At 41.9% G+C, this 57,671-nt stretch carries 41 protein-coding genes and 1 pseudogene; 14 read left to right on the forward strand and 28 right to left on the reverse strand.

Annotated features, from left to right (window positions below; all coding sequences use genetic code 11):
• Positions 1-241: pseudogene (locus F458_RS19615) on the forward strand (IS110 family transposase); the annotation flags it as partial.
• Positions 242-378: 137 nt separating this feature from the next.
• On the opposite strand, the gene F458_RS0113625 reads toward F458_RS19615, so the two are convergent.
• Positions 379-1,239, reverse strand: a complete 861-nt coding sequence (locus F458_RS0113625) for an LPO_1073/Vpar_1526 family protein (protein WP_018983978.1) — start codon at positions 1,237-1,239, stop codon at positions 379-381.
• On the reverse strand, positions 1,239-1,487 hold the full coding sequence (locus F458_RS20720; RefSeq protein ID WP_156824252.1) for a hypothetical protein: 249 nt from the start codon (positions 1,485-1,487) through the stop codon (positions 1,239-1,241). The genes F458_RS0113625 and F458_RS20720 overlap by 1 nt, the downstream gene beginning before the upstream one ends.
• 877 nt (positions 1,488-2,364) lie before the next feature.
• Between F458_RS20720 and F458_RS19620 the strand changes: the two genes are divergently transcribed.
• Positions 2,365-2,964: an outer membrane beta-barrel protein gene (locus F458_RS19620; protein ID WP_018983980.1), complete on the forward strand. Its 600-nt coding sequence runs from the start codon at positions 2,365-2,367 to the stop codon at positions 2,962-2,964.
• A gap of 206 nt (positions 2,965-3,170) precedes the next feature.
• Positions 3,171-3,566, forward strand: a complete 396-nt coding sequence (locus F458_RS0113640; RefSeq protein WP_018983981.1) for an H-NS histone family protein — start codon at positions 3,171-3,173, stop codon at positions 3,564-3,566.
• A gap of 38 nt (positions 3,567-3,604) precedes the next feature.
• On the opposite strand, the gene F458_RS0113645 is transcribed toward F458_RS0113640, so the two are convergent.
• The 12 genes from F458_RS0113645 to F458_RS0113700 form a co-directional block, all read right to left on the reverse strand.
• Positions 3,605-6,670, reverse strand: a complete 3,066-nt coding sequence (locus tag F458_RS0113645) for a hypothetical protein (RefSeq protein ID WP_018983982.1) — start codon at positions 6,668-6,670, stop codon at positions 3,605-3,607.
• 21 nt (positions 6,671-6,691) lie between these two features.
• Positions 6,692-7,288, reverse strand: a complete 597-nt coding sequence (locus tag F458_RS0113650; protein WP_232362671.1) for a hypothetical protein — start codon at positions 7,286-7,288, stop codon at positions 6,692-6,694.
• A 9-nt stretch (positions 7,289-7,297) separates the two neighbouring features.
• Positions 7,298-7,672 (reverse strand): hypothetical protein, encoded by a 375-nt coding sequence (locus tag F458_RS0113655; protein WP_018983984.1) that lies wholly within the window; start codon positions 7,670-7,672, stop codon positions 7,298-7,300.
• A gap of 51 nt (positions 7,673-7,723) precedes the next feature.
• Positions 7,724-8,068 (reverse strand): hypothetical protein, encoded by a 345-nt coding sequence (locus tag F458_RS21080; RefSeq protein WP_232362672.1) that lies wholly within the window; start codon positions 8,066-8,068, stop codon positions 7,724-7,726.
• Between the two features lie 201 nt (positions 8,069-8,269).
• Positions 8,270-9,214: a hypothetical protein gene (locus F458_RS0113665; RefSeq protein WP_018983986.1), complete on the reverse strand. Its 945-nt coding sequence runs from the start codon at positions 9,212-9,214 to the stop codon at positions 8,270-8,272.
• Positions 9,215-9,455: 241 nt separating this feature from the next.
• Positions 9,456-9,851 (reverse strand): S8 family serine peptidase, encoded by a 396-nt coding sequence (locus F458_RS0113670; protein ID WP_018983987.1) that lies wholly within the window; start codon positions 9,849-9,851, stop codon positions 9,456-9,458.
• A 20-nt stretch (positions 9,852-9,871) separates the two neighbouring features.
• Complete coding sequence (locus F458_RS0113675) at positions 9,872-10,216, reverse strand: hypothetical protein (RefSeq protein WP_018983988.1); 345 nt, start codon at positions 10,214-10,216, stop codon at positions 9,872-9,874.
• Between the two features lie 310 nt (positions 10,217-10,526).
• Positions 10,527-14,702, reverse strand: a complete 4,176-nt coding sequence (locus F458_RS0113680; protein WP_018983989.1) for a hypothetical protein — start codon at positions 14,700-14,702, stop codon at positions 10,527-10,529.
• On the reverse strand, positions 14,692-15,630 hold the full coding sequence (locus tag F458_RS0113685; RefSeq protein WP_018983990.1) for a DotH/IcmK family type IV secretion protein: 939 nt from the start codon (positions 15,628-15,630) through the stop codon (positions 14,692-14,694). Before F458_RS0113685 ends, F458_RS0113680 begins: the two co-directional genes overlap by 11 nt.
• A 6-nt stretch (positions 15,631-15,636) precedes the next feature.
• Positions 15,637-16,356: a DotI/IcmL family type IV secretion protein gene (locus F458_RS0113690; RefSeq protein ID WP_018983991.1), complete on the reverse strand. Its 720-nt coding sequence runs from the start codon at positions 16,354-16,356 to the stop codon at positions 15,637-15,639.
• Entirely contained in the window at positions 16,353-17,018 is a 666-nt protein-coding gene (locus F458_RS0113695) for a DotI/IcmL/TraM family protein (protein ID WP_018983992.1), read from the reverse strand. The genes F458_RS0113690 and F458_RS0113695 overlap by 4 nt, the downstream gene beginning before the upstream one ends.
• A complete protein-coding gene (locus tag F458_RS0113700; RefSeq protein ID WP_018983993.1) occupies positions 17,015-17,404 on the reverse strand; it encodes a hypothetical protein in 390 nt (129 codons plus the stop codon). The genes F458_RS0113695 and F458_RS0113700 overlap by 4 nt, the downstream gene beginning before the upstream one ends.
• 146 nt (positions 17,405-17,550) lie before the next feature.
• On the opposite strand from F458_RS0113700, the gene F458_RS0113705 reads away from it, so the two are divergent.
• The 8 genes from F458_RS0113705 to F458_RS0113740 all read left to right on the forward strand — a co-directional run bounded on the left by F458_RS0113705 (position 17,551) and on the right by F458_RS0113740 (position 39,897).
• Positions 17,551-18,585, forward strand: coding sequence for a thioredoxin domain-containing protein (locus F458_RS0113705; RefSeq protein WP_018983994.1), 1,035 nt, complete (start codon positions 17,551-17,553; stop codon positions 18,583-18,585).
• Between the two features lie 33 nt (positions 18,586-18,618).
• Positions 18,619-20,121 (forward strand): hypothetical protein, encoded by a 1,503-nt coding sequence (locus F458_RS0113710; protein ID WP_018983995.1) that lies wholly within the window; start codon positions 18,619-18,621, stop codon positions 20,119-20,121.
• A gap of 3 nt (positions 20,122-20,124) precedes the next feature.
• Entirely contained in the window at positions 20,125-33,873 is a 13,749-nt protein-coding gene (locus F458_RS0113715; protein WP_018983996.1) for a hypothetical protein, read from the forward strand.
• Between the two features lie 124 nt (positions 33,874-33,997).
• The gene (locus F458_RS0113720) at positions 33,998-34,648 is read left to right on the forward strand and encodes a hypothetical protein (protein WP_018983997.1); all 651 of its coding nucleotides are present in this window, start codon (positions 33,998-34,000) and stop codon (positions 34,646-34,648) included.
• Positions 34,648-35,496 (forward strand): hypothetical protein, encoded by an 849-nt coding sequence (locus tag F458_RS0113725; protein ID WP_018983998.1) that lies wholly within the window; start codon positions 34,648-34,650, stop codon positions 35,494-35,496. The genes F458_RS0113720 and F458_RS0113725 overlap by 1 nt, the downstream gene beginning before the upstream one ends.
• Positions 35,483-36,130 carry a hypothetical protein gene (locus F458_RS0113730; RefSeq protein WP_156824255.1) on the forward strand — a complete coding sequence of 216 codons (648 nt, stop codon included), beginning with the start codon at positions 35,483-35,485 and terminating at the stop codon, positions 36,128-36,130. The genes F458_RS0113725 and F458_RS0113730 overlap by 14 nt, the downstream gene beginning before the upstream one ends.
• Positions 36,123-37,430, forward strand: a complete 1,308-nt coding sequence (locus F458_RS0113735) for a secretion/conjugation apparatus DotM-related subunit (RefSeq protein ID WP_018984000.1) — start codon at positions 36,123-36,125, stop codon at positions 37,428-37,430. Before F458_RS0113730 ends, F458_RS0113735 begins: the two co-directional genes overlap by 8 nt.
• Entirely contained in the window at positions 37,423-39,897 is a 2,475-nt protein-coding gene (locus F458_RS0113740; RefSeq protein ID WP_018984001.1) for a TraM recognition domain-containing protein, read from the forward strand. Before F458_RS0113735 ends, F458_RS0113740 begins: the two co-directional genes overlap by 8 nt.
• Positions 39,898-39,978: 81 nt before the next feature.
• Here F458_RS0113740 and F458_RS0113745 read toward each other — a convergent pair whose 3' ends face one another.
• The 6 genes from F458_RS0113745 to F458_RS0113770 form a co-directional block, all read right to left on the reverse strand.
• Entirely contained in the window at positions 39,979-41,220 is a 1,242-nt protein-coding gene (locus F458_RS0113745; RefSeq protein WP_018984002.1) for a hypothetical protein, read from the reverse strand.
• A 97-nt stretch (positions 41,221-41,317) separates the two neighbouring features.
• A complete protein-coding gene (locus F458_RS0113750) occupies positions 41,318-42,355 on the reverse strand; it encodes a hypothetical protein (protein WP_018984003.1) in 1,038 nt (345 codons plus the stop codon).
• Positions 42,342-43,361 carry a hypothetical protein gene (locus F458_RS0113755; RefSeq protein ID WP_018984004.1) on the reverse strand — a complete coding sequence of 340 codons (1,020 nt, stop codon included), beginning with the start codon at positions 43,359-43,361 and terminating at the stop codon, positions 42,342-42,344. The genes F458_RS0113750 and F458_RS0113755 overlap by 14 nt, the downstream gene beginning before the upstream one ends.
• Positions 43,358-44,413, reverse strand: coding sequence for a hypothetical protein (locus tag F458_RS0113760; protein WP_018984005.1), 1,056 nt, complete (start codon positions 44,411-44,413; stop codon positions 43,358-43,360). Before F458_RS0113760 ends, F458_RS0113755 begins: the two co-directional genes overlap by 4 nt.
• Entirely contained in the window at positions 44,406-45,113 is a 708-nt protein-coding gene (locus tag F458_RS0113765; RefSeq protein ID WP_018984006.1) for a hypothetical protein, read from the reverse strand. The genes F458_RS0113760 and F458_RS0113765 overlap by 8 nt, the downstream gene beginning before the upstream one ends.
• Positions 45,110-45,589 (reverse strand): type IVB secretion system protein IcmW, encoded by a 480-nt coding sequence (locus F458_RS0113770; RefSeq protein WP_018984007.1) that lies wholly within the window; start codon positions 45,587-45,589, stop codon positions 45,110-45,112. The genes F458_RS0113765 and F458_RS0113770 overlap by 4 nt, the downstream gene beginning before the upstream one ends.
• A gap of 142 nt (positions 45,590-45,731) precedes the next feature.
• On the opposite strand from F458_RS0113770, the gene F458_RS0113775 reads away from it, so the two are divergent.
• Complete coding sequence (locus F458_RS0113775) at positions 45,732-47,993, forward strand: DotA/TraY family protein (protein WP_018984008.1); 2,262 nt, start codon at positions 45,732-45,734, stop codon at positions 47,991-47,993.
• A gap of 47 nt (positions 47,994-48,040) precedes the next feature.
• Here the strand turns inward: F458_RS0113775 and F458_RS0113780 are convergent, their stop codons facing one another.
• The 6 genes from F458_RS0113780 to F458_RS0113805 all read right to left on the reverse strand — a co-directional run bounded on the left by F458_RS0113780 (position 48,041) and on the right by F458_RS0113805 (position 53,055).
• Positions 48,041-48,616 (reverse strand): hypothetical protein, encoded by a 576-nt coding sequence (locus F458_RS0113780; protein WP_018984009.1) that lies wholly within the window; start codon positions 48,614-48,616, stop codon positions 48,041-48,043.
• Positions 48,613-49,149 (reverse strand): hypothetical protein, encoded by a 537-nt coding sequence (locus tag F458_RS0113785; protein WP_018984010.1) that lies wholly within the window; start codon positions 49,147-49,149, stop codon positions 48,613-48,615. The genes F458_RS0113780 and F458_RS0113785 overlap by 4 nt, the downstream gene beginning before the upstream one ends.
• A 20-nt stretch (positions 49,150-49,169) precedes the next feature.
• Positions 49,170-50,219, reverse strand: a complete 1,050-nt coding sequence (gene parM, locus F458_RS0113790; protein WP_018984011.1) for a ParM/StbA family protein — start codon at positions 50,217-50,219, stop codon at positions 49,170-49,172.
• A 300-nt stretch (positions 50,220-50,519) separates the two neighbouring features.
• Positions 50,520-51,728, reverse strand: a complete 1,209-nt coding sequence (locus F458_RS0113795) for a type IV pilus twitching motility protein PilT (protein WP_018984012.1) — start codon at positions 51,726-51,728, stop codon at positions 50,520-50,522.
• Entirely contained in the window at positions 51,725-52,567 is an 843-nt protein-coding gene (locus F458_RS0113800) for a type IV secretory system conjugative DNA transfer family protein (protein WP_018984013.1), read from the reverse strand. The genes F458_RS0113795 and F458_RS0113800 overlap by 4 nt, the downstream gene beginning before the upstream one ends.
• Positions 52,567-53,055, reverse strand: coding sequence for a hypothetical protein (locus F458_RS0113805; protein WP_018984014.1), 489 nt, complete (start codon positions 53,053-53,055; stop codon positions 52,567-52,569). The genes F458_RS0113800 and F458_RS0113805 overlap by 1 nt, the downstream gene beginning before the upstream one ends.
• 333 nt (positions 53,056-53,388) lie before the next feature.
• Here F458_RS0113805 and F458_RS0113810 point away from each other — a divergent pair, with 333 nt between their 5' ends.
• Both F458_RS0113810 and F458_RS20725 read left to right on the forward strand, forming a co-directional pair.
• Entirely contained in the window at positions 53,389-54,381 is a 993-nt protein-coding gene (locus F458_RS0113810) for a site-specific integrase (RefSeq protein WP_018984015.1), read from the forward strand.
• Positions 54,382-55,078: 697 nt separating this feature from the next.
• Positions 55,079-55,234, forward strand: coding sequence for a hypothetical protein (locus tag F458_RS20725; protein ID WP_018984016.1), 156 nt, complete (start codon positions 55,079-55,081; stop codon positions 55,232-55,234).
• A gap of 199 nt (positions 55,235-55,433) precedes the next feature.
• On the opposite strand, the gene F458_RS0113820 is transcribed toward F458_RS20725, so the two are convergent.
• Positions 55,434-56,042 (reverse strand): hypothetical protein, encoded by a 609-nt coding sequence (locus tag F458_RS0113820; RefSeq protein ID WP_018984017.1) that lies wholly within the window; start codon positions 56,040-56,042, stop codon positions 55,434-55,436.
• Complete coding sequence (locus F458_RS0113825; RefSeq protein WP_018984018.1) at positions 56,039-56,248, reverse strand: hypothetical protein; 210 nt, start codon at positions 56,246-56,248, stop codon at positions 56,039-56,041. Before F458_RS0113825 ends, F458_RS0113820 begins: the two co-directional genes overlap by 4 nt.
• Positions 56,249-57,671: the final 1,423 nt, after the last annotated feature.

A 57,671-nucleotide genomic window follows, 5' to 3' on the forward strand; every position in this document is an offset into this window, starting at 1 on the left:
TTCTAAATTTATTCGTCAAACGTTTATTGAATGGTCAGCGAAAACAGTCCGCTACTCTTACTGGGCACAGCTTTACTACGAACAGCAGCGGAAGAAAGGGAACACTCATCAGCGAGCAGTGCGCTCCTTAGCCTTCAAGTGGATAAGGGTTTTGTACTGCTGTTGGAAAAGTAAAACACCATATGATGAAACGAAGTACCTCAAAGTATTAAAGGAGAGAAATTCGCCTTTACTTGGATAAAATTGGTTGACGAGTGGCTCAGGGCATTAAGCGGACGTTTAACGCCTTGCTAAGAGGCGTAAAGTGCTTGTCTAAAATTAGTGACGAAGAAACGCAAGGCAATCGTTTTAGGAGCTTTTAAGCAACTTATTGTACGTCTATTTAATCCAGATTGAGTAATCTAGACGACCTAAGCTTTTTGAAAGGTTTGCAATAGCGATGGCTTGACCGACACTTGTAAGAGTCACCTGCCCGCCTTTGCTGTCTTTATCAAACTCTTCAAGTAGCCTCTTTGTTGATGGACTGAACTGAGCAACATCAGACTTAAACTTATCTTTGTCCGTGTATCCTAGGCCTTTAAATAAGGAATTTATCCAACCATCGTAAATATCAATATGCATCATCGACATAATGGAACAAGTTCCTGCAAACTGAATATGACGTTTTTGTGAATCTGATATACCAAAGCCTGCTGAAACAGCATTCAATGCCATTAATGAAACAGGTTCTAGTTGAGATACATGTCGTAATCCATCACGACCGCAATGCGTCATAAAATGGATAAAAGATAAATATGAGATCTGCTCCTGTGTTAGCTTGGGAACCACATTAACTGCTTCAGACACTACGATGTCTTTAAAGTCCGAAGATGAAACCGAAGCTCTCTCTGAGATCAAATCGACAAGAACATTCGTATTTGCTTTTTTTCCGCGTCTTGCACTCGATTGCACCGCATCATTGATTGCTGCTTGTACGTCAGGGTCTTTAAATTTTTCCAATGTGATAAATTGGGCATTTTGAACGATTTTTAGTTCCAACTCTTGTGCAAACTCTCGAACATTATCCTCAGCTTCGCGAATAGCTTCTTCTCGTAATGCTGGAAAGTTATCTCTCAAGAACAATAAACATAGCTCTCTAACCTCAGCAACAGATAACCCATTGTTAACTGTGACGTTTCCACCTGCCTGTATAGCAGAAGAGTTTTCAGCAACTTTCTGATCTTGTTTTTTCCCCAACATTAGTCTTCCCTGATTGAATTATTTATCGTCACATTTCCGCCAGCTTGTATTCCTGATGAATTCGAAGACACTTCCTGATTTTGGCTTTCACTCTGGTCTTTATTGCTATTGCCAAACACAAATGACGAAATTAAAGCCGAAAACGAAACAACAGTCGTTAATAGAGGTTCAAAACTTGGCTCGAAATACAGCCAACATAGAGAAACCAACAAGGCAAAAACTGACAAGACTTTGATAACTAATTGCACAATACCTCCGACGTAAACAGCTTACAACTGAGACGTCATAGTAACACCCGTTTCCTCTTAAAAACTATATTCTGTGTCTTCATGGGATAGAAATTGAAATGTCCGCTTTACGAACACAGCCGCCGTTCGATTGCTAACGGGGTCAAAAATGACAGAAAGCGGATAGCAAAATACGTAAATTTTTGTGAAATATTAGTCTGGCACAGTCCGTACTATCTTTGGGTATACTTCACTACACCATCGATAGCGAGGCAGTTCTATCATACGTCCACCCCATCACATCAGCAGGCAATATTTCATATTCGAAAGCGTATTCCCTTAGCCTGAAACAGACTCCATCAAAATAGGCTTTCGCCACCAAAATCGGCTGGCCTATAGTGAGCAAAACCTGTTCGCCCGGTTCAGGCATTTTATGCATCGGTGAGTACACTTTGCTTCCCTCAAAATAAAAAATTATAAAGGAAGATATGGGCAGAGAAACTGAACAAAATAGCAGAATGAAAGAAGCTATAAGAGAAAAAACTACTGAGTCTTCTGATATATAAAATGCCTGCTCTAAGGCTATACACTAAGCTTTGACTAAAAATTATGCTGTATTTGATAAAAGCACCAATGCTCGGGGGCGTCGCTGATTCACCTATATTTACATCTGACAGATATTGAAACCATTCTTTAATCTCTGTCCAATTAGTCCGGCAGTATTCTTTTGTAGAACAAGCGATATCACAGATGCTAATACTTGTATAAATAAGAAGCGAATCCAGCTGTAAATTCATTTATCCCGATTTATTGTAGTTATTTCCTATATTTTGCTAAGGCCAAACCCTAAAGTGCCCTCGTCGCATTATGACTAGTAGTATTTATAAGGAATTATTTAATGAAACGCACTTTAGTTGCAGCTGCAATCGCCACTTTTTCAATGAACGCATTCTCTGCCCAGACTTTCTCTGACGGTCCTGCCTGGGATTTTGTTGAAGCTGGCTATCAGACCTCGGATATCGACGGTGCCGACCCATTTGAGCCAGCAGGCATCAACCTTGAAGGTTCTTTACTGGTGGGTGAAAACTTTTTCGTTAACGGTGGGTACCGCAATCTTAGCGATGAAGAGATGACTGTTGAACTTGAGCTTAGTCAGCTAAGCCTGGGTGTTGGCTATCGATATGGCATGACAAAAAGCACAGATGTATTTGCAACTGTAAGTTTTGAAAATCTGGATGCTGAAGTAAACTTTGAAGGTGAGAACTTTTTCGCTGGCGATGAAAACGGCTTTGGTGTTGCTATTGGTGTTCGCTCCATGGTTATCGACCAGCTTGAGCTGTCAGCACAGGTTAAGCAAATAGAGTTAGATGAAACATCTAACACCGGTTTTGAGGCAGGTATCAATTACTACTTCACTCCGGCACTTGCTATCGGTGCGACCTATGAAGACCGTGATGATTATTCATTTACCGGTGCGCACGTACGCTACGCATTTTAATAATTAGCGGGCTTCAGGCCCGCTTTTTTCTCTAATATTCCCTTCACCAACCACCAGCAGTTTAGCCTTTCCGGCTTTGTAGTCATTACACTTAGCGCATTTCAACTTTTGCTCATCGCTTCAAAATTAAAAAGTCTTGGATTTATCATGTATTAATGTAAGCATAGCGAAATATATATGCTTATAAGACATTTACGATAATCCTTATGACTGATTTTACCGATACGTTAACCCACCAAAGAAAGCTTCAGGCAGCAACCAACGAACTGACAGTCGAGCAGCTCGAAGACATTCGCACAAAGCTTGAAAACATCATTGAAAAGCGACGCGAGAAGGCAGCGGCACAGGAAGCTGAAAAAGCAGAGAAAAACAATAAGATTGAGAGCGTGCTGGCGCTTCTTCAAGAAGAGGGGCTCTCTCTTGATGATTTGACAGATAGCAATAAACCTTCGAAAAATACCGGCAAGAAACGTCCTATTAAGTATCGCCTGGTTGACGAACAGGGGAAGGAACATTTGTGGACAGGTATTGGTCGGATGCCAAAGGTTTACAAGCAAGCGTTAGATAACGGTAATCAGCTTGAAGAATACGAAATCAAGTAATAACGATAGATTAAAAAAGGGGCTTTCAAGCCCCTTTCTTATGCCGCGTTTGGAATGTAGTGGTGTTTGTAGTAGCGCATATTATCGGCCACTATCGCATCGAGGATCCCTGCTTTAGTAACACCTTCCTCAAAATCCTCTTCAATGCCCAAATGTTTACGCCTGGCTTCAATATCTTCCTGAAGAGAACCGCCCGGGTACCGGTGGACAAGCAGCTTCATCGCCTCACTTTCTCCGATTCTTTGCGCCAACTGTTCAACGACATAGGTGTCAGTACGCGTTGAATTCACGCGCCATAAGAATTGTGGGCCGAATGTAGACATCATAAGCTGCTCAAGCCAACCATCGTCAGTATCAAATATGCCAAGCATAGTCGCACCACGTTTTGACGGCTTTCTGAGACTGTTTTTTAAGTGATATTCCATTGTTGGACTAAGCTGAAACTCTTTAACAATAGATTTAACATTTTTCGCAGTACCTGAGCCTAAAATGATTATGCTTGATGCCAGCCTTTTTATATCAGCAGGAAATGCATCTGCTAATTGACTTGCAAGTGTGACATCAACACCCCACTTACGCCCCTCAAGTACGGCTGTAATAAGCTGCAAAATGAATTCTGGCACTTCACTACCACGATGAATCTCATCAGCACAAAAGCGTTTAACAGTTCGCTGTAAGCGCTCAACGTCCAGCTTGTGATATTTGCGATAATCAATCTTGTAAAGGCCAACTTCTGCTTCCATTTCTTTTAATGAATCTGGTCCCTTGTACATGTCAGTTGTTAATACATGATATGCCAAGGTATAAAAAAGTGTTGTGCGACGCTGTCCTTCAATTCCTCGCCCTTTAGTGACGTCATCAAGATCTAACGAAACAATCCTGGATTGGCCTATGTCAAAAAGCGTTTCACCCCCAAGAATTGGATAGGCATTAACAGCTGCACGAAGTTTTCTTGAAACGTAACTGGTTATCGGCTCTTGGCTTAACGTTTTTGCATCTACAAATTCATCAGCAATCCGCGGATCCGAACAAAGTGAATTTAGATAGGGCACTGTAGGGACTGCGTATCGTTGCGCCAACGATGCAAGACGGGGCTCATCTTGAAGATAAAGGAAGTCTACAATGTCCCACCAGATTGGACGCTTTGCTTCTGATTCAAAACTGTATTTCTCTAAAGCTTCATCTACCTCTTCACATAAGCCTGGAACGTATGTATGAGCGTGAAGGCGTTCAGACAAACGCTTGTATGCCAAGTCAATAAGGCCATTTATCACATCCAGCGTACCTTCAGGTGGCGCCGAACCATCATCTTGAGCAGTTAATGATGAGACCAAGTTTAATATTGTAGAGCGATGGCCAGAAAGTGGATAACGTAGACCAAGCTGCGTATCCATGGGATTGATGCGATTTTCTTTCGTATTTTGAAGCCGGTAATATGCAGCTAGGTGCTGTTTGCTCAATGGAAGAAGAGATTTAACAAGCTCAACAAATCCTTTGGAGCCGGGGCCAATATCTATCTGACGAATATAAGGTATTTCTTGGGCGTCAGGGTGCAATAAAAGAGAAAAATTATCACCCGCCAGCTCAACTGTTTTACCAAATCCCATTGGCCCAACGATCATTTTTGTCCAGTGAGACTGTTTGGTTGAGTAGGGCTGCACTGGCATTATTTTGCCACGTATGGAGCGCATAATACGCGAGCCTGACTCCCATACGCTTGCCGGCTGAGTAATGGGTAGCAAACTGATTGTATCGGACAAGGTATAGGGAAGCGGTTTTGCTGAGTTACCCCTGGTCAAGCCCGGAATACTTGATAGTACAGATTCAACAACATCACCTTCCGCTTGCGCGGATTCAGCATGCCCCCAAGACTGAAGGATTCGAGCTATTTGTTCACGCCGTTTTTTGGCTAGACTAACATCACCATCATACGCCCATGTGCAAATTGAAATCCTTAATTGAATAATTTCTTCACCGGCTTCACGAAGAGCACGAAGCCGTTCAGATACTTCAATAATATGTTTGTTGTCTGGCGTACCACCCAATTTGTCGGTAATTCGAAGAAACGAAGCCATCGTCTCTTGAAATACCAACAAGCTTATTCCATCAGCTGACATATCAAACGTAATCCTGCAAGGTATGTCAGCTTTTTTTAATTCCCTGTACAGTATATTAAATGGTTTAGCTTTTTGCGGGGCAAATGAAACAGATAAGGGGGCATATACAGAGTCTCCGACTGTTGCTAAAGAGCTTTCGACAATCTCCATCTCGCGAGACATTATCTGATCGGCCAGTTTTGGTACGCCAACCATAGAAAAGTCCCCTTTACGCGACTCAGGCAACTCCATACTATGGTTATCACCGGGCAATTGGACCTTATAATTAAGGTCCGTCCATGCGCTATCATAGGCGAGGCGCATATCAAAAGTGATCTCATGGGTGTCCAGTAGGCGACAAAAAATATCATTATTGCGAAACATCTCTCGCAAATTGTCGAGCAACGTAAGATGTTTGTTCGCATAATATTCAGCACCGTTCGCGATAGACTGGCACTTAGTCATGAACGGCATGCCCTCAGCCTGATTTAATTTTAGTTTTTGCAGCTCCTTACTTTCAGTTGGTGTTAGGTTGCGCACTTTCGTTTGGACAACAATATAATTGCGTTCACTGTGACAAAATGCTGCATTAGCTTGAATGTATTCATCAATAAGACTGGTATCTATTAATCCAAGATTCTTTGCTGTCTTTCTGGCATTGGCTCCGAATACTTGCTCCAACTCTTCCTCTGTTTTATCAGTATCCATCGAGAAAGAGTGCATTATGCGGTGAGTACCATTGCCCAGATAAGCTTTAAATTCAGCTTCTATCGAAAGTACCAGCTCATCCAGCTTATCAGCGCCAACGACTTGCCTGGAGCCATCAATACGTATCGCTGATATAAGTGAACCATCATCTTGTATCAAACAGTGCTTTCCAAAAACGGTATCAAGTGAGACATGGTCTTTAGGGCTTTGTTTAAGCAGTTTTGACGATACTATCTGGGCAAGTGTTTCCCACGTAGAGAGTGCGCGTTCCGCGAACGTATTAGGGTGGTTATACAACATGAAAGGTTCTCTTGAATTAGATTACACAGGCTTTGCAAAATAGTCAGGATTGGTCCGGTACCAATACTGAAAAACATGACGATAAGTGGCTCGGGAAGGAAAATAACGAAGGTGCTTAAATATTTTTGATGCTTCAGCCTCAAAATTACGGCGTACGCTTTTTAGTGCATTTACTGTCTGCTGAGTTGAGCCTTCATCCACCATAAACAGGTAGTCTTTTTTAGAGGCCTGCATTCGCTGAAATTTCGCTTGAACTGCATTAGCCCCATGCTGATAAGGAAGCTCTTCAATTATCGCGGTATTTAGAATGCGAGCGGCATTGCTTAACTGCCCCTGAGTTATGTCGGGGGCGTGTAGAATTAAACCATGATTTATTGTGCCATTTACTGTTCTGCCCAAACGTAGCGCTGAACTGCAAAGCGCACAAAATACTGTGGGCCTGTCCTTAAAAATTATCACTTCCATATAGCCACTTACGACCTCAGGTGATGATTTTGAAACAAAACCACAGCAAGCACATGTAAATTCAGATTCGTTTAGAATTTCCCATTCACGCCGGGTTACCTGATAATTCAGGTCTTCCGGCATTGTGGGACGATCTGGAAAATTTGAAATCACGGTATTGAGCTATCGTGACTGTTCAATTAACGTTTTTGTTTGCTTAACTTCTTCAGTACTACCGAAAAACTGAGAATTGATCGCAAGCATTATCCCAAAAGTGCTGGCCAACAGACCGCCCCCACCAATTTTTTTCCAATGAGTTCCACTGCTTTCCTGACCATTTCTACCTTGGATTAAACCCATTACCCCGGCAGCGATAATTAGAACACCAATGATGAGCAGTACGACTTGTATAGCACCCCATACACCCATTCCGCCCTTGCTTGCGTTTTCCCCCATACAACCAATGTCACAATCGTTGCTGGCCTGGGCAACGGTTGTAATCATCATAAGTAAAGCTGAAGATGTAACTCGTTTAATTGTTTTAGAACTTAGTCTCATTTTTACTACCTTTTATGTATTGAAATAAATAGCGAACGATTGTTTGTTATCTTAAAAAGTTAAGTATTCGGTACCGTATCGCCCCTGACCAAGAGTCATTGATAAAGCATCTACGAAATAAGGAAAGGCAACACAGCAACCAGCCAACCCCCATAGGACCAACGCCTCACTTACCCATTTTTCTCGACGATTGTGGGCACCTGTAGAACCAACATAGATAGCTTTGGCAACCAGTACCCACGCAAAAAAAGTGATATAGGTGGTGATTGCGTACAGGCCCACCCGAAAGTCATCATTGGATGCATAAGGTGAATAAGACTGAAGAATTACCGGATTGGTTGAACGCCTGAAAAGCGTATAACTGGCCACATTCAAAACCGTCCCAAGAGACAGCATCAAGGGCCCCAAAAAAATCATGAAATAGCAACTACCAGGTGCTGACTGCTGTGCCTTATTACTTTGTATTAATAGCGTTACACCTTTAGATGTAACTATAAGACCGGTAATAGCGCTAAAGACAACAACTGCGCTGTACAGGCCTGGAAGAGCCCTAGCGATAGAGTGAAGCACTTGTAAAGCGGCAGAGTAATCCATTTCTTAGCCTCGTTTGAGCAAGCAGCTACCGGCTTTGATCGAATTTGTTTGGGCGCTCATCACTGTTACCTGGCCGCAATTTGGCACATCGACACCGGGTTTAACTCTAAGCTTTTGGCCAGTTACGGTATTTACGATAAAGCCAAGTTTGGCGTTGAAGTTAACTAGCTTTATAACCCATGGGGATTTCTCAACAGCGGGCTTACCTTCACCTTTGAATCGACGTGCATGAGTCGGCTCTTTGTCTTTTGCAGTGTCAGGTTCTGAGCTTAATTTCCACTCTTCCAGGGCCTTGGTACGGTTAGCCAGCCAACCGTAATTTTTTGTATTTGTATCAACATCAGTAGCAATCTTTGATAAAGAACCTGTGACTGTAACCAGCTTTTCTTTTACATCTTCAATCCCAGCACTTGGACCGCTTGTTGCTATCATCAACACCTCTTGTTCCAATGCATCGACACGCTGAAGTAATTGGCTGAGATTTTCATTAAGGCGCTGTACTGAGGCTTTATTTAGCTCTCCTGCCTGTAATGCAGCCTCAGCTGATTGTTTGAGATCAGTTGTTTGACTTTGGTTATTAATATTGACTGTTTGCGCAAGTTCTTTTACTGAATCTGTTTGGGCTTGTAGCGAAGCAAGCTTTTGCTCAAGAAGGTTCTGGCGATTACTATTGTCTTTGAATCCCGGCAGAGACAAATTCGAGACAGCCTCATAAAATTTATCTGGCCCCATTGCCGTAACAGTTACCCCAATTCCTATTGCAACAACTGCAGAGCCAACAATGTACTTGCTTTTATACCAAGTTGACTGGCTGCGCTTAACTGGTTTGGCCCTATCAACTGTCTGTTCACGCGGTGTCTCGTTTTGCTCGTTTGGAAACGGCGTTACGGATGCAAGACCATCGTCTTCATCTGATGCAAAATCTGGATTAAATTTCTCTGCGCTCACTGCATGTGCCCCGCTGTTTAACTTATGGGGCTTAAGTTAAACACTCGAACGGGCGCTCTCAACGAAATAAGGTCAATAAATCGGGAAACTTAAAAACTACAACTTTAAGGCTTTACGTGAAGACGAAGCAGGTGGGAGCCTGGTGAGTTTAGATATCGCTATCCTTACTATTGAACGAGCCATGATATCTCAAGGTACTATTCCTTCAGAGTGAGAACTGGAGGGAAATGCTGTTTAATATTTATTTCTGTGGTAGGCGTTCGCCATCAACTTCAAAGTCTACCATGCCATACCGCACACTGGACTCTTTTTCTAAAAGGGCTATAAGTGCATCAAGATCTTCCGAGCTACTTGAATTCACTTCTATTTGCCAAATGTTAAGTTCACTAATATTGCCGATGACTTTCCCATTAACAATCTTAGCCAGACGTAGCGCCTCGTTGGCATTAAAATCAGTTTTTAATGCAACAAGTACATAACTACTAACTATTTTGTTACCGAATTCATCCTCAATAGATGAGCTCATATGGCCTGGTGACAGACCTCTTGAAAAATCATTGCTGTCACAACCCAAAACAAAAAAACAGGTACAGAAAATAATTGTACTCGGCTTTTTTAAAAAACCTCTTTTACCCATTATCAATAACCCAGTGATGCCTAATGCATAGGGTTTTGCTCTTTAATTTGCTGGCGGTCAAGATATGGCGTCTTGTCGTTTGATGGCGGCGGCGTTGGAGGAATAGGTCTATTAAGAATCCTTATTTTATCTAATATAATTCCGCTAATCACTGAACCATTAGGTCGCTTCTGTTTTTCACTCTCCAGAATTGAAGTTAAAAGCTCGCTCTTACCATCTCTTTGAATAAAAACAAAAACGTCTGAAACTTCACCTTTAAGGCTTTCATACTTTCTAATATGCTTAGAATTTTCTGTTTGCAGTCTAGCTACCGACTCCTTGTGTTCTGCAGCAACTTTCGAATCCAGCTCGGCCTCCATTTTCATTCGAGATATTTTCCTATTTAGACGATTTATATGTATAAATGAGATTATCAGTAAGAAAACAGCTAGGAAAATAATTGCTAGTAGATACATTTTGGATAATTTAGCTATGACAAGTTGTCTTCAAATTTATCATTAAGCCAATACAGTGGCTAGCAGCAACATGTCTCTTAAACATAATTCGATTATTATTGAACAGCTCTTACCAGTTATTCATTAATGCATTAGCCTGACTAAGCAGAGCTGTAAGAAATATGTTAGCTCTGCTTACAATAGCCATAATGTGATACTTATTATGGCTACAGACTCCCAATTAATGCTTAGTGGGTAAATCTTTATCTGTAATGTGAGTAAAGATTTTCATTACCATTTCTGTATTTTGAGGGATTCTCACAGTGACCGGACGATTTACGCGCTCTGCCAGTGATGGTAGCAGCGCCCGGCCAACTTCCCCAACCCCCTGTAATGCAATCTCCGCATAATTTAGACCTTCAACGATTGTCGTTGTTGAGGTGCTTCCCGGGATACTATCTGTTATTTGAGTGCGATCCTGAGAGTTAGCAACACCGTCTGCAACGCCAGTTCCAAATGACGCAAGGAATACGCCCCCAAACCGATACCAGAAGTGGTCGTCAACTTCTGCAGCCATACCTGCTGATGCTGTGGAAGGGTCTAATGCCAGCCCTTCAGTGCTGAAGCATTTTAATTCCAAAGGACAGATCTGATTAAATTTAAGAACTGCATTGTCGTAAACCAAATCCACTATTGCGTATGCTTTTGCCAAATGTAATGGATGCTCTGGAAAAGGCATATGAATCTCAACTTCGAGCCGGTCATTAAAATCGGTATTAAGCGCATGGGTTGTCGCAACAAAGAATGTTGAGCCAGTAGGTTCCACAATTTGTGACTGGGGCCGTATACTTTTAGCTCCAGTGTTGCTGTCACTGCCAACAGGACTCACCTGAGTACTTTCTTGAGAAGGCATTCCCGGGGCTTTAGCGGTAGTAACATCGGTAGGCTTGAATGTCGGTGTTATATTCTTTTCATAGCTTTTAGCTGTTTTTTCCATTGCGGCAATATAACTAGCCACCCGCTCACCAAACCGGCTTCTAGCGGCTTGGTCAACTGCACTTAATTTAATCTTCCCATCATCTGTTTGCGTCTCTTCAGCTTTTTTAGCTAAATCTTTGTTTTCCTCGGTATCTTTCGAGGATACGTTTGTAACTTCACTTTTCTCAGCTGGCTCTTCAGGTAAAGATGGGGGAGTGACATTATTCTCTGAATCCTTAGCTATGCCATCATCAGATAATAAGTCTAAGTTGCTCAACGTTACGGGCTTCTCATCGATAATTATACTATCGCCATTTGCTCCAACAACTTGTCCTCGGCCATCAAGGCGTAATCTCTGGCCTCTGTATCTAATGGGTCGCTTTAGTCTATCCACCAGCTGATTTGTCGCATCTACATAGACATGTTTACCATCGCGCAAAACTGGCTTGCCGTTTTCATCAACTACTAGCCCTTCCTCTGACTTGTAATATTCAGTACCTGGAATTTTAGTTAGCTGCTTCGAGCCGGCCAAAAGCTTTCCGTCCGCGCCCAAAGCGACGCCTTGAGCATCCACCGGTGTTATACCGCTCGCTTTTTTCCCGTCTTTGGTAATAAACTCACCAGCTTCACTTAAATACAGAGAGTTACCACGAGGGTCACGCAAAGGGTTACCGTCCTCGTCAATCAATCGACCTGTTTCAGGGTCAATCTCAATAGCTTTACCATTATATTTGAAAGGCCTTCCCTCTTTATCGAGAAGTTTTCCATCGCGTGTAATATACACGTCCGAGTCACCAATTTTCTTCATCGCAGAGGTGACCGGTTTACCATTACCAAATATCAAACGACCGTCACCATCTGCAAAGATAGCCTCTTTAACTGGCTCGCCATCCTCTGTAATGATCTCACCCTTATCATTCATAAATAAAGGGTTACCCTTTGAGTCAGTGACAATATTTCCATCTTCATCGTAAATTCGGCCGTCAGCCCCAACTCTGACGTTTTTACCCTTATAAGTGAGAGGCTTGCCATTCTTATCAAGAATGTATCCATCTTCAGTTTTGATAAAGCCGCTTTCATAGCTGCGACCTAAAGGGTTTACTGCCTCAAATCCACCATTGGCTATTGTTGAAAGTGCGCCTTCATCCCATGGCGATATCGCTTCTTTCCCTGTTTTATCTTTAAGACGCATGTTTTCATCAAGATACAGTTCACGACCATCAACCCCTTTAACTGCCTCACCATTTGCGTAAACCAAAGCGCCATCCGGGCGACGGTAAACCTGCTTTCCATTGTGGGTAAGTGGCTTTCCATTTAAAGTAACCAGTTCTTTAGGCACTGAAGCTGATTTATGATTACCCGATCCATGGGAGGGATTCGTCAACTGATCGTTTATCGCTGCATCAGGCACCCCAAACTCATTTTGTATTGTTCCGTCAGGAGCGACCGTTAGCAAAGAACCCGACTCATCTCGCAGCTGATTCCCATTTTCATCCAAAAGAATATTACCTTTGCGAAACACCGGCTTTCCATTCCGATAAACCTGTTTACCATCTGGCCCCAATAGCGGCTTGATAACATCAAACTGTTCTGTCTTAGGGTCAATTTTTCCACTTTTGGTGCTAAACCCTTTCATTCCTGATAGCTCACCATTTTCATCAACGATAAATCCTTGCTCGTTTAAGCGAAGTGGACCACCATGCTCATCAAAAATGGGATTTCCGTCTGCATCAAAGAGCTGGCCATTTACTCCCTCAAATACAGCTTTACCATTATAAAAAAGTTGCTCTCCTGATTTACTGAGGACTGGCTTGCGAGCATCTCTGTCCATCATCATTTCGCCAGTAGAAGATAAGACCACACCTTCACTGGAGGTTAGATCAACGCCAATCTGTGCCAGTTTGTTATCTTTAGTCACAAACCGGCCCAACTCATCTATATAGAGCCGATTACCCTGTTTATCTGTCACAGGCGCTAAATCGTAAGTGCGTAAACCAATGAGTTTATTTGGAAGGTAAGTATTAAAGTCGAGAAACATGTCCTTGTGTTTGAATAGCAGAGGTTTACCACCTACAGATGCTAATAATCCATCACTTGAAATGAAAACATCAGATGTGCCCTTTTGTGAAAGCTTACCAGGTCTGGAAAGCAGGTGGCCATTACGGTCATAAGCGACACCATTGCTATTTTTCAATAAACCAGACTGGACACTTCCCTTGCCGATATCCACACTTAGCCTGCCATCGTCTTCCAATAGCACAGAAGCGTTTTTATGGTTTTTCAGGTTGGTTGCGCCTGATAACAGCCTCTGGCCTATGCCCAGTTTTACAGAGGCAGAATAGTAAGTGATTGCCCCAGAGAACCTATCTTTAAGGTTTCCGTTATCATCAAGCAGAATATCAGAGTCACCCACTCGGCGAAGATTGGTCAATGGCTCAGTCAGCATTCCAAAGTTATCAATCATGATCCCGTTGAAGGAAAAAATTATCCCGGGCTTAGTGAAGGTCGTTCCGGTGTTATCCACCAAGTGACCGGCATTTGACTGAAAAACTACGTTGTTTTCCCATCTTGCGGGAACACCGCGAGAGTCGGTTATTTCTCGCTCTCGATTACGAAAAACGAAATTGCCTGAGTGTCGAATTGGTCTTGCATCTACAGTTACTAGTTGTGACTCGCTAGTTATATAGATGTCAGTTGTATCTACTTGCACCATGTTTCCGGCTCTGTAGGCGAAATGTCCATTAGCAAGCAGCACAACGCCATCATGAGTTAACAATTGTCCTCGCATTGGGATGAGATTAGTTTCTTTATCAATGATTTCACCATCTACACTTAAGAAGAGCTCACCAACACCCGCAATATCGACTGGCCGATTGTCTGACCAAACAATGCCCCCGCTATCAGACAGCTTTACGTCTTGACCATGAAGCTTTAGTTTTTGCTTATCGTCAGAAACCAGGTACCGATCTGCGGCAACATAAATATCACTATCACCAATTTGTGTTATCAGGTCGTTATCACTATCAAACTCAACGCCGGCACGCGACAAACGCGCATGAAATTCGGCATCTGACATTGTGCACCCACATGTAGAGACATCGGCATCTCCCCCGGCTATTGGCTCTGGCTTCTTTCCATCTATAACAAAAGGAATATGTACACCGTTCTGCGTCCGGATTGCTCGGTCGTAATTTTCTTTATTTTTTTGCTCAACAGCTTCCTTATAAGCATTCGACTTTTCTGCACCAACATTCACTACAGAGTTAGATGGTGTTGCCTGAAGCGGAGCTTTAGCGCCATCTTCTTCGGAGCTCGTCACAATAAAGAATATGACAAATGCTAAACTAACAGCGAAAAGAACGCCGCCGGCAACAAACAAAAAGGGGCGATTTGAAGGTGCTAGCAAAGCGCTGGTGTACTTATTGATTTTATTGCGCATAACTGCCGCGCTCCTTTTGAAAATAGACAGACACTGCATTGCCGTTGTCAGTAGTGAAAAGCAAAGATGGGAGGTAGGAAATTTCATAAGCGGTATAACCGCCTGGACCATGACGCACGCTAAGAGGATCTACCCCGTGCACATGTAAATTAGTTAAAATATAAAGTAGGTTACCGCGCTGCCAGGCGCTTACATCCTGATGGGAACTTTGTAATTTCTTAAATTCATTCGGTAAACCAACCCCTCCATGAAGTACCTTTTGCATATATGGCTCATTGGACATCATCGCGTGGTTATCATCTGATATAATATCCTTTGATGTATTGGGCCCTAGTTGGGGGATTTGTAGAGTCAAAGACGAATGATATTTCTGCTTGTCTGCCACAAGTTCAAGCGTAATCAATTCATCTATGCCTTTAAGCCCAACAGTCAGATTTGAAGACCCGACCCGAAACTTCCCATTCACACGAAGTTTATTCGAGGTTTCGCTGATAACCTGCTTTACATCAAATTCTTCTGAAGAGCCTGTTGTTTGGTACATTACCGGCCAGACGTTACCTGCTGCATCAATGAATGAAACATGGGTATCCCAACCCGGTGTGATATAAATTCGATATGGTTTAGCTGCAGGTGAGATATCAAGTGCATCGACTTTGCGTATGGAATCTGCCGGCTTTTGACGTTTCAACGCTTCGGCCTCTGAACGTTTTCTCTCAACATATTGCCTGAGCTGCTCCGGCGTCATTTTGAAATTTCTTTCTAGAAAGATTTCAAAGGCCAGATCCTTCATTTCTTCATCTGTTAAGTCAGTTGCCTGAGCTTCGTCTGTATAAGGGACGACATCAGCCGGAATAGGATCTTTATTTTGATTAGCCTGTGCACCAGTGGCCAAGACCAGAGCCAGGAAAGAGAACGCTTTAAGTTTCATATGTTCTTACTCCCCGCTAACAGACTTTATAAAGTAAGCGTCGACTGCCAGGCCTTTCTCGTTGTGCTTTCGTGAAACGCGTTTAATCAGAAAATCTACTGTGTATTCACGCCCATTCGTTTGTTGCTTACCCCCTCCCATATACCATGTGAAGTTCAACCTGACCTGCCATGTAAGCGTGTCTTCATTAAAATTGACAATTTCAGGTGCCGCGCTTGGCTCAGCCCAGCTTGAAAGGCGATCATCGCGTATTTGAGTAAGTATCAGGCTATTTAAGAGGCTTCTTTGATAGTTTTCGAAAGCAGTATGAGTCGTAAACTCTCTTTCTAATGACACTGTATGTTCGATATAGTCAGTGAAAGATAGCTTATGAAATTGCTTCACTTTCTTCACTGCAAAAATCATCACATCTTCATCAGTAACCGAAGGTATATTTGTAGGTTGAAGCTCTGTCATATTGTTTTTGCTATCAAGTAGGTAGGCGAGAGTTTGAACAGGTCGGTTTGCTGAGATATTCAGTCCAATAGCCAGAGAAACCACTACTAATCCCAGAAAAACTGCAAATCCCAGTGAGACTTTGTTTAAGCGACGCAAAAACGCATTACGGTCCAGAACAATTTGAGATGGATAAACCCCTGTGTCTTTATGCGCTACCCTCAAATTTGTTTTGGCCCCGAAAAGCAGTTCTAACTCTTCGTTATATTTGTTTTCTTTTTCTGAGCTCATCGCTTTATAGTCCCCAAATCACTGATTAACAGCCCTTCAATAGCTTTGTCACGCGACACGCGTTTAAATGTCAGTTCCAGTATTACCTTATTGCTTTCAGGCTCTCCGGAAGGCCCTACAGCGGTCTGAACCAATCGAATCTGATATTTGATAAATAGATCCCCATCGACGATAAACTCAGCCATGAGGTCTGCATTTCTAACTGTTGCAGCGGTAATGATGTAATTATTTTTTTGAATTCGTTCGAATGCACCGGCATCTTGAAGCGGTCGTCTATAAACAGCTTCATAGGTTTTATCGTCCACAAAAAGTGAGCGTCGTTCCTGCATCTGATTTTCCAGATTTAAAAAGTGGAAATTCATCAACCGCATCGCATACTTGTCGGCTAACGCGGCAGAAAATGCTAGAGAGTTTTCAAGATTGAATATGGGAGGAATGACTTTTGTGTTTCCCTCCTCATCAACCAGTACCGGTTCGCTTAAGCGTAATTCAGTTGCATCAAAGGCTAGAGTTAGTCCCAGCCCGACAATAATCGCCATCAACCCTGACGATAAAAGCATTTTGCGCTGTAGCTTTTTTTGCATTTGCCGGTTTTGCTTCAAAGCGTATTCCAGCAACTCATCGGTGATAGTCACCACCTGGGGGGCATTCAATGTCGTCATGCAGGCATTGACTCGCTGCTATTTACCCATACGACACCGAGTTTTTTTAAATATTGAACACATGCATAAATGGCGAGTGCTTTTTCACCTTCACTTGCGTTGTTAAGAAAGCCTGTAAAGAGAACCTCTGACCTGTCTGAATCATCTGACTGCCCTTCAATCGGCAAGCTTACTTCCACATTACCTGAGTTACCTGATAGCGAATCAGGGATTACATCAGCGTTTATTGAGCGAATAGTACCGGTTAAATGCGCTATAAATTGCGCCAGCATGTAGACACGATTTTGCACGGGTATTTTGAAAAATGGTTCTTCCCAGTTTGCATTAACTCTAATTCCACCACTGGAAGGCTCTGCTACCTTCATACTTAAAACTAAAGATTTCATAATTCACCCTCGCACAATTTGTGGAGCGAATATTCTTTTAACCGCCCTTTTCTCTCAACCACAAACCCGATTTATCGACTTTATTACCTGTATGCCGGCACGACTGCTCTTTAGACTGACTGTAGAAAATTTAAGAAGGGTATCGAATGAAGACTTTAGTTTTAGTGGTTTGTATATTGGTGAGTATTCCTGCTTCAGTGTTCGCTGACACCTTTTCAGACTACCTATCTACCGCAGAGCGCAGAGGCAAGGGACTCGTTACCACTTACTTTGGCGCAGGCTCTTATGTAAAAAGCTTTAAGCAGGTCCCTGGTGGAGCATTTAAATTGGATGCTGTATCTAAAGAAGGCGAGTCTCTTTCTTTATTTATGCTTGGTGATTTCGAAACACTAATTTATGGCCAGATGATCACGCCACACATAGCTGATAAAGCACAAGCTGGTGGACTACCGGTATTAGAGCAAATAGCAGAACGCAACAAAAAACGTATCAGCTTGAGGAAAAAAACAACCGAGTTCGTTGCAAAATACAGTGCCGGTACCGCGGCAGCATTGCTCAATGACGATAACTTTGAGAAAGACACTACTGAGCCACCAGCTGCACATTTAGCCACGCCCCAATCACAGAGTGAAGAGGAATCTGACAATGTAATCTTGGATAAAGTCAGGGGGTTACAACATGTACAGTTAGGCGAAGGAAACAGAGAGCTATTTTTGTTTATGGATCTTAACTGCCCCGCTTGCCAACAAGAATTACCTCACCTTATTGAGATGTCAGAATCCCGTTCAGTTAGCATCAAAGTCATACCGGTTGCGTTTGTTAAACCACAAGATTCAACTGACAAAGCTATTCATCTTCTTAGCGAAACGAATTCAAAAGCGCGAATAGATAGGCTAAAGCTCCTTGCACAACGAAAATCATTTAGTCAGTTGGTCAGTGATAACAAGTCAGTGGTGAATATCAAGGCGGCACAAAGTCTGCAGCAAAACAATAAAGTTTTTAATTCACTTCCCAATATTGCCACCCCCTATTTTGTTGCAAATACCAGCTACGGATTAATAACCCGGGCTTTGGTTTCTGAAGCTAAAGTCGAGCAGTTAATTGATGCAATAACGCCGATTGCAGCACAGACAATGCAAAGTGACGGTCCGGCTGTATCCACTAACGCAGATGACATTTAACCTCATTGCAGGTGAAAAATAAGAAGTAATGTTATGGCAAATTTAATCGACGCAACGGACCCGTCCATTTATCAGTACGCCAAGCCCAATTGGGAGAGCGTGTACAGCAAATTTCAACCCTACGTGATGGCTTTGCCACAAGTAAAATCTGGGGGCGTTAGTAAGCAGCAGGCGAGCAACTGGCTTGAGGTAGGCGCCAAGCTGCTTAAAGAGTCAGAATTACGGAGACTTATGGTTGAAAGCTCAGGCTTCACCGCACGTGATATTCGAGCACTTTGGGCGCACAAACATAATGAGTATTACCCAAAGTACGAAGCAACTGAGGTTTATCGTCAAAAGCAACTAACCGCTATTCGCACCCCTGATGTTGCACTGCAGGATGAGGGTTTTCTAAAAGCTGTATTGCGCCAGGTGGCAATGGAAAAATACGGTTTTTCAGACGTTCAAGACGTTGTAAGTTCGCAATCAGCAAACCAATTAGCTAACCGGATTCCTTGGGCAGTCAAAAAAGACGTGCTACTTGGCCAGATAGATAACACGATTTTCACCTATGACGTAAAAGTTGGTTATGAGCAGACACTAACGCATTCAGACAGCATACGTCATCACTTCAACCATTTAGCGCTTGCCGATAAGAATATTGAGTCAGGCCACAGCGACCAATACAACTTTTCTGTTTCACCAGAGCTGACAAAAACAATTACAGATCTTGCCAAGCAGAAAGGCGACGGTTGGCGCCTGGCAATTGAGCTTGCAAAAAGCGCTGAAAAAATGGGGATTGGGGTAGATATTTCGAAAGAGCGCATCTCCCCTACCCCGGAAATATTTCAAACGTTATTAACCGTTGGCAATGAGCACTGGGCAAATATCAAAAACGGGGTTCAGCCCACTTTTCAGGCAAAAATTGAATCAACATACACCCCAGAAGAAGCAACAACTTATAGACAACTCGCTCAACAATATACTGTTTCTAAAATGGCCAAAGAAGTTGCAGAGGAGCAATTTAACCATACGCGCGATGAATTAACTCGCTTGGTAGGAATAGAGCGAGCAGGAACAGCTACGCCGCATCCTCTTGTAGCGGCATCCGGTAAGAGCAACTTTGACATAGCATCCGCGGTTAACCGTCTTCAAAGCCAAGGCGTTCCAGAAGATTTCTACAAGTCTGCGACTTACGACATTGATGCCCTTGTTAAAGCGGCTGAAGCAAGTGGCGTAGATACAAATCAATACAAGTCATACGGACAAGCAGATAAGAGCAAAGTATTAAGTTCTCTTGAAATGGTTGGCATCAGTAAGGACGCCTTCACCACGCGAGACATTCACATCCATTTCACCAGTCAGACCCGTGGCGTTTTAAGCGAAGTTAAGTCACAGGCGCGAAACCTGGTTGAGACACATTATGAAGCGATGAAAACGAACGTCGCTAACAACGATTTACTTAAAGCAGATTCCATCTCGAAAAAGCTTCAACCGCAAGAGCCAGTCGAGCTCAAGGAAGCAGTCGACGAACAAAATACATTAAGCATGGGCTAACTTATGAACTTGAATAAAGATTTTATTACGCTGCAGATAACTGGACATAACGTCGAGAAAGGATATATCTATGGCATCCTAAAGGACGGTAGCGATGCTAAGTTAACGCTGGTTCAAAACAAGAACAGTACTGCACAAAACTTTGTTTCTGCATTGTCAGATAGCTCAGCCAAAACCTATGCTCCCGTGGGCGCCCATATAGTCGCCTATGGTATAAACACTATTAATGCGGACTCTGGATTTATTTCTGCTAACTTTGCCTCGGCAGTGACCAAGAATCCGGAACAAAAACATACCTTTGTTACTCCCATTAAAGTAGACAGAAAGCCTGTTGCACGAGGAAACGGTAATAATCGGTTCCTAACGCTTGGTGCAAGTGTTCTTGATGCAGATTACACCCGCTTACAAAACATCAAAGGTCTCAGGAAAGAGCTAACCGATGTTCTTCGAGGTTCATCTAACAAATCCGTTCCCGGATACTCACGTGGGTTCATGGTTCGTGTTGGGCATACACAACCTAACGGTCAAAAAGCAGTTGTACCGTATGAGTTTTATGCCTATCCAAATGAAAAAGCCTCAGATGCGATACAGCGTTTGTATGATGAAAACGGCGGGGATAATAAGTTTCGCAGGATGCTTGCGCGACTTAACCGAGAAATTGGGAAAGATAACGCTGTGATCGAGGCTGCCGGAATAAGTCGGGTAAGTTTTAATGACTATGGCAATCCCAATAACCTAAGTAAATACGCCAATGCCCAGCATTATAAAGCGAAGATACAAGGTCAAGTACGCCAAGCATATAGCATGGCCGCCATTTCAATCAACAAGCAGATAAACCGCATTGATTCTGCTCATCCGTTGCCACGAGCTAAGATTCAAAACTCAGTGAGCGGGTTACTCGGTATTCATAATGATATCGATGCCCCGTCATTTAACAGCGATACCCCTGGCACAGCAAATAAATCTCTTTCTGCGGGAATCAAAGGTTACCCATTACGAATTGAGCAACAACTAGATAGCAGCGGCCGGCTTTCTCGTTTTGCTGTCACAGGGCCTCGTACCGAGTTGGATAATTATAAAAGCCGTATTGAGTCTGCGGCTGTCGGCGTTAAGCCATTTTATAAAGAGGATACTAATAGCTACATATTCCCCGCTATTGCTTATAAGGAAGTGGCAAGCACATTATCCGACCTCTCCGGTACCCCGGCAATATACATCAGCGAACAAAAAAAAACCGGAAAAGCCAGTTACATTTATATTAATGGTCGAACTGATGAGCAACCGTTTCGTAAGCGAATTTCTAATGTTGCTAAAAATCTGTCTGGAGAAAACGTAGGGGGAGCCTGGCGTTTTCCTGAGAAAAACCGCCTTCAAGTAGAAGAACAATTGGGCGATTTGCTATCTCAAAGTGCAAGACCTGAAACTGCGATAGAAAAAAAGTTTAAGCCTCGCTTCCCGGATTATGCTGAATGGCAACAGCAAAAGTATAGCTTGTCAGGCAATTCAATGAAGGACGCGCATTACGACCAAATTGAAAAATATGCTGAAGAAGCAGGAATTGATTGGGCTAAAACCGCTCCGAATATATTAATGCCATCTCCGGATACCGGAACAGAAATGTTCCTTAGTAACGCCAGCCAAAAAGACGTTTTTCCAAAGCAAACTGCCCATAATGGGAGTTGCTCTGTCATTGCTTCTACGTACCGTTACAAATCCAAGAAAACTGATAAAGAACATCTTGGAATTTACCTACAGTTTAAAAACTTGAAGATGGGCGGCGGAGAATTTTTCACTGAGTTTAAATCAGGGGATTATGACTTCAGCCTTTACGAAAGTGAGCGTGGAACAGGAAAAGTAAAAACAGGTGGTAGCTCACCCGAGGAAATCGCCAAGCGAGAGGCTGATAACCAACAGCGACTCGCAGAAAAAGCCAAACGAGAAGCTGAACAGACTAAAAAGTCATTGCAGGATGCATTGATGACCTGGGGGCAAGGCATTCAAGCAACCGGTAACGAACCCTACAATGTTAAAAAAGGCTTGCAATCACATATTGAATTAATTGACCTTCGCACGGCGAAAACCCCTAGCGGCAGCACATTTAGCATGTATCAGCTGGTGGATGAATATGGCAATTTCACCGGACTTCAAAAAATCTATGACAAAGGCTGGAAAGATGAGAAGGGTCGGACAACGAATAAGGTGTTTACAGAAGGGACGGTCTTTAATGACTTAGATACTGGAAACCCTGTAGGCACCCACGGAAGAGTTGGCATTGATGATGGTATCAGACCAATAGTTTATGCCGAAGGCATGGCTGATACTCTCTCTGCAGTGGCTGCGACGGGGCATTTTGGAAAGATAGGCATTAATAAGAACAACCTCAAATCTGTTGTCGCTGTTTCTGTCCACAACAATCCAAATCGTGATCATATTGTTGTGGGTGATAACGATCGTGCACATAAAGACGGAAACATCGGCGCAAAAGCTGCGTTGGATGCTGCTTGGCAAAACAACGTGAAATGGATGATTCCTAATTTTGAGGGAATGGATCTTTCCAGCGACCCGAAAGATATCAACGACCTGCATCATCTGGCGGGCCTTGAAGAAGTCCAGCGCCAGATAGGAGCTGCGTACCCTGCACCACAGAACCTACTTGAATATTATAATACCCGACTTCGGTTCGAGAACGACAAAACCTACCCTGCTGCATTTGAAAAGGCGCTCAAAGAAATTACTGAGCGATACCCTCAAATGGATAAAAGCCGCATTGAAGCAGGATTAACATTCAAAAGAACTGAGCAAAATAAGTATCAGTCTCAGGTTAATGACAGTCAAACTAAATCAGAGCGAAGTGAAAAATCTGAATCCGAGTCAACTGAATCGACCGAAACCGATGATGTTGTCAGCGAATTTACAGCCCAATTCCCTGTAGTAATCGAGGAGAAAGTTGCTCCTCAGTCACAAAAAAAATATCTGGTTATCCGCGACCATTCAAATGGCGTTTATGCAGATCCTATAGCTACAGCAATTGAGGAGTGCATGCCTGGTAAGCAGGCTATGTATCACCCTGGACTTAAAAGCTATGTAGCGCCAGCGTCACTTAAAAATGTGTTAAATAGCAAACTACATGAGGCAACCGGCGCCCCCGCGAATTATATTGGTAAACGTTTAAATACCGAAGGGCCGGGGTTCGTGGTACGCGGTGAGCTTACCCAAGAAGTTATCGATGATTTGGAAAGCACCATTGGATTTATCAATGGCTACTTTGATAATGCAGAGCAAGGCTTTGTTGTAGAAAATGACTTAGCCATTTACCTGGTTCAGGAAGCATTGGGTAACCGACTCACTGGTAGCCATACACCCGCTTCATTTACAGCAAGTGCGACTGAATTCAAGCCACAAACGCTTGTTGATGGAAGCCTTGAAAACCGTGCTAAAGAGCTTGGCCTTAAGCCTTCAGACATAGCAAAAATGCAGGCCTTTTTGATTGTGAAGGAAAAAGGGCTTCCGCAAGACGGCTATTGGTTCGCTGGATTATGCGCAAAAATAAAACAGTCCGAACAAGCCAATGGACAAAAAGCTTCATATTCGAGTTTGCTACACAAGGCTTATCATCAGGCATCAAGCCTATTTGCTTCTGACACTTACTCTGATGAGCAGTTCATTGCTGCCGCACCGGTATGGTACTTCCTTGGCGATAAATACGATTGGACCGGCGTACAAGAAGATGAAGCTTCAGAAAATACAGATAAGCAAGAACAAGACGTTTTACCTGCAGAGCCTGTCCAAAAACCAGAAATAGAATCAACGCCAGAAAATGTCAGTACAGAAACCGTTAGCACTGAGCGTACTTCTAATAACGCAGCACCGGGGGTTGAAAGCGAGAAACCAGAAAACACCGTAGAGCCAATAGAAGAATCTCAAAGCATTGAAGCAACAACTAATGCGAATTCGAAGTCTAATGTGACGTCTTCTGAGGTGTCTCCTCAAAGTGATTTGTTTGGGTTTATATCAGAGCAAGAGGAGAAAAATGTCTCCAATGCTGTCGAAGCGACTATTCCCAGTGTTGAGAATAGCAATAGTGTCAAACGTGAACCTGTTGAACAGCCTTTAGAAAGCCAAGATGCAATTAAGCAGGGAGATAGCGAGAAATCTACTATTGGAAAACAGGAGGATACTTCTGAGCATGACACTACTGAGGCTTTAGAAGACGTACAAGAAGCCAGCTCTCAAGAAGTGAATGAGCAAGCAATATCCGAAATTGAGCTTAGGATACGAAAGCTCAATGACACTATTACCTTGCTTGTCGAAAATGGTTATTCACATGATGAATTTCTGGATCTAGTTAGTGACTCTCCAGACTGCATTGGCTACGAAAAAGAAGACGGCAGTTTTGATAAAACCCTATTGCAAGCAGACTTTCGTCAAATATCGCTGCACCCTATCCCGGATTTAGCCACCTTCAAGCCAACCTCTTTATCTGCGGCTTACTATCACACCTACAATATAGTTAGCGACAACAGGATAAATGAACTTAAGGCATTCATCAGCGAGTTGATGGAAACAAAGGGGGCGTTATCCGAGAAGAGCTTCACTAAATACATTAAGGGCAAAACTTCGAGCAAAGGCTTTCAATCTACCCAGCCATACCTTAGTGATGGTGAGTTTAATGAAGAGTTGATGAATGAAGATATATTGCACGTCACTGAATACAAACACGTTAACGAACTATATCGTGATATGCGAGAGCTGTTTAAGCGTGACCTTGCAAATGAAGAAGTTGATTCTCAAGAGTCAGAGCCGTCAGTCACAATAACACTTGAAGGTCAAAAACAGTCTGCTACAAGACTGCATGATTCTGGCAAAGCGTCTCTATTCCAGACGGATGAAACCGGTGAATACATTATACAAACCGGCGATAAAATCGAGCTGGCCACTATCGAAAACATCAAAAATGCCGGCTCTGAATCAGAACCACTCATGCTTGATAAAATTCAAGGTGAGGGCAGAGGAATGTACGTAGTAACGAAGCCTGATACAAACCGTGTTTTTTACACAAGCTTTGGCGATGCTACAGCGCTCTACCGGCGATTAGAGGCCTCGATAGTTGATACAGACGACAGTGATGTATCAAGCTCTGTGCAACCTACAGCCACACAGATACAGCAAACGTTATCAGCTTACTTCAGCGACCAAATCTCTATTGATGAAATCGTTAAGCGTGTTGAGCAAAAATTCAATGTTATTGTCGATGAACCTACAAAGAATATAATTTCATCTGCCTTTGATAAACATAGTGAAAGTTTTAGTGACAAACCCGTTTCCCAGTCTGAGAAGCTTAGTGCGTTACAAAATGAAATGGCTACCCGTGCAAAAACTGAAATGCTTTTTCACGAATTCTACGAGGACCACTTCAAACCTGAAGGTTTCGCTTATGAGGAAAATCCATTCTTTTCTAATGAAACAGGGAGCATCGATCGGAAATCGCTAAATGCATCGCTTAAAGATGCCGGTTTTAACTCTCTCAAGCAGATGTATCAGGACATATTTGACAGTGTCGTTGAGATTACTCATGACCATTACACCGCTACCAAAGTGGGCGGATTTATTCCAAACGCTGGCTTTAAGAAAGACATTGATCTTGAAGTCCAATTTGAAAACCTGCTAAAGGTTGTGCGCCGCGCAGAGCCGACGACCGCTGATTCTCAGTTACTCCCCTTTACTGATTACTTGGGCAGTACAAACGCTTATCAACCGATTAATCAGATTCAGGGCGAACCCTTAGATGCTATTGCTGAACCGGGAACCACAGACAAATATTCGCTTGATGAGTATTTGCTTTTGGCTGATCTTCATCATGTGGCCGATGTCAGCGCATCAAACTCTAAAGTAGAAATTGCTGAAAAGATTAAGGCGACTTGGAAAGTGAGGAAAGAACTGACTTTCATGTCGGAGACTGAAATAGCGGCGTTAGATATCCCAACTTTGCAAGAATATGCTGAGATACTTAACGTCAGTACGACCAGCCACAATAAGATGTATGCGCGGAAAATCGTGGAAAAACTGGTTGAGCTAAAAGATGCTACTCATACGAAAGTTGCTCAATATAATTATATAGCCGATGCAGTTTCAAGCCTCGATAAAAATGTTGCTCTGCCTGGATACGTATATCGAGACCTTAGTAATATTACTGATAGCACAGTACTAAATATCAGTCAGGTCACCCAATATAAGCGCAAACAATTTGATAACGCTAAGATAAGAACCGAACTTGCAGACTCGCTAAAAAGCATCAATCTGCTTAGCCCAGAAACGCGCGGAGTGTTGAGCAACGTAGATTTGAGCGATGCTTATGTGGTCGGTATTGAAGAAGCCAAGTATGCTTCCAAAGCCTACACATATTCAATTCCAAAAGGTACACATATAGATAAAGTTCAACTCCCTTTGGACGTTTCATATCATACTGTAATAAACGACCAACTACTTGGGCTAAATAAACCACTCGACCAATTCTGGATAGCACAGCATGGCTATTCACCTGTTTCACCCAAAGCGATGAAGGCACTGTCTATACCAGTTGAGAAATTCGTGGAGTCGACCGGCTATCTTGGATTTCGTGACGCGAAAGGTAATAGTGCTCTAATTCGTCCAGCAAAGCGGGGCTTTTCAGCAATTGAGTACGATGAAGCAACAGGGGAAGTTAATACAAGACGCTTTCAGTACACAAGTGAATTCGTAGAATTATACCGTGCCAAAGGCTACGAATTTTCTGACTTGGATCCGATTTTGGATGAACTTGCTCTAGATGAATCAGCAGATAAGGTTGAACAGTTAGCATTCATCCGCAATTTACAAGATGGCGGCCTAACCAATGATCAAACAGATCAACTTGCCTCCCTCCTCACAGATGAAATCGAGGCAACGGCGATACAGAAAGCAGTGGTTGCCTTATCCCGGATTGAAGCATCTCTTAAACAATCGATTACTGAGAAACTAACCCACGTGGCTCAGTCTATACCGATCAACATAAATGCGAACTACCCTTCCACCATCACTGCTTTAAAAGAAGCCAAGCAGATGCAAGCTGAGCCGGTTATGGCTGAAACGAATCCAATTGCAGAACAAGCGATAGTTGAAACTCCAGAGCCGCAAGCCACCGTCAGTGGCGGCTTATTCGATATGTTGGACAGTGATGCGCCAATCGATAAAATTTCAGAGGAAGCTGAAATTGCCGCTGTAAATGAAATAGGTGAAGGCAAGCTGGTGGTTCACTCAAGCGGTCGAGTCGGTGTTGTCAGTAACGTTGACGGCGAACAGGTCACGGTTAAACCGGACTGGGAGTATAGAATTCTCCAATCAGCTTCAGCGCGTGACTCATTGATTGATAAAGAGTCGGGCCGATATATTTTTACCTTAGAAATGTCCGAGTTTGCTAAAACAAAAGATGCATTAGCTTTAGACATTGATATTGATTTGCTAGACCCTCGAGATGCTAATGGTATCGCACGAATTGAATCGATGCCCCTACTCCATTTAAAAGAGTTCAATAGCATACTCGCCAATGACACCAGCTCTAATGACAGAAGTGTGCTCGCTGGGAACGCAGTTTCAAAAGTGCAAGCCAGAACAGCGGGTAGACTTTTCGCAACGGGCGACTCTGAATTAGTTCAAGAAAATGAGTTGGCAGCACTTAAACATTTTGCCTCACCTGACGATCCATCAGAAGTTATCCAGTGGTACGGTGAAGAGCTCAAAAAAACAAAGGCTAATGTATTAAGCCGCAATTTTGAAAAGGCGCTATCAAAGGCCGTTGAGTTTGGATTCGAACCAGGAATGGACTCAACTCATCTGACCGTTTCTGCAGCAGACCTTGATATAGTAAACGAAGCAACTCTATTGAAGTTGGCCAGCACCAGCACTCTTAGTGAAATTCTCAATCAGCAAAGTCCTGAAAGTCGCTATATTGCCACTCGCCACGTGAGATTTGATGAACTTGAAAGTTCTGAAAAAGATGTGATTCTCCATGGTGATGTACGCATTAATTTTATCGGCGATAAGGTATCTTATTCAACGAGCGACGGAAGCACTTACCCATCTCTTAATATGCTGTTAGACCATCACGCTACCCAAGAGACTGAGCCAGTTTTCCATGCTGGCCAAGAACTGGTTTTAATTGATGGTGAAAATGTAACAATTGAGGTTGTCGCTGAAGATACTTACCCTGAAGATGGCACCGTTATGCTTGGTGAAGAGTCGCCGACAGCACACAGAATTGAATCAGTATTTGAGTATGACTTTCGTGAAGTAGAAGCCAGAAGTCGCCAATTCTTCGATAATGCTAACGGAACTATCAAGCAATTACTAAATCAGCCTTTTAAAAATGATAATAACGACGCCAATATTAAGGATTTTGCTTATAACAAGATGGCTGAAACATCAGTCAGATCTATGCTTGAAGAGATAGAAGCAAATGGCCAACATGAATTTATGGGCTATGAGCTTTATATTGCAGAAAATAAGTACAGTTATATTGATGAAACACAAAAGACTGATCCATTCGAAACCATTGCCAATGCTCAAGAAGCGGTACAGACCTTAGTTAATCAAGCTCGTGAGGAAGAACAAAATGCAGATGCAGAGAGACATAGAGACATACATGATGACGTTTTGTCCGGTTCAGCAGAGCCAATTGCAAGCGACCGGCAAATGGGAGGAATGGCTGAAGAACAAAACGCAACTATTGCAGCTACAGCTAACCAAGAAGATAGAGGCTCTAGAGTCGACGACTCCGCCTCCACAGGGGACAGACTATCACGAGCAGGTAGCGTACCATCAGTACATAAAGGACCAAGCAATGCAGGGAGTGCTCAAAGAGCACCTACCAGCGAGCGAACTGTAACCTATTCTTACCCAGATAATCTTGAAGACAACATTGGTACTTTACCTAAGAAAATTGAGCTGAACATAGAAGCGCTGCGCATTAGCAAGCTCATCGATGAGGAACAGCGTGAAGCGACTTTAGAAGAAAAAGATGCTCTTGCCCACTACACAGGCTGGGGTGGCATGCCCGGCATGTTTGATCATACGAACTACCTGTATTCCCAACAACGCAGGCAACTAACAGAGTTAGTTTCTGCACAAGAGTACAGCTCTATTAAAGAATCTGCATTGACCGCCTTCTACACGCCGCCCTCTATTATCAAGGAGGTTTATTTTGGCGCTAGTAAATTCGGCTTTGTCGGGGGAGAAGTTAGTGATCCTTCTACTGGAATTGGCTCATTTTTGTCAACGATGCCCGAAGAGCTTAAAGAAAACTCAAACGTTACAGCTCGCGAGTTAGACACAGTTACAGCCCGTATAGCTCAGCAAATACACGGAGAGAAAATCGTCAAACAAGGTGGCTTTGAAAAGACAAAGCAACCTAACAATTATTTTGACTTGATAACGTCCAACATTCCTTTTGGAAATTATTCTGTATTTGACCCTGACTATGCACAATATGGATATAAAATTCATGACTATTTTCTTGTCAAAAATATCGATAAGGTCAAGCCTGGAGGGATAGTCGCATTTATAACTTCCACAGGCACCATGGACAAAGCTGATGATGCTGCTCGTCAGCACGTTTATAAGTCATCAGACTTGGTTGCTTCAGTCCGACTCCCCTCAAAAACATTCTCAAAGTATGCAAATACTCATGTAGGCGCCGACGTTGTATTTTTTAGAAAGCGTCTGCCCGGAGAGGAGCCTTTAAGCTCAGACTGGCTAAACACTGAGACTATTGATGCTGAGGATAGAAATGGCGATATCCATACTCACAGTATCAATGGCTATTACGTGAAGAACCCTCAAATGATAATTGGCAATACGGTTTCTGTGCGAGGACAGTATGGCTATGAGCTTTCAAGCTTATACGATGGCAATGTGGCTGAAGCTTTACACAGTGCTCTTGAAGGCGCCCCATCTCCAAAGCCTACCCGCAAAAAGGATGCTTCCATTGTTATTGAGGAAACGAAGAGTGAGGAAACTATCACGCTGATAGATGACCACCTTCGCCCTGGCTCATTTACGATGGCTGGAGATCAATTAGGAGTTGCTGTATCAACTTATAATCCGGAAACAGAGGATTATGATTTAACGTTCGAGCCAATCAATGTCAAAGGTAAGAAGGCTGAAAGACTATCAAGCTTGATAGGAATTCGAGACCATCTTCGTGCGCATATTAGTCTGCAAATGCAAACGACTGGTATGCCTGAAGAATTGGCAGAATCTATTACGAGACTTAACACTCTTTATGACCAACATGTAAAGAAATTTGAGAACCTGAGCGAGAGCACTACAAAGCAGGCCTTTCAGGAAGATCCTGATTATCCCCTTCTAATGGGTCTTGAAATCGTTGATAAATCAACTCAAAAAATTGTCAAGACAAACGTATTTAGCGAAAGAACGATCGGCAAAAACAGTCGCCCAACCCATGCTGATAGCGCAGATGAAGCTTTTGCTATATCGATGGCGTGGGATGGAACGATAACCCCCTCATTTGTTAGTGAACTTCTTGGCAAGAACTGGGAACAAATCACCGAAGAAAACGTGGGCACGTTGTTTGTTGACCCAAGCCAAAACAAGTGGGTACACCGCTCGCAGTATCTTTCTGGAAATATTCTTGAAAAACTTGAAAGTGCGAAAGCTGCAGTAGAGTTAGATTCTAGTTTTCAACAAAACGTAGAAGCGCTTGAAGAAGCGATGCCGGAGCCGGTTCTTGCAGAAGAAATTAAGTTACGTTTGGGTAGCGGCTGGGTTCCTACTGAAATTATAAGCCGGTTTACTGAAATGGTTATTACAGGAGAGTCCTCGCCATTTCCTGGTGAAGCAAACCCTAATTTCAAAGTTTCGCTTATAGGTGCAGATTGGCAAGTCGGGGTAAGCGACTGGACTATCTCTCAAAATGACGGGCGGGCGCGAAACAGGTACGGCACGGAACGTATTAGCGCATCTGAGCTAATTCAAAAGGTGCTAAATGGTAGTAAAATTGAAATCTGTGACACTGTTGAAGACAAGCGAGTTGTTAATATAGACCAAACTGCAATTGCTAACTCTAAAGCACAGGATATCAAAGAGCTATTCAACAGTTGGGTCTGGAACGACCCTGAAAGAAAGGCGCTATTAACGCAGGTCTACAACAACAGATTCAATGTATTTGTAGAAGCTAAATATGATGGTTCTGGTATTCAGTTCACAGGTCTAAGCCCAACTTTTAATGGGAAGCCGTTTACACCTCGTCAAACACAACGCAATACGATTATGCGTTACTTTCAAGAAGGGCGGGCGCTTTTAGCACATGGTGTAGGTACCGGAAAATCATTTGAATTGGCCTCAATTGCAATCGAAGGGAAAGCCCGTAATTTACATCAAAAGCCAGTTGTAGCGGTGCCAAACAACGTTTTTGGTCAATTGAGTCGCAGTATTCAACAACATTATCCTAACGCTAGGATCCTGAGCCTTGACCCTAAGAAAATGAATAAGACGCAACGCCATGAGTTAACCAGCAAAATTGCGACCGGGAACTGGGATTGCGTGGTTGTAGCCCATAGCACATTGGATAAGCTCAGCGCACCTAAGCAGTTCGTTGACAATCAGTTACAAAAACAAATCTGGGAGCTACAAAGTGTAATAGATAATCAGGATAGCCAAGGTACATTTACAAACAAACGCGCCCAGCAAAAATTGAAAAACCTGGAAACAAAACTTCAGAAAAGACTCGACCAGGATTCAAAGGACAACGTGCTTTACCTTGACCAGTTAGGTATAGATGCCTTGCTGGTGGATGAGGCTGATAACTTTCTTAACCTCGGCTCACCTTCCAACATGGCTCACGTCAACGGTGTGAACACGCAAGAATCTAAGCGTGCGATGAACATGTTATTTATGACTCGATTTATTCAGGATATGAATAACAACCGGGGCGTTGTATGGGCCACCGGTACTGACATCAGAAAGTCGATGAGTGACCTGTATGTAAATTTGTATGTATTGGCGCCTGATGAGCTTAAAAAACTTGGCGTAGATAACTTCGATGCCTTTATGTCAGTATTTGGTGAAGTAGTTACTACCATCGAAGCTAATCCAGAAGGAACCGGATATAGAGAAAACTCACGCTTGGCCAAGTTCAACAATTTACCTGAGCTGGGTCAGTTATATAGAACTGTCGCCGATGTCGTTACAGCTGAGATGGCAGGTGTGGAAAAGCCTGAGTCAACTAAGATTGGTGTCAAATGCCAAGGTAATGAATTCTTCTCAGCTTATATGAAAGACATAGGTAAGCGGGCTACCTCATTTCGCCAAGGCTCTAAAGAAGAAACCTGGTTTGCAATACAGCACTCTTCACAATTAGCAGCAATGGATATGCGCTGTGTTGACCCAACTATACCTGAAGCACCGGGCTGTAAAATTTCGAAAGCAGCTCAAAATATCTTGGCTGAACATAAACCAGAAAGCGAGACACCCAGAGCCCAATTGGTATTTATTGACCGGTTTGTTAATCCAACTGCAGCTGGGTTTAGCGTGTATGACACTCTCATCGATAAATTAGTTGATGGGGGTATTCCTCGAGACAAAATTATCGACAGCCGGCAAGTTGTCAGTGAGTCCCAGAAAAAAGATTTTGAGGATGGCATGAATAGTGGCAAATATCTTGTTGCCATTGGAACCACTGAGCGATTTGGTGTTGGGAACAACATTCAAACGAACTTAGTTGCCATGCACGAATTGACTCCACCTTGGAACCCAAGAGACTTAGAGCAACGGTTAGGAAGAATTGAGCGCCACGGAAATTTAAACGATGAAGTAAATGTTTATCGGTATACCACCGAAAATAGCTTTGATTTGTTTCAGTGGGAGACAATGAAACGCAAAGCTTCCTTTATCATGCAAACTAAGCTGGAACCACACTTGGCTCCACGCGAATATACCGAAGAAGCAGACGCCACTTACAGTGAAATGATGGCCATTGCTACTGGGAATACGTTGATCAAAGATAAAATAGAGGTTGATGCTGATCTGCAACGCTTAGAGCGTCTGAAACGCTCTCACATAGATGGAAAGCGACAGATGCAAGGTTCTATTACTTATTCAGAAAGGTTCATTGTGACGCAGCATAAGCATCTTGAATTTATCCAGACATTTATTGATAAGCTACCGGATAACTCGAGCTTTGAATTTGAAGGTAAGTCATTTGGTCAGGACCTGAAAGGTGGTGCAGAAGCCATAAAGTCTGTTTTTAAAAAGATGGAGGGTAATAAGTCACCTCAACTTATCGTGAATGCCGGCAAATTTGGTGATTTAGAGCTTAAATTTAGACTAGAAGAAAGATCTGATGGCAAAAAGGGATATACGCTGAAAGCCTACGTTGGCAAAGAGACTGTGAAAGTTTCAAATAACGCCTATGTTGGTGCACAATTATCAGATCTCCCTACCCTTTTACCGCGACTTTTAGAGGAGAAAGAAAGTTGCCTAGCTCAGATCAGTAAAGAGGAAAATAGAATAGAAAGCCTTAAACAAGAGCTTCATCAGCCATTCGAAAAGGAATCAGAGCTATTAACGCTTACGAACCGTGCGGAGCAACTTAATAAGCAACTCCTACAAGCTGCTAATGAGGCATCTAATAATGACGATGATGTTGATTGGGAAACTCTGCTGGGTGAACATAATCAATCGGAACATAACCTAACCAACCAGCCGTCCATGGGAATGTAAATTTAAATATGCCCTGACACCCCATAGAGTCAGGGCATACAATCCCGATATAACGAGCTTATTTCATTGCTTGCCAACCTAAATACAAAGACCATCAACTTGTTACTTTAGCAATGTGGTCTTTATGTCTTATTCAAAGAAAATTAATCCAATACTGAAGCTGTGTCCATTTTGTGGCAGGCGGCTTACCTATGGGTCGTTAGATGATGGTATCAATACCTCCTGCAAGTGTGGATTTGAAGAGGCACCCGGCTCTCTTTATATTCTTCAGCACCTATCAGATGTCGTTTCTGAGTACACCCAACTCAAGGGAATAACTACGCTACAAGGTGTTGGCCAAGACAGATACTCAGTTAGCAAAGGGTTTGCTCTTGGCTGCTACGGTTATTTATCAATACTTCAGAAACGAAACGAAGCGATGGTTTTTGGTGCAAGCGCACAGTCAGCGCTATTTCAAGGCTCTGACTTATTTAGTGTTGTTGAAAGCTCAAAAGGTGTGCTTGGTGAACGTCTTTGCCTGAATATGCATGACTACGAGCCAGATGTAATTAAACATCTATTTATCAATCAGCTTATTAGTTTGACCTATGTGATTGATGAAACGATGAATATCAGTAAGCAATCATCATTGGAGCGGTCACCAGACACCATCTACATCGAAGATGTGAAGAGTCTTGAAATACACTTACCGGCTAAAGCAACAGTAAAATCAGCACACAAAGAAAATGCCCCATCGCAGTTGAGTCTGAACAACACTGACATGGGTATGAACTGATGAATTCAGCAGTACAAGATGCTATTGCTTTAGCACTACGTGAGCAATGTTTGCCTAATGAGATTGAAGATGCCAATGAAGAAGCATCTGCAATTCATCAAAATGACAGTCCTTCTTTAGACCAAAATAAGTCGCGACCTGCGATTGACATAAGGCGTTCATTTAATGGACTTCGAGTAGGACTACCACTAATAAGTGCCGCCCTGAGTACTTCTGATGAACCTGATGAAGCTCTGGAGCAGATGATGAAGCTAATCAGAAACCTATCAATAGAATTAATTGGGGACTTGAATGGAAACATTAACCCCGATGACGCCGGGCAAAAGTCAGCAATACTAAGAACTTTAATTTTAAAAAGCGTAGAGTCTGCGGCCATTAACGATCGACTTGAAGATATTAACGAAAAAACACTCGTGACTCTTATAAACCAAGTGCTTTGTTTAACCGATGTAACCGAACAAACAGGGAACAACGTTAGTCATTTTAATGCTCATTATCTCATTTCAACCGGTTTAACAGCAAAAACCTTCATCGACTCCGAGTCCGAATTCAAAAAGCACACTAAAGCTCTGTTAGATATAACTCATCAGGCGTTTAGCGAAATGCTTAAATACGAAATTGACAACAGTCAATTACAATTTATTCAGCAAAGTTTTCTGGTTGATTTATCAGCGCTTTATAAACGCATAGTTGAAGACGAAACAAGAAAAAAGAAAGCTGAAACACTAAGTTCCGAAGGTGAGAGCTTGTCATTAGTAAAACTTATCGAGAGTCATTATAAGACTTATCTTTGTGGTGTAGTCAACGCAGCAATTAAAAATGCGGAGGTTCGCAATGACAATATTTGATTGGTGCTTTCAGTTATTCTTAAATAAATTCGAAAAAGGTAGCATCTATAATGCTAACTTCGAATTTAAAGATAATTATAGTGATGAAATACATGTACGAGAACATCTTTTTAGGGCCTTGAGCATAGAGCAGGCTCAAAGAATTAAGATAAAACTAGAAGCTTATTACAAGAGAGCTTTATCTTCCAAGGGGGCCGCTAGAGAATTTGGCTTAAAGCACTCTGACAATGGATTTTTTCTCAATAACTTACAAAGAATTTCAGGCACGCGAAATTTAAAAACAAACTTTAGAAAAGGTCTTATGCCAGGCGATATACCAATGTTTGCCTTTACTCGGTACAGCTACAACGTTGTATCCGATGGGATAAAAAAAGTTACACGACCCAAACATCAAGAAAGCAACCAAAAACAACAAATAACTGCTGAAGAAGTCAAAATAATTAAATTTCGACTACTTTGCACATTTGGATTGGGTACAGGCATTTTAGCATCATGCTTGATTTTATTCATATACTCTCTGTCAAACGGACATATATGGTCACTGCAAAGCTACTCATCTATATCTATTTTTGTAATCAGCCTGCTGACGTGTATTGCTTGCACTAAACAATATAAGGGGTTGAATAATGGCTAAGGGACATGATCCTGATAACGATTACTCACTACTATATGGCGCCGCAGCAATTAGCCTGATGTGCTTCGTGGGATGGTATTTTTCAAAAGAGTATATCAACTATAGTATTTTGGCATTTGCAAGATTTAATTTTGAAATACTGAGAGTATTGCTTCAAACAGGGGATACTGGCTCGGCTATTGTTGCTCTATTCGCACCGGGACTGAACTCAGCAAACGCGCCAAATCTAGCTGCAACTATGTATAGCTCAAACCCCAACTTTATGGAATGGAATGAGACACTCTTGTATCTAGAATTTCTAGGACAAAACCTAAGACCTTTTCTGATCGTTATTTTGGTTTTTTCTGGTGTACGGGTTTGGCGAAGTCAGCGTCAAAAAGGCCTCACAAAAAAGTACGATCTAGACATGCTTTATAAAAAGGCCGCTCAGTATTACCCGCATCTAAACCCTGTTATAGCTCAGGATTTGATAGAACAAGACCCTGATGTTGGAAACCTTGCGAGAGAGAAATCCCCAATAATCAATGCAATTGAAAACGGCTTAGTCTTAGTACATGACGTTGACCATCTTGATATGCCAACTGACGAAACCATGGTACCTACATTTGATAAGTCACTTAATAAGAAGAAAGGATATTTTTACATAGAAAAAAATCTCACAAATATGGATACCGGTATACCAGTAATACATAGACGGTGCAGCTTTTTGAGAGATAACGCTCAGCTCTATTTTGTACAACAGCTAGGTGAAAAATATACAAGTTGGAGAGACATGCGCTTAGAACGGCGAGCTGTTATGGCTATTTGTAGTTTGTTCATGAAAGGGGTCGATTCAGGCGGTGTTAAACAAGCTCTTGAGCTAAACAAAAGAATAAATGAGCGGTTTACCCTGAAAGGTACAAAAAAACTCACATATATTGATGACGCGGAAATTAATAGCATCATCGAAAGCTGTGAGGATCGTCCACAATTCAAACGACTGATAGCAGCACACAGTTACGAGCTTACACTGATTTCCAGCTTTATCGAAGAAGCTAGAACTAAAGGAAAACTTTATTTCAGCAATATGTATTGGATAAAACATACTGATCGCGCCCTTTGGTACAACTGTGATCAAGAAGGTGGTCAAAAGGCGTGGAGTGAGTCAGCCGCCGTAAGAGCACACCTTCTTAGGGAGCGAAGTGTGGGTATGGGTTTAGAAAAACCTCATATTCTTGCAGCGGTGAAAGGCCTGGAAAAGTTTCTCGGCATTACTGAGGGTTGGTTAATCGCCTCGGGGGAGGATATCAAAGATGCTTGAAACAAGAGCGCCATCAAAAGATAGGGCTATTGATGTTAAAAGACGATATGTAGACCATAGACACTGGCTGGTAATCCTGATCCATGAAGTCAGGAACAGAGAATCACTTTCATTGGCCTATGCTACGATGATTGGATTATTGCTTATTTTTCCAGTTCTTTGGCCCGTCATTAGTTTGCTTTTGGTATTTCTATTAGTAAACAACAGAATATCCTTTAAAAAGCTGCAAACATTACCTTTAAAGCTGCCTCGATGGTTAAATAAGACTGACTACCACGAATTAGCCGTAGCAAATAGATATGCCTATCAAAAAGCACAAGGCTCAATCCACATGGGAAACGAATTGGGTACCCAATTAGAACTATGGATTGTACCAAACGACCAGCTAACACATATGCTATTTATCTCGACTACCGGTGGAGGTAAAACTGAGTTTTTATGGTCCTACGCTGCAGCCAGTAGCTTCATGTCCGGGGGGGCCTTGATCTATGTTGATGCAAAGGCAGCTCCTGATGGACTCGAAAAACTGTTTTTCTTGGGTAGAAAAACAGGTAGAGAAGATTCAATTCGAATTATGAATTATCGAACAGGAAACAAAGAGGTTAAACAGGCACACTGGCAGCGAGTATCAAACACATGCGGAATGTTCGCAATAGGGACAGCCTCGATTGTTCAACAATTTCTTGAGGATATGATGCCACCAGGAGAAGGTGAGAACCAGGTATTTAGAGATAAAGCTGTGGCTGGTTTAAAAGCATTTCTGCCGGCTGTCGTTGAATTGCGGGATCAAAAGCTTGTTAATATTACTCCCACCCTAATTGGTCAATGGTTCTCCATTCCAATGCTCTGTAAGCTAGCATACCCTGAACATTGCGAGCACGTTATTCCACTTTTGAACGAACAAACTGGGGAAATTACGGACATTCCAATAAAAATATCTACTGCTAAAAAAAGAGCGCTGCGACGTTATCTTGAAAGCGGTCTACCGGGTTTCAACAGTGAAAATGTCGATATGCTGAAAAACGGCAACAAACAACCGCAAGAGGTGCATAGACAGTTTGGGTTTGGGCTTGGTTACGTTGCAAAGCCCCTTATTGAATTAGGTAGTTCATACGCTCACATCTTCGAGTGTGAACAAGGCGAAATTGACTTTCGGGACATTATTTTAAACAACCGGGTGCTTGGTGTCTTTGTACCTGCCTCTGAACAGTCTAATGACCAAAAACAGGTACAAGGAAAGATTGCTCTCTCGGGCATTCGCGTGGCTATATCCACGGGACTTGGTGACAAAAGTGAAGGCGACATTGATGATGTAATTAATAACCTGCCAATCGACAAGAAAAATCCAAGTCAGATTATCATTGATGAATACGCAGAGGTGGCGATTGATGGATTTGCCGTTGCAGCAACCCAGGGACGTGGGCTGGGAATAGGGGTTACGTTCAGTGGTCAGGATCTTGCCGGATTTATAAAAGCCTCTAAGGAAGAAGCTACTCAGATTTTCGGGAATACGCGCCTAAAAATCCTGGGACCACAAGAAGACGTTAAAGAGACTTGGGATTGGTTTAAAGATCTTGCTGGGACTATGAGCGTTGCAGAAAGTAGCGGTTGGGAAGAAAGCAAGGGAACATCCTTATATCGTCAAAATTTTTCTGCCCAGATTAAAGAGGTGGATCGTCTGAACTGGCTCGATGTAAAAGAGCAAACAACAGGCGAAGGTATAATTTTTCAGAACGCAAACATAGTCAAGGCTCAGCTTTTTAATATTAAAATGGACACGAGCAGACTTCGAAACTTCAGAATAAATAGATTGCTTGAAGTTCTCCCGCCATCGCAAAAAGAAATTGAAAGTCTGCTTCAGGAAGTAGAGATTGCTAAATCTTTAAAGTACATGATAGATAGAGCAAAATTTCCTAGCACCACGAACCATGTTGATCTAGGAGATGTCGAGATAGGCAACGACACTGATTGGATTTATGCACTAATTGGCCATGAGAATAAATACTCTAAGCGAAATTCTGAACTCAATCAAAAGCTTAAGTCGCTTACAAGCAATACCGATACAGAAAGTGAAGCTGAAGAACCATCCATACGGGAAAGTTGTTCTAATCACGACACTTTTCAAGGTGACCTTTTCAACGGTGATGCGGTGGAGTCTGTTGCAATAAGGAAACCCAAAGCAGAGACCTCTGATATATCTACTGAAGCACTCAACAAAGCTGAGAATGAATTTATTTATGAATTCGATACCGACTTAAATATTGACGCTATCGAAGCTCTTAAGCAAAACATGTCACAAATGACCCAAAAGATGGGAGTTGATAAAAACGTGGCTGAGAAGCTTTCAGAGCTTTCAGCTGAAAAGGTTAAAGAAGAATTAAAGTATACCAAAGAGCCTATTGCTACAGACCCTGGAGATATTGACCTATTATGGGGCGAGATAGATAAACTGAGTAAAAAAAGGTAGCTTTATAACTATAATATACTCAGTTCGGCATCACTTTGTGTACCGAACTGAGTATAACCATTTGAGTAGTAAGTAGCCTGATTAATTTGACATTTCTGCTGTATCTGATGCACTTTTACTAAACATCTTTTTAATAGATTCTAAGACCTTCTCTATAAGTTCCTGAAGTGCTTTAGTCTTATCATTTGATTCACTATTCTCATCGAAATGAGTTTCCGAGTCATCCTTGATACTATGTAATGCTTCTTCGATTTTACTGACAGTATCCGCTTGAAAGTCTTCATCTGATTTCTCGAGTTCTGACTGTATATCCCCTATTACATCCTTCATTTCATCCAGGTCTCTTTCCGATGGTGGTTGCGCTCCTATCGTTTGCAGCGTCTTAGCAAGGCTATCTAATTGCTCTACACCAACATCATTGTCTCCGGAATACTTAGGAACAATGTGTTCAAGGCTGGCCACTGTTTCTTGATCAGTACCATCATTTTTAGGCAGGGAATCTGATAATTTATAAATTCCATTCTTTGCAGCACTACCAGCACCCTTGATCAACGCTCCGGTTAATCCAAATGCTGCTCCTGCAACTGTAGAACCTATATCAACTAATGCACCTCCGACATTTTTACCTTGTGAATATCCTTGAGACAAGGAAGCACTAGGTGCAGCTTGATGTTGGTTTGTTTGCTGTGGTTCACTAGAGTTTTGCGACCGTAAGTATTGATGAAGTTCTTCAGAGATATTGGCGCCAGATTGCATTTGAGATTTATTAATCCTCTCCTCTGCGTCACTTGTTATTTCACTCTCCGTTTCAGTCACATCCGCTGAAGTATTGATAAATTCGCTATCAAAGTCATGCTGATCTAGATCACCATTCGTCTCAAATGATGAACTAGCATTATCTGCTTCATGGTACGAATTGAATGATGACGCATCCTCATCCTCATCCTCATCTTCATCTTCGTTCTGTTTCTCGTTCTCAGGTACCTGAACACTATCGTCCTCTGAAATTTGATGCGGTATATCATCTGTATCGCCAGCTTCAATAATGACATTGCCCTCAGGCAGGGATTCTGCCTTAGAATCATACTCCGCCATTTCTTCCATCAACGATTCAAACTCATTCGAGGAAATTTGACCTTCATCCATGTCTAAAGCCGGCTCATTTATAGATTCACTAATCGATTCGGTAACTGAAGAATGATCTTTTTCCTGACTTCTCTTTGAGTTCGCTTCTTTATCAAGTTGCTCAATCAACTCTTCAAAACTTTCCTCTACATTATCTACATCACCCAAGCTTTCGTTATGACTATTAGTATTGGACATCGTTATACTTCCTTAAATATTGGTTTATCCAAGACTAGCTGGATAACATTTGAGCTGTACAGAGAACGCTAAGTCGTTTGCAGCATAGCTGCTGCAATCAGTCATCGCTCTTTGTAATAAGTTTAATTGCTAGCAAGATATTGCGTTGTCTTCCAACCGCATTGAGTTTGTTAAGGTTGGTATTGATTGCGTTTTGCGACAAAGCTTGTCTTATTAAAAGAGCATGGTCATTTTGCTTCATAACAGCTGACATATCGTCTGCAATAGAATTTGCTTCATGACCTCTCAACAGGGAGTCAAATGTAGCCCCTTTAAGGTAAGTAGAGAGGTTTAATTTCGAATAGCCTTCTACATTGCTTCTTGACGTTTCAGTGATCCTATTCGCTACCACTACCGACTTCAGCTTTCTAATGGCTTCGTACCTGGGATTTGAGTCAGAAGGTTCTTTTATGAAAATACCCTGCATACGGGCAACTTCAACAGGACTTAGTGATGATGCAGAAAATTTTGATGTCAACCAATCATGCTGCATCCTGTTCTTCAGAACCGAATTATTCGCTTCACCACTGGATTCAAATGTAATTAGGGCTAATTTTGATTTCTTTTTCGATAATTTATTTTCTAGATCACTCAGTACATGTACAGGTTCTAAAGCACAATCCGGGCATGTGGCCTTAAAGAGATAAGGATGAGAGTACTGGCCTAATTCTCCATATCGTTCATGTGAATTTATAAAATATTTTACTTTTGATAAATCCTTTATATTTTTCACGAAAGTATTAGTTATAGTATTAGCATTTGCTTCATGAAACTTGGCTGACTGTGTAGTTGATAATGTTAGTTTGCTCACAAGACCATCTAAAGCAGTTATTGAATCTGTGTGATTTGAAAATAAACCTTCCGTCATATCAGCAGTTAAGTCAGCAAACTCAGTGCTGGAAGATGCCAAACTTTTAGTCAATTCAGTGCATTCTATTTTATACTGATTTATTGAAGAAACCGTATCGCTTGCCAGTTTGATCATTGCGGCACCACTGCAACCAGCGTCACAAAATGGCAAACATGGCTCCCAAGCTATTGCTTGCTTTGAAAAAACAAATATGAATGTTGCTACCGCTAAACTAATTTTTGTCATTGGCGGCTTCCTCCAATACTGTATTTCGGGACCTTCTAAGTTCTATCAATTGAAAAAGTAAAGATTCGGCCATCTGTCGGTTTAATGAAATTTTTCTATGAAGGCCAACATCATTTAGCGAGTAAGTTTCTGCAATTGCTTGATTATCAGCTACACCCTTTAGAGCAGCTTCTGATAGTTTAAGGTTGAAAGATGAGCCAGAATTTCCTGCTTCCAAATTCTCAGACACTAACTTAGCTAACGCACGGGATAAGGCTGGTTTTCCCATCAGATTAGCAAGTGGGAAAGATTCCCTGATAATATCAATGGGTGATAGAGGGTAGGTTCCATTACTAAGGAGAAGTCTAGCAAAAGAAAAGTTGAAATTAGTTCCAGGTTTATTAGCTGCGGCCTGAACATTCATTTTTTTAATTCTTTTGTTAAATTCAGCCGTGCTACTCATTAACAATTGAATATCAATTTCCAGCCCTTTTTTACTTTTTAGAATTCTTAGATTCGTATCAGAGTCGTCACTGAGTCGGTTAAAATTACCTGGCAATGCTTGGTTACCTAAAACCCTCTCGTGATCAGCATACCGTCCAATATTTGAAAGGCTCTTTATTGCCTCCACCACCAAATTTGTAACTTGCTCATACTGAGATTGCAAAACTTTTAATGTTTGTCGTTTGCTCAAAACTACTTTGCCAGTCATACCACCCATCGATACCAGTGTATTTTTAGAGTTTTTGGACTTCTGCTCTGCTAAATCAGTGTAAAAATCAACAGCAGCGGTGCTAACATTTTCAGTTTCTTGTGCTAATGAACTATGCTCATTACTTACATCATCTAACAAGGAGGAAAATGAATTGCCGAACCTAATTAAAGCCGGCCCAGCGCAAGTAGAATCGCAAGGAATAATTCCACATGTAGCCCCAGCACAGCATGATCCAAAACCAATCTCAGCCTTAGCATTGATTGACATCAGAGTTAGCCATACAACAAAAATAGTTTTAAATATCCTTTTCATTGGAAGCTCAACAAGCCAAGAGTTTGTCGTTCTTCTTCAATCAACTCGTTGAGCAGATAATTTGTCATATTAGTTTGATATACCTGTTCCCTGAGAAGACCGGTGTCAGTTTTTGTTTTAATATCCAAATGCCACTCCGGAGAAAAGTATTTTCTCTGTGTTTCAGACAACATAAATTCCGTTAAAGAAGTCTTTCCATCAATATCATTTACTTTCGTATAGCCTATCTTCCAATCTTTGGTCTCAATCAATGGAGCTCTTAGTAATACATCTCGGGCCAATACTGAAAATGCTAAAGTTTTCTTTTGTATTTGCCGGTAGTATTCAGCTGCATCTTTGCCCTCAAGCGTATCTGAGGGTTTAGGAGATGGAAGGACCATTAGCTTGATTAAGGTCAGTAAGTCATCCACCTCTTGCTCTGTCAGTAAATTTTGTGTCAATTTGTCTAGTTCCGGAGTAAGTTCCTTTATTTTTTTGTCCACCTCTCTTCTTCTTAGTTTTTGACCATTATCCTTATGCCCTTTTAGCAAAGCCCATTGTTTAAATTGCACCAGCTGATCAGCAAGCTTGGTTTCAAAATCAACAATTGCTTGTTGTAGTAATGGGGCTCTATTTACTGCGATGTCGCCTGATATTGGCTGTGACTGAGGACCAAGGGTTTCTTTTGATCTCAAATATGCATCGATCTTGAATTCAGACTTCATAGCCTGTGATATCTCATTAGTCATGAAATCAGTAAGGTTAATTATTGTTTTATTAAGCTTGTCATTTGACAAAATAATTTTATTAGTAGCCGCATCAATTGCTGTCACCATTTGTGTGTTTTGCGATTCAAGCAAACCCACCAATGATGAAGATGACGCTGAAATTGTGTTGTTGAGAGTTTCAGTAGCAGAAACATTTGTATTGACGGTAGTTTTTAATGAGCTCAATGAACTATTTATTGATGCGGAGGCAGTTTTTATATCTTTCTGCAAGCAAGAATCACAGCCTGCAAATGCATTACTACTAACCAAAGTGCCTAATAAGAATGCTAACCAGAATCTACTCATCTTTATTTCCTTTGTCACTCTCACCAAATATCCGATTTACGTTTAAAACAGATCTTACCTTCTCCTCTTGCGCAGAACGTCTTGAACGAGTGCTCGGCCCGCCATTTTCAATCCGCCTTTGCTCAATTTCCTGCTCCGTCCATCGCCGCTGTTTCACCCGGGGATATTCACCAAATACCTCTTCCACTACAGCTTCCTGAGCTTCTCTGTCATTCATATAGACACGAGCTTCCTGAATATCTGAAAAGCTATTAGCTCTGCCGCTCTGTCCTAGCGAGACACTGCCTAGTCCCATTGGCGCTTCAAGCTTTGCATCCAAATAAGCAGAAGCCTCGTTTAGCTTATCTTCAACGGCACTACAGGCCATATTCATCAATTGGTCTTTCAGACCGGCGTAGACACTGTTCCAGATGCCGTAGGGGTCAACTGTGATAACGGACAGATCAAGCTGCATGATGTCATCCAGGCAGCCGGCCTCAATGGCGGAATCCGGATTTTGAATTAGTTCATCGGTGAGATAGGTAGCTGATTTATTCATATCTACCCAAATAGCTTCTACCTGCTCTTTTTGTTTACAAGCGATAGAATCATCACCTGAAGGGCAGGAAAAAGCGTTGGTTGCTCCACCGCCAGCCTGTTGAGCAAAGATCGGGGCTGGTATTAATGTTATAGAGAGCATAATTACCTTGAGTCGATTCATAACATTTTCCCTTTTCTGTCATTAACGTTATTAAGTGCCGCATAAACCAACGCTAATCGCTCATTGTTCAAAAGCTCCTGCAAAGAAACTTGAGTATGAGCTGCGGCCAGCCTCTCAAGTAGAATTTTTGCTGGCCGGTTATATTGCTCACTTGTGAGTAAGTTATTAGCTGAAAATGTGAGTGAATTCGTTATACCTGGTAAGCGTTTTTCGAGTTGCTGCAGAAGGTACATTGATGACTGAACTCTTTGAAAAGCCAGTACAGTTAACAGCGAAGGGAGGTCATCATTTAGAGATTTCAACTTTCTCTCATTTAGTGACTCAACCCAATTTCCGACACGAGCTTTTACATTAATCTCGTCATCAAGAACCCAGACTTCAGCCAATGACATTCTGTCAAAAAATGACTGCAGTTGTGGGTACATGCTCCAGTGTTTCTGAATAGCATTGTCATCAAACTCTATGTTTACAGACATGACCTACCTAATAATCTCAATAAATCCGGTTTCAAATTGCAAAGAAACCTCTCTGCACGACAATAGGATTATCAAGCCGCGGGTTGTGTGTCACAACGTAATAAGCGCGATAAATCAGGAAATTCACTATTAGGCATCTAGAATGAAAAATTGGTGTTTTATCACACTGACAGTTCTGCTTTTTCTAATAAGCGGGAAAGCAGTAGCGCAGGAGGAAGGTGGGAGCGATGTATATGAAAGTGAGCCAATCATCGAGAATCCTAATGACTTAGGTGTTCAAGTTCTTCGCGGTGTTCTGGGCGATGTCACGAACATTATCTCTGGGGGGGAACTTCCACAAGAACCAGATACGGTTCTTGGCTCTGTAATGCTAGCTTGGTGCGGAGCGTTAGCTGTTGTGGCTACATTGCTGGTAGCATTTGGTGGATTTAAATGGTTTTTCGGTTCCATTCACTCTGGAAAAATGAATGAACAGAAATTAGATTCTACTGGTGTTCCAGTAAGAATGGTAATTGCTTTAGTATCTGTTGTTCCATTAGCTGCAGGTTATTGTTTTTACCAGCTCGTCCATATTTATTTAACAGGTCATAGTTTAAGTGTTGCAAATAATCTCTCTGATAAAGCTACTTCTTTCATGTCTGTTGGCGCTTTTCATCAGAAGACACTGCCTATAAATTCAGATGAAATTGCAGCGCAAGCATTTGAAACACTCGTATGTGCTCATGGTATAAACGCTGCGGAAGGAACTGCTTCGGGAGAAACAGTTATCACTCCCTCTATTGTCATTGACTTGGAAGGCACAGGTGACAATGCGACAAACATTTATGGCATTAAATATGGTGATGAGTCCGACAGCTGGTTTAAGGTGGGTGGCTACTCAGACATGGCCTGCGGTGAGTACGTGATTGAGTTTTCAGAACCTGACTTCCGTATGACGACTGATGGCCGGGCCGAAAATAATTTACTAAACGGTAATTATGCAGCACTTCAAAACCTCTTCAACGAAATGAGTAAGCCTGCAGCTGATTTTGTGAATAAGGTATATATCAATGATGCTGATCACGAAGATTTGCGGATTATTAAGAAGCAGACGAAATTGGCTATCGAAAATTTGGCGGCTGAATATAACAACGCTATTCGATTAGCCAGAATTGATTATGCAAATGAAAAATCCTTAGAATTAGAAAAACCAGATTCTGAGTTACCTAACTATCTTAAATCTACGCCTTCATTTCTTGATAATTACAGTCTAAATGACATAGGTTTCATAGGCCTAGGATCTACATGGTGGGTTGATTCTATTAGAACACAGGCTTTCACCAGCATGCTTACTTCAATGGAGGTTCAGGCAAGTAATATTGAAGACAAAGCTTTGCATCATGAAGATTTAACAGAGCTATGGAGTTTAGTAGACAAAGTAACTGAAGGTCGTAGTGGCCGGCTGAGCTCGGCAAGCACTGAGAACATTGACTACTTATCACATCTAGAAGATAAAGCGATGTCTTGGCTAATTGGCGCTTCACTAAGAACCGTAAATGAAACTAACGATCCCCTGTTTGCTTTGATGGAATTAGGTCATGAGATGATCGTGACTGCAGAAACATTAATTGCACTCCTGCTTACTGCGAATATTACCGTGGAGGTAAGTGACAATTTATCTAGAGTCGAAGTTACTAGCCTTCCATTTATAGGCACGATGCTGGAAACTGGTAAAGCCATAGCCACTGGTACAGCCGAAGGAATGGCTAAACAAATTGCTACTGGTCTTATGCTTCTCATTGCACTTTTATTGACAATGGGGGTTTACCTTGCCTTTTATTTGCCGACCATTCCGCTAATGCATTGGTTGGGAGGAGTTATTGGAGCTTTCAGTGCAGCACTGGAACAAATAATATTAGCTCCCATACATGGCATTTCTCACGCATTCACAGATGGGCATGGTTTCGTGGGTGAACGCGCTAAGCAGGGCTATATATTAGCCTTTGGATCATTCTTAAGATTCCCTATGTTAGTGATCAGCTTTATTGTCGTTTACCCTTTATTATTGATGATGGGCCATATCACTTTTCTTCTTTGGACCCCGTTTGCCGAATCCATGAGCAGTACTACGACGACCGGGGTAGTAAGTTTTTTTGGACTTACGGCTGCTTTGATCGCAGTTTGTGTCTCTGTTATTGAACGAGTGTTCTCTATCATGCATGAAATCAATGACAAGGCACTTAGGGCACTTGGCCACGGCGCCGACTCAATGGGTGCACAAGGTTATGTTCATAGCGGAAATCAGCAATTTAGCACTGTGCAGTCAACTATCTCCAAGGCGCCAGAGGGGCTTGGAGGAGTAACCCCTCAAGGAGGAAACATTTCTGGACCTCTTGAGGGAACACAAAACAAGGATTTGAAATAATTATATAAAAAAACCCTGTTCTAACAGGGTTTTTTGCATGGAAGTATTTAATTTGAAACTTTAACAGGAATGTATTCACCATCCTTCAAGAGGTAACCAGACAAGTTCGGCTTTTTCTTGTAAATAAACATTTGCCGCTCATCATTTGAATCTGCTACAACAATTGGGTCATCATAATCTGGTTTGGTGAAATCAGGCTCCAGATCTATTTGTACTAGTTTTTGGTCCCAATCAATCACATACCTAAGACCATAATCTTTACCAATATCAGCAAGCACGTTTGTCCAATATTGACCTTTTTCATGGCTGGCATCCCAAGAAACCAATGGAATTTCTTCAACAGTTTCATCAACAAATGCATACCAACCTTCAGGCATAATCATAAACATAGCATCAGCAATGGTTGAACTATCGCCAAAACTCTGCGTTTTGCCCGGATTGCCTTTGCCTATTTCGTGTATGACTCCGTAATACTTACCTGTTAGCATTTTATAACCGTCAGCAACCCCTGGTGTTTTATTAAGGGGTTTATTCAGTCCTTGCATATCAATATAAAAGCCCGCTGTGGCTGTATTGCTTGCAAGCATTACAGTCAAAGCGATAGAGCTTAAAATTTTTCTCACATTAACCCCCCTAACCTCGCCTTTGCACTTTCTTTTTTCATGGTCATATTATCTGGAGTAGTAACTGCAGAAGACTCTTTTAGTGGTGTAGCTAGATTAAGCGATTGTCGTTCAGCCACTGGTTGAGACATAAGAGTCGAGAAAAGAGCACTGTACTTTCCCTCAAACGCATGCTCAGCAAGATACCCTCTAAATATAATTTTTCTTAGATATGCTAAACGTGCAGGAAAGGTATTAAATTTTAGAACACGCTCTCGAACTCGCTGCGTTCTTGACATAGAAAGTTTTGATTCCGAACTTGGGAAACGAAGGTAAAAGGAGTATTCATTGTCACCTCCTTCCATGAAAGAGCCATCAAATCGAGTATCACTTAGATTTGTGCCTGTAAATTCAATAAAATCATCTAACCAGAGTCCTTTTGACAATAAATGCCTAATTTCTTCCTGGCTGCAATTTTCAATATATTTTGCTACCTCATTTTCAAATGGGGAGCTACGATATAAATGGACGATAATTCGATACTTCTTAGCCATATTGATCACATCGTTCTTGGTTAAGCAGCCTCACTGGTCAATATCATATAGTCCAGCATTCCATTAGCATTCTCATATTCCGCCTCTGATGGGACGTGAGCTTGCTGGTAACGGTCTTTAAATGCTTTAGAGAGGATCTGTGCGCCTCCACCAACAAATAAAATATCATCAAGAAAAGCTCCTTCTCCAATCGTTTCAGAAAGTAGCGTAGAGAGCTTCTTAACTGTTAGTTTTGTAGAAGAGTCGATCAACGAGGTAATGTCTTTAGGTTCGCCGTATAATTTGAATTCGCCAGATCTCAGAGCAAGGTCTAACTGTTTATCAGTCATACCTGAAACTTCGAATGTAGCTTCTATAGCACTTCTTAAGCTTTCACGAATATCAATTACACCAAGCTGCCGGGAACCACTCAAATCCATATCAAGAGTAAAATCACCATTAACAATGGTTATATCAGTAGTACCGCCACCCATATCAATAACTACTAAGCCATTCTCAAAGCTTTTAAGATCTCCAGTTTCCTCATTGTATGCATAGGATACTGCTGCAGCTGTGGACTCGGGATATATCGTATGGCTGACTATTTCGGGCATCGCTTTTCCAACAGCTGACTTACAAGGTTGGAGCAAGCTGTTTTTTACTTTCTGCACAAATACTTCATCAATACTTCGGTTACGAAAATAATGAGAAAAGGGTAGACCTGTTGCCAGCTTTACTTTTTTTCCGCCAAAACCAGCTAATACCAATGTATGGTGAACTAAAGCACAGTTGATTTCAGAAAAAGCGTAATTTTTAGATCGCATCACCTCTGGCTCTCGAATATCTGCTGCAACCGTATAATCTGAACCTGAAACGGTATAAACCCCAGATGCTTCACCATGAACATCAACATTGATACGGCCCATTTGTGCCCGGCTAGGAACAATAAAGTTTACCCGAGTTTTTTGGCCATCTACGTTCCCCCAATAAGCACATTTTTGTTGAGCGTAGCCATTGTCAACTACCACTGGGTATATACCATCCTCAAATTCATATGGTGGAGGAAGCTGCGACAAATCTTTAATTACCACTGGAGAATCTCCTTTGACGTTTAGAATAACGGGAAACAAAGCGTGTATTTCCCGCAATTATTGAGCGAACGCGCTTTAATCCCTGGACGGGTGTCATGCGATATAACTCTAAAAAATAAAACATGGTCGCCCAGGACAAACAGAATCCTAAGTACCAGTAATTCGAAAAAAAATAGAGAAGAGGAAATGGAACAACTGATAGCCAATCTAAGCCTGTGACCATAAGATTCATTTTTGCTCTCTTTCCAGCTTTCCACAGCTGATATGTAGCAGCATGATTGGGTCGAGCGTTGGGTCTAATCACAAATTTCTCTTCCAGTATTTATAATCTTTGTCATCAATGAAACCTCTGTCCATAAACTCATCGAGCTTGGAGTCAATGATCTGTAAGTCTTTTGGCTCACCTACACTCTTTATTGCACGTGAGAAATCCGAGATAGCAATTTGGCCGTCATTAAATTTAGCCCGCAAATCATCAATAAAACTTAGCCCATGGTCTTTTATGGCTTTCGCTACTTGCTGTTTTAAACGAAAAGATGAACCTTCAGCATATTTGTCATACATCTCATCACGATTAGATTGAGAAAAAACCACCCATGACCGCACTGCTGTTCGAGACTTTAAGTCAGGGGTTCTGAATAGGCGTTGGTTTAGAATTCCTCTAACAGACTCAATTAAATCACCCGTAATAACTGGGCGTTGACCAAATTCAAACATGTCAACAAACCTGGGAAGCGTCATTTCAGCAGTATTCGCGTGTAACGTCGTTGCAACTAAGTGTCCAGTATTAGCAACCCTAAGTAGTTCCTGGCCAACAGATGCCTCTCTTACCTCAGAATAAAAAATAATGTCAGGCGAGCGACGCAGGCTATTTGCGGTCGACGTCTCGTAGTCAATGAGATGCATTGGAACTTCTGACTGGACTACATTGGCAATTCGATTAGGGATGTTTTTTAAATCAAATTCGATAGGATCTTCTATTGTCAGAATTCGTTCTTTTTTACTCAGTATTCGTTCAGTTAAAGTTGAAGCGATCGTTGTTGATTTACCAGAACCTGTAGGGCCAGAAACAAACACAACGCCAAAGTCTGAGTCAAAAGAATCTACAAATTCCCTCGGTAGTCCTATTTCATCAGGTAAGGGGGCCATCGCAGGAAAAGGTCTAAAGATAAGCTCAATACCATTGTCATTAAACTCTGATTTGACACCTGTTGCAGTTACCCTGAAGCGATGTTTTTCATCGATGTTTATCAATATTTCGTAGGCGAACTTCAGGTATTTCCCTTTGGTGAGATGGTCTGGGCCACTGGCAAGGTACAAATCTTGAAGCAACTGGGAAACCTCTTCTTGACTGACTTGTCGGTTTGAAATAGGCGTAGTGACACCATTCTTTTTTGCCCACAATGGAGATTCGCTTTCAATTACTAAGTCGTTTACTCCGTGTTTCACTGCCCATCTAAGCGATGTGTCTAGTTGTTCACGGGTAAAGCGATTATGAATCTCGATCATCTGGCCCCCTCAATAAACACCGGCTTCCACTTATCGAGTTTTTCAAAAGTACTTTGCTGGTCGATACTATAAAATACATCGTTTCCGTATAATGTTTTCCCGTCAGAAGAGACCACGACTGTAGGATCTGTTGAGCGTAGTGAGGGCATTCTTAGAACGTTCGTCATTGCCAGGTCTAAGAAGTTGAAATGAAGCTTTAAATCGCGTTCCAAACGCTTGTAATTTTCATCAAAGATTATAGAGGCCTGCTCTCGACCGTATTCCCAACCTCGCTCAAATTCGTATCTAAATACGGACTCTTCCTGTTTCGAACGTGGCAGAAATAAAGCTGAAGGCTTGCTTGGCTTTTGCAAAGCAATTGATAGGTAATCTCTCCATGTGGGCGGCTGTGTGATAATTTTAGCGGGCTCAAAAAGTGAGTAGGAAAATCCAGTTGTTCTTACTTTGCTGTCATTTATCCGTTGAAAAAGGCGCTCGTTAATGACAACCTTCGGTAACAGCAATTTTCCATCTACTATGAATTGAGCAAAATTTGCTAACACTTGAAGTTTCGAATCGTAATTATTCAGCTGATTTTGGTTGATCTTGTTGAAATAGTACTGTCCCTCTTTGACACCCCAGTTGAACGCAGCCTGAGTCACCTTCTTTAAGCGCTCGCCCACATCTTTTTCATGCTTCTGGTTCGTTTCACTATCTATTGATGCATCTAAAATCGACTTCATTACAAGCCGCGACTCATCGCTCCCTTTTTCCTTCAGTGTCAGAGGAAAATTTACCGTTTCAGCCCCAAACGCAATTGAAGTAAAACATATCAATAACGGTATGAATCGTTTCATCATTAATAGTCTGCGTACTTAACTTCAATAAGGTTCTCAGCTGCTTTGTAATAAACATCAGCTCTAGAGCCAGTCACAGCACCAACTTGCTCTAACATCGAGAAAACTGACTTATAATCAGTATCAACTGTCACGATAATGTCGAACGTTGGCTTAACGTTTAGAAACCGGGGGGGATTCATGCTTGATACAACAGACAGTCTTTTGATAAAGGTATCCAACGGGCCAGTATATTGTTTACCCAGTGACTTGACCTGTTTTAAAACAGGCAGTAAGTCCAAGTCAGGTCTTTTGGGAGCTTGGCCGTTAATAGCAATATAATTAGCTTCCTGGAGTTGTTGAATTCGCGTCGTTCGCTTTACAACAATCTCAGCCAAACTATTTATTTTCGCTTCAACTGGACTTGCTCTTTCAGGTACGACTACCTTCTGAGTAGTTGTACATCCCTGACAGATAACTCCTAATATTGCTAAAATTGTCAATTTTTTCATTCACCCACCAAGAAGATGTTTAGGGTCTCGCCAAATATATCCGGCGACTCGCACTTGTGCTCAAGTTACAAAAAAGACCAACACAAGACGCTTTTGCTATATCAAAAAGACGTATGGCGTCGCCGAACTGCTCTTTAGCGTCATTTCATTTCATGAGGTGACGCCAAAGGGCAGTCAAAAGTACAAATGGCGTCTCGCCTTTCTATATTGTGAGCAACAATACAAAGCAAACTAGGTGAGCAAAACCTAAAACCCGATTTATTCACATTATTCTGTAGAGGCAGTTACTTTCCTCAGTTAAATTATTTGAGAAAGGTTAATCGAGTGAGATGGATGCAAGTAAGAACAAAAACTGAGAAGACTATTGCTGAATATACCTCCCGCGTCATAACTATGGCTAAGAGAATAAATTGCCCCCACGACTCTCCCCAATTCCCAGATGAGCTTCTAAACCAGCTCCTTGTGGAAAAACCTTCTATTAGCAAAGCTACTTGGTTTAAGAAAAAAGCTAGCTTGCTTTATTACTTCGAACAGTTAAATCGACTTGATCTAAAGGAGCAATTGCAAGGAATTTCACCAGACGGGTCCCTCACGAAAACTGATAGAACAAGCGGCCAAAAGAAGAAAAGCCTAACTGAAGTTGAAGAGTCAAGTATCCGAGAAGAACTTGAAACTATGGCAAAAGATTTTTCTAGCTGGGGCAAGCATCTTCTAGCATTTACTGAATGCATTCTTCTCACCGGAATGCGCCCAATAGAGCTGAACAGTGCAGCGGTTTATGAAAACGTAGAAGAGTTCCGTAGGGCAGGTTATGACCCAAAAGCGTATAGTGGCAGTTGGCCGATGCTCCATGTACATAATGGAAAGCAAACGAACGGCAGGTCGTTTGGCGAAAAACGTCATCTCGACTTATCGTATCTTAATAAAAAGCAATTGCTTTTTATCAAAATTGCTTTGATTTATGCTCATGATTTAAAGACTCCAAACGGGCATTCTGTTGATTACACGAAATTTTACAATGCCCTTCGACAGGCATTTGCCCGAGTGATAAACAAGCTATTCAACGGCCGATCAAGACATATTAGCCTCTATACATACAGGCACCAGTGCATTGCTGACATGAAATCTGATAACTCATATTCTTTACAGCAAATCGCCGCAATTGTTGGTCATGGAAATGACCTTACAGCTACTGAGCACTATGGCAGAAAGAGGAGCGGTAGGTCTCGTGGAGAAAAGGTCAAAGCCAACGAGGTTGATGTATCCAAAGTGCGCCCACTGATGGCAAGTAAATTATCTAAGCTTACTGGTCCTAACTTTGTATAGGAATATTTTAAATGGCGCCGAAACAATGTGATTGATAATTGCAAGCTTATTTCAACCGCGTAGTGTATTTCTAAGAATAAACTGCTAGTAGTTATAAACCCATCTATTTCAAAGATATGACAGTTAATGCTCTCTTAGTACCCATCCCTAAGATAAGAGGAAGTTTGAATGATAAAAATTTATCAAAACGTCTTCTGAAATCAATTCAAGAGTACAGAAAAACACGCTTAAGTTGGTTCTAATTTTACAAGCGAAGTAACTACAACCTATAGCATTAAGACTATACGCATCCCCAAGGCGGTGAACCTGGCAATAGGGACTTGAAGAACTAATATTATCAAACTGCTTTTTAATGCGTGAGCTGGGGGGAGATAGCGATTGTCTCTTATGGCACCGAACTCTAAAAGGGTTCTACCCCGATTTGAGGACGATTTGATGACATAAACCTGCTGTCATGGTTTTACAGTCTACATCGCATACTTGGATTATGAGCCCTCTTAACGTAATCGAATATGTCAGCTCTTGCTTCACCTGTTGTTCGGTACTGCCGATAGTTGATTCGTTCCCGCTTCAATACACCGAAGAGCCCTCACAACCGGTGTTTTCAGCGAAATGGCCTACGGTACTCATTCTACTAATTAGAATCTCGCGCTTGAGCAGTTTCAGATAATCACCGCTAGTGAAATGTGTCCCCACAATGATGCATCGAACTTTCTATAGTGATATTGCTGAACAGGTGAAGCACCATGCACAGTTAGAGTTTAACTTTCTTCGTCGTGACTTTTGTGATGTCAGCGAAGCATTTGGATTCCGGCAATTAATTGGTAAAGTCGCGTTTGAGGTGGTTCGCTAATAGGCAAGGGACACTGGTTTTCCTTTCGCGCCTCAGCCTTTCTTACGCGGCCAGACATAAAGCCCGTTTACTGACATTATCCGGGCAATGCGGTTCAAGCTGGCTACGGCACTTTTACAGATCTTCGTGCATGCGCAAAGCGCCGTAGAACCCAAGCTATTAGTTGTCCAAAAGAATTTAGCCAAGGCCAAGAACTGTTTTAATCGTCACGCTTCATGTCCATCGTGTGCTCTACAATGGACTGGTGAAAGAGACGTCGATTGCCCTTCGTTTTGACGATCAAGGTTGCTAAGTCTTGATTCGTTAATCCATACTTTATTCCTATATCTGCACCGTTGTACTTTTTATCTAAATAGTCTCCCAGTATGGCCACATTGATATTATCTAAACCTTTGTAGCCTAATACCATCTCATGCTCATAACCTTTTTCTCTCCACTCTATGAACACCTTTTCGGTAGAAACAAATAATTCTGGAAATCCTTTCATTCCAGCTTCAACTCTTTCCATTAACATGTCTCGACTCAATTTATTAGAGACTTGCCAAGAGTAGGTAGAGTATTCAATACCCAACAAACCTAATTTTGTGCCAGCAAAATTAAGAAGTTTTGTTAATTCAGACTCTGAAAGGAATTCAGTAGCTACACTGGTTTCTGGGTATCGATTATTTTGATTTTGGTGTCCCTTATCCCCACAGCCCTGCATTAAGCTCATCGTGAAAATCGCAGGCGCTATAAAAGCTGCTAACCTCCCTAAAAAAATTTTTCTGGTCGTTTTATTTTTGTTTCGGCTACCCACTCCAGTGTTCATACTTCGATTCCTATCTTAACCATTGCTTGTTTGTACATTCGCTTACCTTGAGCCTCCATCTTATAAAATTGATTTCTGACTCGGATATCAATCGGGTCCCCGACACTTGCTCCATTTGCAACATTAAACATTTGCATCATCTCATCCAATTCTTTCTCAGGGACGATCCAATCATCCGGGTTGTGTGGTCTATGCAGCATAGTCATCAAATTGCTCCTAAAAAACAAAAAACTTCGATGCTCTAAATGTACATTACCTAAAATCAACTGCAAAAAAGGAGGAAGCAAAAATAAAATTATATAAAACAGTGACTTAAATCACACCGCTATCCCAAAAGGCAGTTTAAATGCGTTTTGGCGTCTTGCTACTATAACAGATGACGCCAAACGGCCTTTTAAAAGACGAATGGCGTTTCGCATGTCTCAGGCTCTAGCCGGGACGATCAGACGGCAATTTCTCACCGTTTAAAAGACAAGTTTAATATTGTCTACTCTAAATCTGAGAAATGCCGCTCAGGGTCTGCTCTTAAAAATTTATAATGTAAATTTCCTAATTTCATCGTCTATAGAAAACGCTTACTGCACGTGCAGTAACGTAGGGAGTAGAGAAACTGAGTGTATTGCTAAAAATCTAATTCACTCGTAGTTTTAGCAAGGCTTTGGATGTTCTTATGAGTCAATAAAGTTCTCTACTACTACGCTTCTTAAGAAAATGAGCTCCTTACCTTTTAACGTGAGGTGGAAATAACTGCACGAACAGAATCTGAGAAGCAAGAAGGGCTTCAGTTATGTTTAATCATTGCTATGCTTGAATAGAGATGCGTGGCTAATTCGAGTTACCTACTAATACAAAACCCTCTGGCTGGCTGGGTTTGAAGATAATATTTTCAACAATACACTGACCTTACTGCTTGCTTTTGGATTAGCACAATGTACGGCTTCAATTCCGTGCAGTAACAAGGGGAGTAGAAAAAACTGAAGGGCCGAAAGGAAAACCGATTTTGCGTTACTTATTGCACACAAGGTTTGCTCCTGAACGGACTGGTTGATAATATTTGTTTGTCAGACTGTAGAACTCTTCAAAACATCCTCTGCCCTTAAACAGCACATAGATAATCAAAAACATCTTAAACGCTTTCAAACAGTGCTAGAAAAAAGAATGTAAGAAAATAAATGGCAAACGAAGGCACTTATATTTAAGGCTTTGTTCCCGGATAGCGATAGCGAAAAGGGACAAAGCTGTGTAGCAGTCACAAAAAATTGTCATATCCCGAGCAGCGATAGCGAATAGGGGTATGACATAGTTTGAATCAGAAAATTGTTATCGAGAGGCTTGCGCGTTTATCACCCCCGTGTGGTGCTTATCAGTTTCATGCGGACACCTTGTCTCAAAAATGACCGGGCAGCCTGAAACACTATAAATAGCACCATAAGGCCTACAAGCTGCAGAATGTGATTCCTCGATATTTGACCGTGCATAGAAGAAGTGTTTGGAAATTCGGATAGTGTTTTTTTGAAAACGCCCCCGAGTAGCGATAGCGAATTGGGAGGCGTTACCGCGGTGGCCGCTCAGATCCACCAGCTGCGTTTGATTCGGAATCCTAATATCAGCATATCTCATCAAAACGGT

The sequence above is a fragment of the Salinimonas chungwhensis DSM 16280 genome (assembly GCF_000378185.1).
GTDB classification, from domain to species: domain Bacteria; phylum Pseudomonadota; class Gammaproteobacteria; order Enterobacterales; family Alteromonadaceae; genus Alteromonas; species Alteromonas chungwhensis.

Excerpts from the sequence above, each read along its gene's own strand:
- F458_RS0113625 (WP_018983978.1), bottom strand. The coding sequence starts at position 1,239 with ATGTTGGGGAAAAAACAAGATCAGAAAGTTGCTGAAAACTCTTCTGCT.
- F458_RS19620 (WP_018983980.1), top strand. The coding sequence starts at position 2,365 with ATGAAACGCACTTTAGTTGCAGCTGCAATCGCCACTTTTTCAATGAAC.
- F458_RS0113640 (WP_018983981.1), top strand. The coding sequence starts at position 3,171 with ATGACTGATTTTACCGATACGTTAACCCACCAAAGAAAGCTTCAGGCA.
- F458_RS0113645 (WP_018983982.1), bottom strand. The coding sequence starts at position 6,670 with ATGTTGTATAACCACCCTAATACGTTCGCGGAACGCGCACTCTCTACG.
- F458_RS0113655 (WP_018983984.1), bottom strand. The coding sequence starts at position 7,672 with ATGAGACTAAGTTCTAAAACAATTAAACGAGTTACATCTTCAGCTTTA.
- F458_RS21080 (WP_232362672.1), bottom strand. The coding sequence starts at position 8,068 with ATGCTGTCTCTTGGGACGGTTTTGAATGTGGCCAGTTATACGCTTTTC.
- F458_RS0113670 (WP_018983987.1), bottom strand. The coding sequence starts at position 9,851 with ATGGGTAAAAGAGGTTTTTTAAAAAAGCCGAGTACAATTATTTTCTGT.
- F458_RS0113675 (WP_018983988.1), bottom strand. The coding sequence starts at position 10,216 with ATGAAAATGGAGGCCGAGCTGGATTCGAAAGTTGCTGCAGAACACAAG.
- F458_RS0113680 (WP_018983989.1), bottom strand. The coding sequence starts at position 14,702 with ATGCGCAATAAAATCAATAAGTACACCAGCGCTTTGCTAGCACCTTCA.
- F458_RS0113685 (WP_018983990.1), bottom strand. The coding sequence starts at position 15,630 with ATGAAACTTAAAGCGTTCTCTTTCCTGGCTCTGGTCTTGGCCACTGGT.
- F458_RS0113690 (WP_018983991.1), bottom strand. The coding sequence starts at position 16,356 with ATGAGCTCAGAAAAAGAAAACAAATATAACGAAGAGTTAGAACTGCTT.
- F458_RS0113695 (WP_018983992.1), bottom strand. The coding sequence starts at position 17,018 with ATGACGACATTGAATGCCCCCCAGGTGGTGACTATCACCGATGAGTTG.
- F458_RS0113700 (WP_018983993.1), bottom strand. The coding sequence starts at position 17,404 with ATGAAATCTTTAGTTTTAAGTATGAAGGTAGCAGAGCCTTCCAGTGGT.
- F458_RS0113705 (WP_018983994.1), top strand. The coding sequence starts at position 17,551 with ATGAAGACTTTAGTTTTAGTGGTTTGTATATTGGTGAGTATTCCTGCT.
- F458_RS0113710 (WP_018983995.1), top strand. The coding sequence starts at position 18,619 with ATGGCAAATTTAATCGACGCAACGGACCCGTCCATTTATCAGTACGCC.
- F458_RS0113715 (WP_018983996.1), top strand. The coding sequence starts at position 20,125 with ATGAACTTGAATAAAGATTTTATTACGCTGCAGATAACTGGACATAAC.
- F458_RS0113720 (WP_018983997.1), top strand. The coding sequence starts at position 33,998 with ATGTCTTATTCAAAGAAAATTAATCCAATACTGAAGCTGTGTCCATTT.
- F458_RS0113725 (WP_018983998.1), top strand. The coding sequence starts at position 34,648 with ATGAATTCAGCAGTACAAGATGCTATTGCTTTAGCACTACGTGAGCAA.
- F458_RS0113730 (WP_156824255.1), top strand. The coding sequence starts at position 35,483 with ATGACAATATTTGATTGGTGCTTTCAGTTATTCTTAAATAAATTCGAA.
- F458_RS0113735 (WP_018984000.1), top strand. The coding sequence starts at position 36,123 with ATGGCTAAGGGACATGATCCTGATAACGATTACTCACTACTATATGGC.
- F458_RS0113740 (WP_018984001.1), top strand. The coding sequence starts at position 37,423 with ATGCTTGAAACAAGAGCGCCATCAAAAGATAGGGCTATTGATGTTAAA.
- F458_RS0113745 (WP_018984002.1), bottom strand. The coding sequence starts at position 41,220 with ATGTCCAATACTAATAGTCATAACGAAAGCTTGGGTGATGTAGATAAT.
- F458_RS0113750 (WP_018984003.1), bottom strand. The coding sequence starts at position 42,355 with ATGACAAAAATTAGTTTAGCGGTAGCAACATTCATATTTGTTTTTTCA.
- F458_RS0113755 (WP_018984004.1), bottom strand. The coding sequence starts at position 43,361 with ATGAAAAGGATATTTAAAACTATTTTTGTTGTATGGCTAACTCTGATG.
- F458_RS0113760 (WP_018984005.1), bottom strand. The coding sequence starts at position 44,413 with ATGAGTAGATTCTGGTTAGCATTCTTATTAGGCACTTTGGTTAGTAGT.
- F458_RS0113765 (WP_018984006.1), bottom strand. The coding sequence starts at position 45,113 with ATGAATCGACTCAAGGTAATTATGCTCTCTATAACATTAATACCAGCC.
- F458_RS0113770 (WP_018984007.1), bottom strand. The coding sequence starts at position 45,589 with ATGTCTGTAAACATAGAGTTTGATGACAATGCTATTCAGAAACACTGG.
- F458_RS0113775 (WP_018984008.1), top strand. The coding sequence starts at position 45,732 with ATGAAAAATTGGTGTTTTATCACACTGACAGTTCTGCTTTTTCTAATA.
- F458_RS0113785 (WP_018984010.1), bottom strand. The coding sequence starts at position 49,149 with ATGGCTAAGAAGTATCGAATTATCGTCCATTTATATCGTAGCTCCCCA.
- F458_RS0113795 (WP_018984012.1), bottom strand. The coding sequence starts at position 51,728 with ATGATCGAGATTCATAATCGCTTTACCCGTGAACAACTAGACACATCG.
- F458_RS0113800 (WP_018984013.1), bottom strand. The coding sequence starts at position 52,567 with ATGATGAAACGATTCATACCGTTATTGATATGTTTTACTTCAATTGCG.
- F458_RS0113805 (WP_018984014.1), bottom strand. The coding sequence starts at position 53,055 with ATGAAAAAATTGACAATTTTAGCAATATTAGGAGTTATCTGTCAGGGA.
- F458_RS0113810 (WP_018984015.1), top strand. The coding sequence starts at position 53,389 with ATGCAAGTAAGAACAAAAACTGAGAAGACTATTGCTGAATATACCTCC.
- F458_RS20725 (WP_018984016.1), top strand. The coding sequence starts at position 55,079 with ATGATGCATCGAACTTTCTATAGTGATATTGCTGAACAGGTGAAGCAC.
- F458_RS0113820 (WP_018984017.1), bottom strand. The coding sequence starts at position 56,042 with ATGAACACTGGAGTGGGTAGCCGAAACAAAAATAAAACGACCAGAAAA.
- F458_RS0113825 (WP_018984018.1), bottom strand. The coding sequence starts at position 56,248 with ATGACTATGCTGCATAGACCACACAACCCGGATGATTGGATCGTCCCT.